A 57,671-nucleotide genomic window follows, 5' to 3' on the forward strand; every position below is an offset into this window, starting at 1 on the left:
GGCATTCCCGGCATTCCGGTTCCTCCTGGATAACCTGGCTGACCTCCCGGCATTCCTGGCATTCCGGTTCCTCCCGGATAGCCTGGCTGGCTTCCCGGCATTCCGGCTCCTGCAGGATAATATACGATCATCTGCTGCATTTTTGTATCAAAAACCTGCTGACCTGGCTGCGGCTGTGCGATCGGCTGATAGGTCATCGGATCCAGATATCTCGGCACTTCCGGCTGATACATAACCTGCTGGCGCATCTTTGTATCAAAAACAAGCTGGCCCGGCTGCGGCTGTGCGATCGGCTGATAGGTCATCGGGTCCAGATATCTCGGCACTTCCGGCTGATACATAACCTGCTGGCGCACCTTCGTATCAAAAACAAGCTGGCCTGGCTGTGGCTGTGCGATCGGCTGATAGGTTGTTGGATCCAGATATCTCGGCGGCTCTGCCTGATGATTTACAGGCTGCTGTTCTTCTGTCCGATGAATATCATGATGATCCCACTCCTGATGGTGGTCACTCAGCTTTGACTGCTCGTCTATTGGAAGCATTCTGGTCATTTCCTCAATGATTCCCTGATAAAAATCCAGTTTATTGATACATTCTGCTTTTTCATCCGGTCCTGCATTATAGAGTTCCTGACGTACCGTTTCTACCTGTTCCTTATATTCCGGAATATACTGCTCCCGGATTTCTTTATAATGTTCCTCTCTCTGTCCCATACTGTCTTTGATACGCGCTCTCAGATTTGTATACTGTGTATCAATTTCTGCACGCATCTTCTTATCCAGAAGTTTACAGAGTTTCCGATACACCTGATATTCCCGGTAGTCCGGAGCCATTTCCTGTCCAACCATCAGCGTGATCGGCATCGGATCCATGTCTGATCTTTTATATACCACATCCATGATCTCATTTTCATAGATCATATGAGCTACTTTTGCGTATGCATAATATTTCGGATAATAAAGTTCATCTTCCAGCTGCTGAATCTTTTCTGCAAGCTGGCATTCTCGTTCCAGCTGTCTCATTACCTGCGGATATCTCAGGATATTTTCACGGATATTATCTTTTTCTCTTTCCAGCTTATTTCCCTGTACCTGATTGTTTTCGGAATTTCCGATGCTACGCAGATACGTACCAAATGGTTTCAGAACCAGCTCTTCTCCGGAATCCCATACTGCCATCTTGATCTTTGTCAGCTGCTCGATCTTCTTAAGAATTGTCGGCGCATTTAAATTGGCCTTGCTTACAGATGCGGCAACTTTTTCATTGGCTTTTTTGAGGACAATATTTCCATTATGTTCTGTGATCAGGTCCAGCTTTACTGCTTCATCAAAAAGTTCTCTGTATTTTTTATTATTTTTTCTGGTCCGTTCACAGGTATAAATTCCATGCCAGGAAGGTTCTACATACGGAGACGGCAGATAATCACGCCACTCTCTGATCAGATGTTTACCCATTCCTGCTTTACCAAGCATCTGTTCCTCATATGCCTCTTCCATCTTTTCAAGGAAATCATTGGAATACAGTGGAAATCCGCTGGCAACCTTGACAATATAAAATCTGCTTCTCTCATCACTCTGCTTGATAATGACTTTTGTACTTAAATTTTTTGCTCTAATATGTGCCACTGCGGTCTGATAGATTACCGGGCAGTCACTTGGAATGGACAGAATGGAAAATTCATCTGTCTTTCCATCAAACTGTGCACTTTTTTTATACATGGCATAGGACTTGTCAAGAAGATGATCGATGCAGTCACCGATATATTGGTTCAGGCTCTGTCCTGATTTCAGTTTCGTAGACATAATATTTTCCATGTTGATCGTAAGAAGTTTGCTGAAATGCTCAGAAATAAATCCGGAAATAAATCCTGGAACATCTACAGTTCCTGCAATGTTCTCATCAACGTTGTCAATATCTCTGCCGATCCACTTGTGGATATTTTCTGCCAGACTTCCAAGGAAAGAATTTTCTGCCGCAAGAACCGCCGCATTGAATTCCATCTGCTTCGTATGTTCAAACTGCAATGGGCGGATCAGAACATCCGTATCTTCCTGCACAACAGCTTCCTGTGCCTTGATGATCTCCACATTGTCATGGAATATCTTTGGAAGCTCAAACAGTGTATCTGTCAGAGGTTTCAGAATATTATCATAGTATAATTTCAACCGTCCCTGAAGAATCTCTATAACTTTTACGATCTCTTCATTTAAAAATGCAGATTCTTCATTTCTGTACCATCTTTCAACAGAATCCAGATAATCTTTTGCAGCCTGTTTTTTCTTTCCAAATCCCGCATTCGTTCCCATGACATACATCTGCTGCATTTCTTCCTTCATTCTCTGGGACTGGCCTGCACACTGGCCTTTCAGTTCATTGCAGTAATTCTTAAATCCTTCCAGCATATGATAGAGAGAATAACTTTCCTCTGATTTCACAAAGTATCTCAGATATACAGGACCTGTTTTCTTATTCTGAAGATTTGATTTAATGTAATTTTTCAGTTTTCCTTCCAGATAGCTTGGAAGATTTCCGGATTGTTTTACTACCGCACGCTGAAAATCCGCAAGCCAGTTATAAGCGGCATTATACGGTGTGTTATTTGGCCAGATATCCTTATAGTCAAACTGCTGCAGTGCCGGTCTCGGAATAACCTCTCTGTACAGCAGACTTCGGATATTATCTTCTGTCATTTCCAGATCACGATATACTGTGACATTAAATTCTTCCTGCGTTGGACGATTTCTGAACATTCCCTGATCCAGACGTTCAAATACACGTGCAGCAACCAACGTTGAAATCTCTGTATAAGGAATTTCAATCTTTGCGGCACCAACGGACAGGTATTTATAGCATGCCGGATACGGAGCCCTTGTCTCCAGTGCGGTCATATATCCCTGAATGTTATTGTACATCTGTGTCATTGCGGTATTACCACCATCACCGCCACCGGCTTCTCCCGCAACGTAAGCAAAAATATTCTCCGCAACAGAACGCAGGATCTTTTTGTAACTGAACTGGTGACCGTGGATATCTGAAGCATCCAGAAGATGGCAGAAATCAAATGGTGCTGCAAATTCATTTAATTCATAGCCAGGAAATTTCTGATGGTAACGTTCCATATGCTCACTGGAGTTCATCCAGTAATCCAGTTCTTTCAGGCAGGCAAAACCGTTTGCACGCAGAGATGTATCTGCACCACCATTTAACTCATTGACATCTGTCATGATCAGATAGCCCAGGATATTTACATTTGGTATGGATTCTTTAGCCACTTTTCTTAAAATATAGGCCATATCCAGAAATGTACCTGCACCGGTACCACCGGAAATACCGCTGAATAAGATGATTCGGATATCATTGATCTGTGTATTGCTGATAAGACTGCTGATCTTGCCCTTAATATCTGCAACTACTTTTAAGATGTTATTTGCCAGAAGCATACGTCCGATCTGGCGGATTCCACCTGCACCATCCGCACCTGCAATAGCATTTACATCTTTATCAAACCACTGCCAGTATTCTACACCATTGTCTTTCTGTTTCAGGACATTCTCGATAACCTTGTCTACCGCATCCACAGAAATATCACAGAACTCTGTTCCACGTCTGTCAAAATGTGCGGTACCATATGCAAGATTTTTGGTTTTCTTATCGGTATCAATTTCCAGAAATCCAATATTTTTCGGTGTGTCCGCAACAGGTGTGTTACTTTCATCAGTAGGAAGGATCATTCTATTGGTGATCTGATCCTTAATGCGGATCAGTGCATCCGCACCACTTCCTCCAAGTCCTACAAACAGCACTGCCTGTTTTTCCTCAGGCGCAACTCGTGCGCCTGCGTAATAAATACCGCCATTCTGGCCAAGGCTCAGTGCCTGCTCCAGTAAGCTGATCGTTCTTTTTTCTTTTGCCATAACATGTCCTCCGTTTAAGGATTATTTTATACTGTTTATAAAAAATAACTGCGATCAGAAAAAGTCATCTCCGCTTCCGTCACTTCCGGAACCGCCAAAGTTAAATCCGCCGTTTCCTCCCGGCTGGGTATTTCCCTGGCTGTCGCCACCAAAGCTGCCACTTCCGAAGTCGTTTCCTCCCTGGTTGTTTCCGCCTCCGAAACCGTTTCCTTCCTGGCCGTTTCCTCCGCCGAAGTCATTTCCGCTTCCGAAACCATTTCCACTTCCGAAACCGTTTCCTCCCTGGCTGTTTCCTCCGCCGAAGTCATTTCCGTTTCCGAAGCCGTTTCCACTTCCGAAGCCATTTCCTCCCTGGCTGTTTCCTCCGCCAAAGTCATTTCCTCCTCCGAAGCCGTTTCCACTTCCGAAGCCATTTCCTCCCTGGCTGTTTCCTCCGCCGAAGTCATTTCCTCCTCCGAAACCGTTTCCGCTTCCGAAGCCATTTTCTCCCTGGCTGTTTCCTCCGCCAAAGCCATTTCCGCCTCCGAAACCGTTTCCGTCTCCGAAACCATTTCCACTTCCGAAACCGTTTCCTCCACCGAAACCATTTCCTCTCTGGCCACCATATGGACTGCCAGTATGGCTGATATCAAAATCACTTCCTCCAGATCCATAAATAGATCCGGACATTTTCTGTTCTTTTCCGACGATCAATGTCAGCACACTTCCACCCTGCTCAGATGGGCTGACATACTGAATGGAAATTCTGTCGCCTTTTCTGACAGATTTTTTTACACCCTTTTCAGTGTCGATCTTCTGATTATCAATCTGGATCATGCCTGTTGTCTTTGGAAGCACACAGACTTCAATTCCATCTTTTAATGCTTTCAGCTTGATATTCTGTACCAGAGCCTGAAGGCCTGTACGCATAAACACTTCATTATATGTATTTCTTGCTACCTGATCCTCATTGATCACAGTCCCTAACAGCACTTCGGATTTTTTGCCCGGCAAAGTCATAGATACGCTGCCTGGTGTCAGGCTCTGAAGAGCAGGCGGCAATGTGAGCTGCATAGTGAGCAGATCACGGAATTTCGGTTTCATTGCACGGAGAATGAAGAAAATTGCAGCGATCACTGCAAGGATCAATACCAGTACTCCGATAACGATCGTCCATACGGATTTTACGTTTACCCGCATTGTAAATCGTGCGCTCTGTCCATATTCATCCGCAATACGGAGATTTACATCCTGACTACCATTTTTTAACGGAACGATCTGGAATGTTTTGGTATCTGGATTAAAGGAAACCTTCGCATTTATTTCACTGTCTTCTTCAATATCACAGTTAATCTTGGATGTTGCGTCGTATGTAGTGATCTCGTCCAGAGGAATTTCCTTGGTCTTTCCGAATGGTTTTCCCAACAGTGATACTTTTTTCACATCTCCGCTTTTTACAGATAACGGAGTACTTTTTATGATCATCTTGTATGGGGTTGTTTCTTTTGAGAAACTTTCATTTCTTCCATTAAGAACTACTTTTACTGTATAATCACCCGGCTTCTCTGCCTTCATGGTGTATTTGAACCTGTAGCTGTCTGTATCCATAGGGATCTGCTGTTCTTTTCCACTGGCATCTGTGATAATACAGGTAGCAGTTGCACCATACAGAAGATCATCATCTGAAATTATCTGATCTCCGCATTTCAGAAGTGCTGTCATATTGATATCATCACCTGTTTTCGGTGAAGATTTATCCACATCCAGAGTAAGGTTCATATCAAATGTGGTCAGCAGATTGATCTTGATCGAATCCTTTGCGTCGCCTGCCACACTTACAGTCCATTCACCTTTCTGCGGATTCTTAACCTTAATGGTCATATAACGTTTATCAGAAGATACCGTGATATTGTGTTCTTCATCCTGAGGTACTTCTTTTCCGGAAGGATCGATGATCTTCGGATCTGACACACCTTTTTCTGTAAGAATTACAATATTAGCCGCGTAAACGCTTGCATTGTCAACAGTAAAGTTTGTTGTATATCTTCCTGTTTTGGAATCATACTGGGAAGGAAGTTCCGCACTGCCGCCCTTTGTGTGGTCATTATAAATGTCTTCAATAATACCATTCAGCTGATCTGAAGATTTTGTTTCATAGAATTTACCGCCTGTCTTCTCGGCAATATCGTTCATTGTAGCGGAATCCAGAGAACCATCATAATTCAGTCCGATGGTATATACCGGAAGGTTCAGAGATACTGCCTCTTTGAGAGTCTTGCTCAGTTCTTTCTGGGATTCTTCTACTGTACGTGGTCCTTTTGGAAGATCTGTTCTTCCGTCGCTGAGCAGAACGACCATCGGATTTCGTCCGGAATTAAAAGCCTTTCCCTCTTTCAGAAGTTTTACGGCTTCTGTAAGTCCCAGTGCGATATCGGTATCATTATTGATATCATATTTGATCGCTTCCATGCCTTTTTTGAGTGTATCTTTTCCGGTGCTCAGATCGGTAAGTCCCACACTGTCAAGAATAACATGGGAATAATATACATAACCGGCTCTTGTGCCCTCTGCACTGGATGCACACAGTTCTGTAAAGAGCTTTCCGGCAGTCGGTGCCATGTATTCCGGGTCTGCCCGCTCCATAGAACCACTTCCGTCGATGACATAAATGACATCCAGATTCAGATTGTCTTCTGTCGACGGTGTTGCTTCTTCTGCTTTTACCGGTATTCCTGTCACACAGGTAACAACCAACAGCAAAAGCATTACTAAAAAACGCGCTGTCTTTTTCATGTTTTCCCTCCATTTTCCCTTTTATCTGTGCCTATTTTTCTTTAAAATTATCACTATTGCACAAATAAACAGCATATTTTTGAATACTGATATAATATATATACTTAATTATACTTCATCCTCAATTGCCACGCAATGTTACAGTGCTATTATTTTCGACTATTTATGCCTTATTTTGAACAAATTATGCCTTTTACTTTTTTAATGCACTATAAAAAAGCAGACGAAATTTTTTTTATAAAAAACTGCCACTTTTAACTAAAGTGACAGCTTTTTTTGCAACAATAATATTCTATTCCATCTCTCTTACGATCTTTCTGACCGGAAGAACAAAGGTCGGAGATACGGACAGTTCATCCAGCCCCATCTCCACGAATCTTTCAGTAAGTGTGGTGTCTGCACCAAGCTCACCGCAGATTCCTGCCCAGATACCTTCTTTATGTGCATTGTCCACAACCATCTGGATCATACGGAGGACAGCCTCATGATGAGAATCATAAATGTTGTCCAGTTTTGCGTTCTGACGGTCGATTGCCAGAGTGTACTGAGTCAGGTCGTTAGTTCCGATACTGAAGAAATCAACTTCTTTTGCAAGAAGGTCACTGATCATAACAGCAGCCGGTGTCTCGATCATGATACCCTGCTCCACATCATCACGGAACGGGATACCCTGCTCCGTAAGCTCTGCTTTCACTTCTGCTACGATCGCTTTGATCTGTTTTACTTCTGTTACGGAGATGATCATCGGATACATGATGGAAATATTTCCGAACATGCTTGCACGGAAAAGTGCACGCAGCTGTGTCTTGAATACTTCCGGACGGTCCAGGCAGATACGGATCGCACGATATCCCATAGCCGGGTTCTCCTCATGTGCCATATTGAAATAATCGATCTGCTTGTCTGCTCCGATATCAAGGGTACGGATGATGACTTTCTTACCGGCCATGTTCTGTGCTACTGTCTTATAAACCTGGAACTGCTCTTCCTCTGTCGGATAATCTTCTTTCTCCAGATATACAAATTCGCTTCGGAAAAGTCCGATACCTTCCGCATCATTGGCAAGTACGTTGGCAACATCGCCGGTACTTCCGATGTTTGCATAAAGATGAAGCTTACGGCCGCTCTTGGTAACAGTCTCTTTTCCTTTCAGTTCTTTGAGCATTGCACGCTGTGCAAGTTCATCTGCACGCAGGTCTTCGTATTTCTTAAGGGTTTCCGCATCCGGATCAACGATCAGATTTCCGCTCTTTCCGTCTACAACTGCCATTTTTCCGTCCATGGACTCGTCGTATTCGATATTGATCAGTGCCGGAATGTTCATAGTTCTTGCAAGAATGGCGGTATGTGAGTTGGAAGAACCTTTTCTTGTAACAAATGCAAGTACTTTGCTCTTATCCATCTGTACGGTCTCACTTGGTGCAAGATCCTCAGCAACTACGATCACCGGTTCAGATGCCTCAAGTTCTCCATCTCCATGGCCGGAAAGTACACGTACCAGACGGTCAGAAATATCCTTCACATCAGCCGCTCTTGCTTTCATATAATCATCGTCCATCTGTGCGAACATTGATGAGAAGTTGTCGCCAGTTGTTGCAACCGCATATTCTGCGTTTACAGACTCTGTGCGGATAATGTTGTGGATGGAATCAAGATAGTCATCATCATCAAGCATCATCTGATGAACTTCAAAGATTGCCGCTCCGGACTCTCCAACCTCCTGAAGAGCCTTGTCATAAAGCTTCTGAAGCTGTGCCACAGCCTGCTCCTTGGCTGCCTCCACACGCTTTACCTCTTCTTCCGGATCCTCCACGTGAACACGTTTTACACTGGTGTCAACCTTCTGGAGGATTGAGATCTTGCCGATTGCAATACCGGAAAATACAGATTTACCTTCCAAAACCTTCATGAAATTATCTCCTTCTGTTTTAATATTTGCCCACTTATGGTGTATTATATCACACTATCCAAAGATTCTGCCATGATTTTTTTATGATCTGGAAAAAACCTGTAAAAATTCCATTTATGCTTTCTTTTTTTGCCATATATACAGCAAAAGTGACAAAATAAACGCTGCCATTCCGCGAAAAACACATTGTACCTGTTCTGCCTGGATGGGTGTCTTCGGAAGTACCAGATACCACTGGAAATTTTTTTTAACTTCTTTCCATTTTTTCGTCCAGAAGCCAAAATCTAACCACTGATCCGGAATCCAGGCTTTTTATGCCTGTACAGCTCAGATCCCGAATAAAAACGGTTCTCTGGGTCTTGTTATCCTCCACCCTCTGGATACACTGGAACATCAGATATTTTCTCAAAGAGCAGCTTTTGGGCTGGGGCTTTCCATTGCAAATGAAATCATTTCTCTCCAGAAGGGAAAGATCACTGTCTCAGAGACTCCCGGAGGCGGCGCCACATTTACAGTAATCCTTCCAGAACAGTCACTTTCTTGAATCCATAAAATATTGAGGCATAAAAATACCGGCCTCCAATCGTCAGATCTTCAGATCTGACTTTTGGAAGCCGGTACATTGCTGTAAAAATGTATGCGTTTTTTTATTTGTATTTACTCACTTCGAAGTGCATCGATAGGATTCAGGTTGGCTGCTTTCACAGATGGAAGAAGTCCGAAGATCAGGCCGATCAGCATGGAAAATACTACAGAACCAATAATGGCTGGTATGCTGATGGCCGTTGGTGCCCCGGACACCTGCGCCACTACTTTTGACAGGATGATACCAAGTACCACTCCTATGATTCCTCCGATACTGGTCAGCACCGAAGCCTCCGTCAGAAACTGCCCGAGAATAATATTTTTTCTTGCTCCAATGGCCTTTTTCAGACCAATCTCACTGGTACGCTCTGTGACAGATACCAGCATGATATTCATAACACCGATACCACCGACAAGAAGGGAGATACTTGCGATCCAGATCAGCTGCTGATTTGTGCTTTCACTGAGTTTCTGCAGATTTTTGACCTTCTCCATGATATCTTCTGCTTTATATTTGAAATTGGATTTATTCTTCTCATTCTGGATTCCTGTATTCAGGACATCTTCTGCCGCTTTTCCCACTGAACTCATATTATCTGTACTGTCCGCACGGACTGTCACATTCTGAGGCTGATCAAACTTAAATGCCACAGGCCAGGTTGTATCCGGAATCATCACACTTCCCATAATAGTCTGAGAATATTCCTCATACTCGGACAATGTATTGATCTTAGGCATATTATCCTCGCTCTGAGTGATCACGCCTACGATGATATAAGGTTCTGCTCCGATCTCGATGGTCTTTCCTACCGGATTTTCACTTCCAAAAATATTCTGCGCAGCATTGGAGTCCACCAGTGCAACCTTTCGATAGCTGTCATAATCCTTCTGCACAAAACCACGTCCGGACTGGACCAAATATCCCATCGTTTTCAGATAACTGTTATCAATACCATATACTGTTCCGCCCTGAAAACTTGTATTCTTATAATAAACACTTGCGGACTGACTGCTGTAGTAAAATGTAGAACTGATCACATGGTCCAGATCTCCAATGGCTGTTTTCTGCGAATCGGAAATGACGGGCGGTGTGGCAGAACTTCCATAGGAGCCATAGTCCATGTCATAAGTGCTGTCTCCGTCATAGAGCAGCACCTGCACAGTATTGTTTCCGGAACCGATCAGGTCTTCCTTTATCTGTTCACTGGTGCCCTTAATCGTAGATACAATTGCAATAATAGATGCAATACCAATAATAATACCAAGCATGGTCAGAAAGGATCTCATCTTATGTGACCATATTCCCTGAAATGCCAGGCGTATATTTTCAAGCATGAAATTTCTCCTTCCTGTTATTCATTATACATATCATCCAATGTTACTTCTTTTGTCTTGGCACCTTCCTGTACCGTATTTCCGTAAGGAAACGCAAGAAGATCATCCGACTTCAGACCTGAAGTTACAATGGCATAGTATCCGCTGTTTACGATACTGCCCACAGTAACCTGCTGTTTTTTCAGAGTTCCTTTTACATCTTTATAAACATAACTGGTTCCATTTTCTGTGCGGATAAAGGCCTTCATCACAACCAGGCTGCCTTTGGACAGTTTATTTGATTTCAGAGATATTGTCACATAATCCTGATCTGTAAACTGAAGCGACTGATCAGTGATCTCTGCATTAAAGGTATAGTAAGATACATTGGGATTGGAATCTCCTCCATAATAAAAATTATTGGAAGAATCCACCGGATAGTCTGAAACATTTAATACCTTTGCCTCAAAACTGCCGGAATCATAACTGGTACACTGGAGAAGAGTCCCCTCTTTCATCTGATCCCGCATCAGCTCACTGACTGTTCCGGTAACATAGAAACCATCTTTGCTCTTTACCTTCAAAAAAGCATCTCCATTATAGGAACCGGTTGCTTCATCTCCAATATAGGCAACGGTTCCATCCAGCTTGCTTGTCACAAGTTTATTTTTTACTTTATTTTCCAGTTTGGTGATATTCAGATTACTCTCTTCAATATCCAGTTTCAGGCTTGAAACCTTATTTTTCTGGATCTTGATGGCATCTTCTCTGGTCATGGTCGTACTGTCCGTACTGTCATCTCCGTCACCACTGTCATCCGGAATTTCATCGTCATCACCAGTATCATCGTACTTCATTGCATCATCCAAAGTAAATTCTGTCTCTGCATACATATAAACAGGATTTTCCAGAAGACTTCCATCGATCAGATAATATCCTGTACAGGAAAGTTTTCTGTCTTCAAAATCCGCAATGGTATCATTCTCATGAAATTCCAGCTGAAACCAGCTGCCACCTTTCTGAACTACTTTTGTTCCGTCTTCACTGTATCCTGCCATCCGGTTAAAAAATGAACCCATGACAGTAACCTTGCCTTTTGCACTGCTCACCAGAAAAACATACGGATCATCTTCTGTTCCGGTTCCTGTAAATGGCTGAGATGTATAATCTAGTTTCTGATAAAACTGCGGTTCTCCATCTGTGATTCCCGGAATTTCTTCTTCTGTTGCATTCGGATCAGGAAGTTCATTCGGCCCCAGTGTCGGTGTCGGCGTAGGTGATACGGAAGGTGTACTGTCATCTCCTGCATTCAGATCCGGCGTTTCACCATCTGTAATATCATCTACCGTAGGATCCTGATAAGACGGATCCATGATAAGACCATCATCAGAAGAATCCTCATCTTCATCCAGCTGCTCACCGTCTGAAGTTTCCCCTGCTGCTGCCTCTTCCCCATCAATGACATCTGCTTCCTGAGACTCTTCTGATGCGGAAGCTGTATCTGTAAACGCACTGAGAAGCAACGGCTGAGATGCCGACGCAAGATAACTTCCATCTACTGCAGTTCCCAGAGAACCGGTTGTGGACTGCATCTCATCATCACCGCTTCCATCAGAAGGAATATCCGTGCTTGTCATATTACTGTCACCGGTATTTCCATCTGTAGAATTCAGCTCTGTATCATCTGTGCTGTCCGTACTGTCCTCAATAGGTCCTCCGTTCTGAAGACTTGTCAGACGGTTCTGGGCTTTTGTAAGATCCTGTTCCTGTTTCTGCAGTTTCAGCTTTGCAATATTCAGTTCCATCTCTACAAGCGTCATATCAAAGGAGATCAGATTGTCTCCTTTTTTTACATCATCACCCTGAGAAACGTAAATCTTCTCAATGATCATATCTTTATCCATATTTACATTCTGCGCAACATTTGTGGTGATGGTTCCATCCAGCGTTGTTTCCGAATACCAGTCTGTCATAAGGTTGCTGACACTTGTTACCGGTACTTCTGTCACCTTGGATTCTTTTACATGCATAAGACCTGTATAAATACCAGCTGATGCCAGTGCTGCTATCAATACACCGACAATTATTCTCTTCACCACTTTCATGTTATCACCTCTTTTCCTGCAGCTCACCATCACGGATCATAACAACTCTCTTGGCGTGTGCCGCAATTTCCGGATCATGCGTGATCATCAGTACAGATACTCCCTCATCATTCAGCTTCTGAAAAAGTTCCATGACCTGTGCTCCGGATTTTGTATCCAATGCTCCCGTAGGTTCGTCTGCAAGCAAAAGTTTGGGATTGTTTACAATCGCCCTTGCAATGGCAACTCGCTGCATCTGACCACCGGAAAGCTGATTCGGCTTAAAATTAACCCTGTCAGCAAGTCCTACACGCTCCAGCGCTTTCAAAGCACGTTCCCTGCGTTCTTTCTTTGGGACTTTTGCATAATTCAGAGGCAGCTCAACATTTGTCAGCGCACTCTGTCTTGGAAGCAAGTGAAAACTCTGGAACACAAAGCCTATGGTTTTCAAACGAAGATCTGACATTTCATTCTCCGTGCACTTTGCAATATCCTCTCCATTCAGGAGAAAAGTTCCTTTCGTAGGTTTATCCAGACAGCCGATAATATTCATCAGTGTGGTTTTTCCAGAACCGGATGGTCCCATGATTGCTACATATTCACCCTCTTCCATCGAAAAATTCACATCTTTCAATACTGGAACTGTCATTTTCCCCTGCTGGTAATCTTTATATATTCCCTTTAAATCCAAAATCATTCCGTCGGTGCTCCTTCCATTGGAACGAGGTCATCTTCCGGAGAAAGCCCTTCCGTTGTGCTCATATCTCCATCCAGACCGCTGTCTTCGACCATATCAGGTTCTGATCCATCGCTTTCCATATCGCTGTAATCTTCATCAGAAACATCCTGGGAATCTTCATCAGAAGTATCCCACATAGCCGCAGTTGTCTGATCAGCGGTTCCCTCTACAACAGACATTCCCTCTTTAAGTTCCTCTGTCGGGAATGCGATCCTGTCTTTCTCTGTAAGCCCGTCCGCAATCTCGTATTCCGCTAGATTTTCATCATACTGTCCAAGTACAACATCTCTCTTTTCCAGTTTGTTCCCACTGCCTGCAACCCATACATAAGGGCTATCTGTATCCGCATCCACAATAAAGTAATCATTCAGCCAGATACCTGCTTTATTATCATCCTGTCCCTCATCCGGTTCAATATAAACATGCTGTCCAAGCATCAGACCATCCGAAGAATCCAGATTCACATAAAACGGATATGTACTGGAGGAAGTCTGATCATCACCAGTACTGGACATTCCAAACATTGCAGCATCTGAGCTGCTGTTAGTAGCCGAATTATCCATATCAACGGACCCCATTGTCCCTTTCCAGGTTTTTGATGCGTCTACCCTGGAGCGGATGATCACTGGCGTTCCCTCTATGATCGAATCCCGGTTTACTTCATTTACCGTTCCCTTTACACGGTAAGCCCCTGTACTCAGGATCGTAATAAATGCATTGCTGGAACTATCTCCAGAGCCTGAGTCCGATGAATCCGCAGTTCCTTCCGTCAAAGTATCATCTACCCCATCAGAACTGTCGCCCCCCATCTTGGAAGTATCGATCTTCTGGACTACACCATCAATTTCACTTCGCACCTCAGTATTCTGCGTTGCCTGGGAAAGCTTTTCGATTTCTGCCTGTTTACTCTTCTGATCATACTCATTCTTCTTGAGATTCATTTTCTGAGTTTCGATCTCTATTGTATAAGAAAGCTGGTTATCAGCTGTAGCTTTCTTTTTCTCAGCTTCCAGAGTCGTAATCTGATCCGAAATGCTTAAAGCTTCGTTTTTCAGCCGGTCCAGTGCCAGCTGTGCTTCCTGCAGACTCTGCTGGATACTTCCCAGATCATACTGAAAAAGGAGCTGACCCTTTTTCACTTCTTCACCGGTCTTTACCTGTACTTCTTTTACTTTTCGCCCGCTCTCGATCTTTACCTGCACAGTTTCCTGCGGTTCCACCACGCCTGCATAACGATTCTCCACACCGGAATCCATTTCTGAAAGCTTGCTTATCTTCGTTACATATACGGTATCACTGCCGCTTACAGTCCCCATATGATGACTGTAGTAATACCAGCCACCTGCTCCAATACCGGCTGCCAGTATAATAATTCCCAGGGCAATTAAAATACGTTTTTTCATATATTTCCTCTTTTCTCAGCATTATGCCGAAACTACAAGTTGCTTCAAACATCATAGCAGATTAAAGAGAAAAAGAAAAGTCTTTGAGGAAAACGATGCAAATTTCACAAATTTTTCACCATTTTTTTATAAAAATAGTATAGTTTTATGCGATTTTTGACTTTTGAGGCGATATCTGATAAAATAAGATGTAAATTTTTTTGAAAGGAAAGAACGATATGAAGACAGTGAAATATCTGCTGGCTTTCTTCTTTGTTTTTCTGGCAGTCTCCATAACCGGCTGTTCCCACCTGGCAAAAACATCTGCGGAGAAAGCGATCAAAAAGGATCTGGATCTTCTTAAAAATCTGGATTCCGAAACGACCATGAAATACATATCGTATCAGGAACTGTTTCCAGATTCTGATGATAATACGGAACTTTCTGATGATATAAAAGAAGTCTTTTCCCTCTTCTTCCAGAATTTTGATTACAAAATACTGGATATATCCATTGACCAGGATCAGGAAACTGCTTCTGCACACCTGCGGCTTACCACTCTGGATTCCCAGGCGCTTGCGAAAGATTTCATTACCCAGAGCCTTAAAGATGAAATCTTAAAAGCCGCTTCCAGTGAAAAAAGCACAGATAATGATGGGAATTCTCTGGAGCAGCGTTATCTGCATCTCCACAAACTCCTGAAAAAAGGTTCCTATAAAACCATAGACCGAAATGCTTCCATTCAGCTGATCAATCATGGTTCCTCTTCCGAACCGGACTGGGATATCACACACAGTTCTTCTCTGGAAAATGACCTGGTTGGAGGTCTGATCACCTATTTATCCGATCCGGATCTTGTCCCAGCTGATGAAACCCTGGCAATTTATCTGAAAACCCTGCAAGAAATGGATGTTCAGCAGATGTCCAATTACCTTGGTCTGGACTCCATCCTGAACACTTCAGACCCAGCAAAAAATGCCATTGCATCCGCACTTATGGAACAGTTTCACTCCTGTTTTAACTATAAAATAACAGACAGTTCCATCTCGGGCTATCTTGCTCAGGTCAGTGCACAGCTGACTACTTTTGACAGTGATTCGATTCTCTCTCAATATGAAAAAGAACTAAATACCTATCTTGGTTCCGCTGATGCAGTGATTGACGGCTCTCAGAAAAGATATGACAAATCTCACGAACTTCTTCTTGACAGTATCAAGAACAACGAATCAACCATAACTGCCAACGCTGTTTTTCACCTGATAAATGACGGCGCTTCCTGGAAACTCGAAGATGCCGGAACCGAACTTGGCAATGCTATTTTTGGAACACTTACCGCATCTCCTGTCCCTGAAGATATGACAGAGGATATTTCTGACGATCAGGGCACCGGAAACGAAGAGGTCTCTGATGAAGACAATAATTCCGGTGACAATGAAACGGAAACAGAAGAAGTCGATGATAATGTCGATGATTCCGACAGTGACGAATAAAATTAATCCGGCAGATGTTCGCAACTATACAGGGGACTTCGCTGATCCAGTAAAAAACTCCCATTTGAATTTCCTGGTCATACAGACTGAAACGGAAAACAAATGAGAGTTTTTTTATACTCCGGATATGATTTTTATAAAAAGCAGTGCAAGTACTATAAGAATAATAGGCCGGATGATCCGGCTTCCGTTTTTCATAACCATGCCTGCCCCTGTATAATGTCCTGCAATAGAAAATACAGATGCTGCAATTCCAAGCATGATCACGATCTTTCCGCTGAGCAGAAATACCACAAGAGCCGCTACATTGGAAGAAAGGTTGGTAACCTTCATGGTACCGGACGCTTTTGCCACACTCATTTTTCCAAGTCCTGTATACAGAAGCAGGAGAAAGGTTCCTGTCCCGGGGCCATAAAAACCATCATAGCAGCCCACAGCAAGAGAACACAGGGCACAGATCAGAATCTGTTTCTTTCTGGCGATCTCTCCGCCTTTTTCATCCATATTCTTCTTACGCAATACATAAAAAGCAACTACCGGAAGTACCGGGATCAGCATATAACGCAAGATTTTATCACTGGCAACAAGTGCTACATGTGCTCCCATTGTTGATCCCAGAAGCGCCATCGGGATACACGGGAGTACCAGAATCCAGTCTACAAATTTATTCTTACACAGACGTACCGTAGAGATCAGAGTTCCCGTTGCTGATGACAGTTTGTTAGTAGCAACGGCATTATGTATGGGAACTCCGGCCAAAAGATAAGCAGGCAGGGAGATCAAGCCTCCCCCGCCTGCTACAGCATCTACAAATCCGGCAAGAAATACAAGTGGACAAACGATCAGAAATGTATAGATTGTCGGCTGCATGATTTTTATTCTTCCTCTTCTTCCTTCGCAGGCTTAAGATCAAGTCCCAGCTCGTGAAGCTGTGCCTCACTTACCTGACTTGGTGACTGAGTCATCAGACAGGAAGCATCCTTAACCTTCGGGAATGCGATAACATCACGGATGGTATCTGCTTTTGCCATAAGCATAACAAGTCTGTCAAGGCCGTATGCCAGTCCTGCGTGAGGCGGAACTCCGTATTTGAAGGCATCCAGAAGGAAGCCGAACTGCTCATGTGCAGCTTCTTTTGTGAAGCCAAGTGCCTCAAACATTCTCTCCTGGATATCATCCTGATGGATACGGACACTACCGCCACCGATCTCATTTCCGTTAAGAACGATATCGTATGCTTTTGCACGGACCTTTCCCGGATCTGTGTCAAGAAGCGGCAGATCCTCTTCCATAAGCATAGTGAACGGATGGTGCATCGCTGTGAAACGGTTCTCCTCCTCGCTCCACTCAAGAAGCGGGAACTCTGTTACCCATACAAAACGGTACTCGTTCTTGTCAAGAAGATCCATCTGTTTTGCAAGCTCAAGACGAAGGGCACCAAGTACATCGTATACCAGTTTGGTCTTGTCCGCTGCGAAAAGGAGCAGGTCTCCCGGCTTACCGTCCATGGCTTTTACAAGGGCATCCATTTCCTCATCCTTCATAAATTTGGCAAAGGACGATTTTCTGGTTCCGTCCTCTGCGATGGCAATGTATGCAAGACCCTTTGCACCATAACCTTTTACGAACTCAACAAGTTTGTCGATCTTCTTTCTCGGCATTGCACCCTGGCCTTCTGCGTTGATACCACGAACGCTTCCGCCGTTCTCAAGAGCACCTGTGAATACACCGAAACCGCAGTCTTTTACGATATCGCTGACATCATGAAGCTCCATGCCGAAACGCATATCCGGCTTATCAGAACCGAAACGGTCCATAGCTTTCTGCCAGGTAATTCTCTGGATCGGAAGTTTTACATCGATGTCCAGAACTTCTTTGAACAGGAATGCAAGATATCTCTCATTAACATCGATAACATCGTCTACGTCTACGAAAGAAAGCTCCATATCGATCTGTGTGAACTCCGGCTGACGGTCAGCACGAAGGTCCTCATCACGGAAACATCTTGCGATCTGGATATAACGGTCAAATCCGGAGCACATCAGAAGCTGTTTGTACAGCTGCGGAGACTGTGGAAGTCCGTAGAAGCTTCCCGGATGAACACGGGATGGTACCAGGTAGTCTCTGGCTCCCTCAGGAGTACTCTTTCCAAGCATCGGTGTCTCGATCTCAAGAAATCCCTCGTTTGTGAAGAACTGTCTTGTAAGCTGAGCAACCTTGCTCTTCATCATGATGTTTCTCTGAAGATCCGGTCTTCTTAAGTCAAGATAACGGTATTTCAGACGGATCTCATCTTTTGTCTTGCTATTCTCCTCGATCGGGAATGGCGGTACATCTGCCTCAGCAAGAACACGGAGGGATTTTACGCGAAGCTCGATCTCGCCTGTTGCAAGATTCTCGTTTACAGCTCCTCCACGTTTTTCTACAGTACCGGTTACGGCAATGACAAACTCGCTACGGAGCTTGCCAGCTTTTGTAAAGCCTTCCTCGTCAATGCTGCCATTCTCAAAAATCAGCTGCATGATTCCGGAACGATCACGAAGGTCTACAAATACAAGACCTCCTTTATTTCTGGCTTTTGCCACCCATCCCATTAATGTTACTTCTTTTCCGACCATCTCTGTGGTCACTTCTGCACATCGGCAGGTTCTGTGCAGTCCCTGCATGCTTTCAGCCATCTCTTTATCCTCCTCAGACTACTCTGATCGCAGTCTTTTTATTTTACTCTGATATCTTTGTTCATCAACAGATATTTAGTCTCTGTTGAAAAATTCTACAAACTCTGTATAACCATCTGCTGCCAGCTGGTCTTTCTGGAACTTTTTGTTCTTCTTCATAATAGAGATATTGATCTGTGTACCGGCACTTCTCTCCTCTGTTGCCTGTTTCAGGATGTTCAGAAGTTTGTCCGCCGGCATATTCTTCTCGATCAGATATGCTTTCTTTCCATTCTTGGTTGGGATCTCATAGCCTCTCTCAAGAAGCAGCATGACGATTCTCTCAAATCCGATGGAGAAACCGCAGGCACAGGTATTATTTCCTGTGAACTTGCCGATCATCTCATCGTAACGTCCGCCACCGCCGACGCTTCCACCGAACTCGTCCATGGAGATCTCGAAGATCGGACCTGTGTAATAGGACATTCCACGTACCAGTGTCGGATCAAAAGACATCTTGAAATCTGCTGTTTTTACAGATTCTACCGTATTGATGATGGTCTCAAGATCCTCTGCGATACCTGCATCCAGAACATCGGAAAGTTTCTCTTTAATATAACGGACACCCTCAACATCGTTGGTGATCTCACGGAAAAGTCCCAGATAAGTGTCAATGCTCTCTTTTGCAAATCCCTCTTTCTCAAGCTCCTCAGCAACACCCTCAATGCCGATCTTATCCATCTTGTCAAGGATGATAAATACAGTGTCAAAGCTCTCTGCCGGGAATCCGCTGTACTGAGCCATTGCCTTCAGGATTCTTCTGTCATTGATACGGATGGTAAAGTTGTGGAAATCCAGTTTTCCGAGAAGTGTTGTTGTTGCAAGTACAAGCTCAATTTCAGCCAGGTAAGTCGGCTCACCCAGGATATCGATATCACACTGCATAAACTGACGGAAACGACCTCTCTGCGGACGGTCAGCTCTCCATACATTTCCCATCTGAAGTGCCTTAAACGGAGCCGGAAGCTCATTGGCATTATTGGAATAATACCTGGAAAGCGGTACAGTCAGGTCATAGCGGAGACCGGAATCTGTCAGATCGTTCTCTGTTTTTGCAGTATCCAGTTTCAGTTTTTCACCTCTCTTCATGATCTTGAAGATCAGTTTTTCATTTTCACCGCCCTGCTTGCTGCAGAGATTCTCAATATGTTCTACACAGGGAGTCTCGATCGCGGAAAAACCAAAGGTTCCGTACGTCTCTCTGATCATATTCATCACATAGTTACGGATTGCCATTTCCTTCGGTAAAATGTCCTTCATTCCTGTAACCGGTTTCTTTTTTAATGCCATAGTTTCCTCCTTTATGAATCACCCTCTGAAATGCAAGAAACACCTGCATGTCAAAGTTTTTAATCTCATCGATCATAAGTTTTAAGACCTCATCGTTCTCAAGTGCTTTCCGGTAAGGTCTGTCCATGCTTAACGCTGCATATACATCACACACTCTCAAGATTCTGGCTCCTATGGGAATTTCTTCGCCGCTTTTGTTACTGGGGTAACCACTGCCATCAAAATTCTCATGGTGGTAGAGAATACTTTCCAGAACGTAATCTGAATATCCCTGATCTTTCAGGATCTCATAACCCAAAGTAGAATGCATACGGACATACTTCAGTTCTTCAATGACCATCGGATTCTGTTCCTGTCCGTTGATATATCCTTCCAGCTTCAGCTTGCCGATATCATGGAGCATTCCGGCAATGGCCAGCTGATAACATTCTTCCTTACCAAGGCCAAGCTCCTTTGCCACATCATAAGCAAGATTGCTGACAACAACTCCATGTTTCAGTTCTGCGGAAAGATCCATTTCCAGAATCCGGTCCTGCGTAGTCTCATTTATCTTCTGTACGCTTTTCAAGGATCTGTCTCTCCTTTCCGTCTACAGCCATTTTTCAATGCCTGTGCGTTTTCTCTCGATCATCTCATCAATACGTGCGATATAATTGGTAACATCCTTTACGTTCTCCACACGCTCGATCCGCTGTCCGTGATCAAACACCAGCTTGGAGGAACCACCAGCACCCAGTGCGATGATCGGCTGCTTTTCCTCCATAATCAGTATATTGTAAATCCCTGCTTTGTCAACCTCAGAATAACCTACATTCTCGAAATTTCCCTTCATATTCTTCTGTCTATACAGATAATAAGGGCCCATTCCCATCTCATAGGCAGTTTTCATGGTCAGGTTCATGATCTCCTGATTGTTTTCAAAAGTCATCTCCTGATATTGATCGCGGAAGATATTCAGTCTTGCCGCACGCTTCACAGCAAGAGAATGTACAGTCAGGCTGTCCGGCCCGAGCGCTTTTATCTCGTCCAGTGTATGCTGTACTTTTGTGATATTCTCACCTGGGAGACCTACGATCAGGTCCATATTGATATTATCAAATCCGGCTTCTCTTGCCAGATGGAACGCATTTTTTGTCTGCTCTACGGTGTGGCGTCTGCCGATGATATCCAGAGTCTCCTGATTCATAGTCTGTGGATTTACAGAAATCCTGGTAACCGGAAATTCCCGGATCGCCTGAAGTTTTTCCAGAGTGATACTATCCGGTCTTCCTGCCTCAACTGTAAATTCCTCCAGTTCCTCACAGGGAAAATATTCCGTGATCGCGCCAAGAAGTCTCCGAAGCTGATCCGGTTCCAGAGTGGTAGGTGTTCCACCGCCAATATAAACCGTATCCAGTTTCCGATTTTTCATCATCTGGGAAACAGCCTGGATTTCTTTGACCAGTGCATCCAGATAATCTTCTACATATTTACGCCATTTTTCCAGTGGATAGGAACTGAAAGAACAGTACAGACAGATACTTGGACAGAAAGGAATTCCCACATAAAGGCTGTAACCGTTCTCATAATCGATATTTTTCAGGATATCCCGCTCACGGTTGGCAATGGTAACTGCAAGGGCTGTTTTTTCCGGGCTTACCAGATACTGTTCTCTCATATATCTGGCGATCTCTGTATTCTTCATTCCGGATTCCAGCATACCCATCGCCATTTTTACAGGACGGATACCCGTAAGATTTCCCCATGGAAGTGTCTTTCCTGTAGCTTTGGAAAGCATCTGATAAAGGGCATATTTGATAGCGTCTTTATTTTTTCTGCGGGTATCATGGGCATCATCGCAAGAAATAAGGGCATCCGAAGCTTCTCCACTGGATTGCCCTTCCATCACAGCCCCGTGAGCTGTCTTTTTCTCTATTCCGTTATCGTAACTGATGGTATAACCTTCTTCATCACGGGAAACCCGGAAGCGGATATCATAATCCGCATCATCCTCCTCATAAAGAGAAGTGATCTCATTTCCGGGATAAAACGCTTTGATCAGCTCATACACATCATGTTCAAAATCTCTGTTCTGAAACAAAATGCCAATCTTATACAAATGGATTATACCTCTTTTCGTAACCAATGGTTGTGGATGTGTCATGTCCCGGAAATACCTCTGTATCTTCCGGCAATGCGTCCACAAGCTTATGAAGACTCCTTACGATCTCCGCAGAACTTCCGCCCGGAAAATCGGTTCTTCCAACAGAGCCACAGAACAATGTATCTCCGCTGAAAAGTACGCCCTCATCCTCAATATAGTAGCAGCAGCTTCCCTTGGTGTGTCCCGGTGTATGGAACATCTGGATGGAAAATCCGGCTGCTTCAAAAATCTGACCGTCATCCAGAAGAACATCCGGCTTAATGGAACAGGATCTTCCATAAACAGCAGTCATATTTACTGTGGGCTCAGCCAGCATTGCTTCTTCCTGTCTGCAGGCATAAACCGGGATCTGATATTTTTCCTTCACTTCCTTCACAGCCATGATATGATCAAAATGGCCATGGGTCAGAAGGATTCCCACCGGTTTTCCCTGCATAAGAGCTACTTTCTGAAAAACCTTCTCCGCATAGTCTCCCGGATCTACGATCAGCAGCTCTCCGGTCTTCTTATTCTTCAGAAAATAGCAATTGGTAAACACCTGCCCCAGCACGCACTGCTGCATTTCAAGCTTACTCATAAAATTTCCTCCGTTTATCGGGTCAGCCCGTTGTTCTTTCTACGTCAAGAACACTTTCAACCTGACGGATCTTCTCGATCAGGGAATTCAGTTCCTGTTTACTGCATACATTAAAGGACATGGAGATCGTCGCACGTTCCTGCTTGTTGGTACGGCTGTTGATGGAACGAAGATCGATCTTCCGCTCTGTAAAGATCTTGGAAATATCTACCAGAAGTCCGGTACGGTTGTTTGCGTAAACCTGGATCTCTGCTTCGTATTTCTCAGGATCTGCCTTATCCGGCATCTGCCACTCTGCCTCAATGAGACGTTTCCTGTCGATCTCCGGCATATTGAGGACATTCACACAATCCGTACGATGAATGGTGATTCCTCGTCCTCTTGTAACAAAGCCCACGATCTCATCTCCGGGAATTGGACTGCAACATTTGGAAAAGCGGACTGCCACATCGTGGATACCTTTTACCACAATGCCGCTCTTGCTCTTGGCAATGTGCAGCTTCTCCTGTGACTCGGAAGCAGCTTCCAGAACCTGCTCATCTGTAAGATTCTTCTTGTGCTCCCGCTCATAGGCTTCTACCAGTTTATTGAACACCTGGCCTTCCTTCAGGCCGCCATGTCCGATAGCTGCCAGTACGGAATCCCAGTCACGGAAACCGTATTTATGCATTACGGATTCCATATACTGCGGCTTGGTGTACAGGCCTGGTTTAAATCCTTTGGTCTTGGCATACTGGTTCAGCATGTCCTTACCTTTCAGGATATTATCTTCTTTCAGTTCTTTCTTAAACCACTGGTTGATCTTGTTCTTAGCCTGTGTACTCTTTACAATCTTCAGCCAGTCACGGCTTGGGCCCTGAGAATTCTGAGATGTGATGATCTCAATACGGTCGCCGTTTTTGATCTTATATTCAATAGGAACCAGTTTACCATTGACTCTGGCACCTACCATCTTATTTCCTACTGCACTGTGCACGCTGTATGCAAAATCGATCGGTGTGGAACCATTGGGGAGAGTTTTGACATCACCCTGAGGCGTGAAACAATAAACACTGTCTGCAAAAAGATCCAGGTCGTTTTTCAGAAGGCTCATGAACTCCCGGTTATCGGACATGTCTCGCTGCCACTCCAGGATCTGGCGCAGCCAGTTCAGCTTCTCCTCCTCGCTCTTGCCAGGTTTCTTGCCATCGGAAGTTTCCTTATATTTCCAGTGGGCTGCAATACCATATTCTGCGGTTTTATGCATTTCGAATGTACGGATCTGGATCTCGAAAGGCTGTCCGTTGGGGCCAATCAGTGTTGTATGCAGAGACTGATACATGTTGGCTTTCGGCATTGCGATATAATCTTTAAATCTACCCGGGATCGGCTTGTACATCTCATGGATAACACCAAGTGCTGCATAACAGTCTTTTACGGTGTCCACAATGATACGCACGGCAAACAGATCATAGATCTGGTCAATGGTCTTGTCCTGGTTGACCATTTTCTTATAAATACTGAAGAAATGTTTCACACGGCCATCCACCTGCGCCTTGATGTTGGCATCTTCCATGTGCTGCTTTACCTGCTTCACAATAGAATTGACAAACGCTTCACGGGCACTTTTACGAAGGGCTACTTTTTCTACAAGGTCATAATAAACATCTGGTTTCAGATATTTAAGTGAAAGATCATCCAGCTCTACCTTGATCTTGGAAATACCAAGACGCATGGCAATGGGAGCATAAATATCCATGGTCTCTCTTGCCTTCTCCTGCTGTTTCTCCGGTCTCATATACTGCAAGGTACGCATATTATGAAGACGGTCTGCAAGTTTGATCAGAATAACGCGGATATCTTTGGCCATTGCAAGGAACATCTTCCTTAAGTTCTCAGCCTGGACCTCTACCTTATCCTTGGAATAGGACAGCTGTCCCAGCTTGGTAACACCATCTACCAGAAGTGCTACCTCAGAACCGAATTCCTTTTCCACTTCTTCATAAGTCATCCAGGTATCTTCTACTGCATCATGAAGAAGACCTGCCACAATGGTCTCCTTATCCAGCTCAAGATCCGCAAGGATGATCGCTACACAGAGAGGATGAATGATATAGGGCTCACCGGATTTACGTTTCTGATCCTTGTGTGCCTCACTAGCCACTTTATAGGCCTTTTCGATCATGGAGATATCTGTAGACGGATGATATTTCTTCACGCTTTTTATCAGCTCCTGATAAAGAACCTCAGGGCTTGTAAAATCATGCATGGATTTTACCGCCGCATCTGCCTTCCGGACAGATTCCATTTTTTCTTTTTCTTCTTCCTTCTGTATTTCAATGTTCTGTTTTTCCGTATTTTTTGTCTCTGCCATTAAATCCCACCTGCCTGTGCACAATTTCATACTGCCGTATGACTACAACAGTTCACATCCCCTTCCACCGACAAAAATTACTTTCCGTCGTAGCAGATCACAGATGCTACATCATAGCCTTTCAGACGCTCACGTCCTTTCAGGCCTGCAAGCTCCATGAGGAAAACAACTTTCACAACGATGCCGCCAAGCTCTTCCACAAGCTTAATAGCTGCTTCCACGCTTCCGCCTGTAGCGATCAGGTCATCTACGATTACAACCTTCTGTCCTGGCTTGATAGAATCCTTATGCATCTCGATCGTTGCACTTCCATATTCCAGATCGTAAGTTCTGGAAATGGTCTCACATGGGAGCTTTCCTGCTTTACGTACCAGAACGAATGGTTTATGAAGATTGTATGCGATCGGCATACCAAAGATAAAGCCTCTGGATTCAAGACCTGTGATCACATCGAAATCTACACCTTTCAGACAGTCCTGCATGGAATCAATCGCAAGCTGTAATCCATCCGCATCCTGGATAACACTGGTGACGTCACGGAAAATAATCCCTGGCTCTGGAAAGTCCGGGATACTTCTTACATATTCTTCTATTTTTTTCATAATAACCTCCAATGGTTTAATTTGTCAATCAGATGATAGATAGTATAGCACTTTTTCTGTAGGGAATCAATGTGCAACCCGACAGAACTCGCAGAATTCCGACAGGCTTTGGATTGCATATTGCCCAGTGCACGGTCCACTTTCCTGCCTTTCTGTCAGTTGCAAACTGTCAGGATCTGTATTTTTGCGTGCCGATATTCCTGTTATTCTGTAAGATAATTTCGGATCACGATCTGCAAAGTCTCTCTTCCCTGATATCTGTTGATTTCCGGATAATATGTTACAGCAACAGAACTGCTGTTTTTCACTTCATTTATAAATTCATCCGCTTCTCCGAAATAGACCGCTTCTATCACACAGCCCGTGCTGTCTGACAGCTGAAGTTTCGCCACATTTCTATTTTTACCAAGAACACGGCTGCTTAAAACACGAAGTCCTTTCTGTGCAAAGATCGGCTTGGTATTTCCTTTTCCAAAAGGTTCCAGCAGGGATATCTCTTCCACAAGTTCCTTATTAATATAGGAAACCGGCATCGGCACATCGATAACGATCTTTGGCATCAGATCTTTTTCTGTCAGCGTACAGTTTTCGTTTAACCGTCTGCGGAATTCTTCCACATTTTCTTCTTTGATAGAAAGTCCGGCAGCCATGGGGTGTCCTCCATACTGCTCCATCAGATCCCCACATTTTACCAGTTCCTCAAACATGGAATAGCTTTCTATGGAACGGCCGCTGCCCTTTACCATTGTTTCCCCTTTTGTCAGAACAAAGACCGGTTTATTGTACTTTTCCCGGATACGTCCTGCGATAATTCCGGCAAGGCTTTCGTGACAGTCCGGTAAATAGATCACAAGAACACGGTCCTGTCCGATTTCTGTCTCTTCCACAATACGGATCGCTTCTTCTTTTCCTTCTTCGGTAAGAGCTTTTCTGCTCTGATTCAACGCGGTCAGATCACCGGCAAGTTTTGCCGCTTCCTCTTCCGTCTCCGCACAGAGAAGTTTCAAAGAGCGTGCAGCGGTATCCAGTCTTCCGCTGGCATTGATACATGGCCCCAGCACAAATCCCACATGATAAGCAGTGATCGGCCCATCTTCCAGACCGTTGGCATGGATCAGTTCACTGAGACCTTTGTTGGAAGTGTGAGAAAGTCTTCTCAGCCCTTCTTTTACGAGGATACGGTTTTCCCCCTGAAGATCCATGACATCTCCTACTGTGGCAATGGCCCCCAGTTCCAGAAAGTCCTCCAGCTCTTTTGAGGGAATACCGCAGGCTTCATAGAGAGCTGTCACAAGTTTCAGGGCAACCACTGCCCCGCAGAGTCTTTTTTCCGGATAATTACAGTCCGGCTGTTTGGGATTTACAATGGCATCGGCTGGCGGAAGGATCAGCTCTCTGCCGGCTTCTGTTTCTTTATAGGGAATCTCATGATGATCGGTTATGATCACTGTTATTCCTTTTTCCTTTGCCATCGCAATCTCATTGTACGCCGCAATTCCGTTATCACAGGTAACAATTACGTCAATCCCATCGTTCACTGCTCTTTCGATCAGGTGCTCGTGGATCCCATATCCGTCAGCCACCCTGTCCGGAATATATGTATCTGCCAGTGCACCTACTCGCTTCAGTCCTTTAATGAGGATGAACGTGGACACTACACCATCAATATCATAATCTCCGATAATACGGATACGCTTTTTTTCTTTTATTTTATTTCGCAGGATTTCCACTGCTTTATCCACATCTTTCATTAAATGTGGGGAAGCCAGTTCTTCTACGGTTCCGTAAAGGTATCTGCGGATCTCCTCTCTGTCCTGTACATCCCGGTTCCGGATCAGTCTGGCGATTACCGGATCAATTCCAAACTCTTTCCCAATTGCCGTAAAATCCGCCCGTTTTGCGGCAACAACCCATCGTTCCATGTTGTTTCCTCCTCGATGCTTTGTCGCTTTCTTCCTTCAAAGCGACACAATAATAATATTGTAACCCATAATCCCGTCTGGCTGCAAGTTTTTTGTGACGCACAAGAAAACACCGCATAAAAAAAACGTTCCGCCGGGAAATTATCTTTCCCGATACGGAACGTTTCTGTTATTTGGCAGTTTTACTCGGATTTCTCCTCGTCGCTCTGCTGTTTTGCTACTTCCTGCGCCGCAAGACGCTCAGCAACTCTTTTACGGTTTTTCTTCTTTGGCTGCTGCGGGGCTGCCGGCTGTCCGGATGGCTGTTTTGCCTTTTTCTCAGAGGAAGTCTGAACGGACGCTGCTGCAGCTGCCGGTGCGGCAGTACGGTTCTTTCTGAAAGTCTTCATGGTGTACCACAGAGCACCTGTGATGCATACAGAAGAATATGCTCCACCAATGATACCTACCATCAGAGGTGCTGCAAATTCTTTAATAGAGGAAACGCCCATCACATAAAGAATCGCAACCATAACGAAAGTTGTAAGAGATGTGTAAATGCTTCGTGTCAGAGTTTCTGTAACACTGGCATTTACGATCTCTTTCAGCTTCTCATCCTCGACTTTCTTTCTGCCCTTCATATTCTCACGGATACGGTCGAAGATGACGATGGTGGCATTGATGGAATAACCTACGATCGTCAGCATACATGCAATAAATGTATTTCCCACAGATGTTCTGGAAATAACATAAAATGCAAGTACGACCAGGACATCATGAAGAAGTGCAAGTACCGCACTGCTTGCAAAGCGGATATCCTTGAAACGGAACCAGATGTAAAGAAGCATGAAGATCGCAGCTACGATAACAGCTACGATAGCGTCTCTTCTCATCTCATTGCTGACAGTAGCAGAAATATTCTCAGATGTGATCAGACTTGTATCCACATCAAAGTTTTCTTCCAGTGCCTTGTTCAGTGCTTCTCGCTCCTTAAGATCCAGAGAACGTGTCTTGATCACTACCTGATTGGTTCCCTGAACCTTGGTCGGCTGTACGTTCTTATCTCCTGTCACAGCCTCAACAACCGGTGTTACCTCGGAGTCGATCTCCTTGATATCCATCTCTTTGTTGAAGGTTACATTGGTAGAAGTACCACCGGAGAACTCCAGGCTGTAATTCATGGCCTTGTCACCGATCACATTGCTGTGAATCAGCATTCCCACAGGTCCGCAGAGGATCAGGATAATGGAGATGGTAAAGAAGATCTTTCTCTTTCCAACAAAGTCCACAACCTTACGTTCTTTGGCAACACCGTAGAATTTCGGATCACGGACACCAACTGCGTATACTGCATTGATCACAAGTCTGGACACAACCAGTGCTGTAAACATGGAGATTACAATACCCATCGCCAGCGTGTAGGCAAATCCCTTAACGGAACCGGAACCCAGCCACATCAGCACGCAGGCTGCGATCAGTGTTGTGATGTTTCCATCAAAAATAGCGGAAAACGCTTTGCCAAATCCACTCTTGATCGCTGCATGGACCGAAAGACCTGCCGCGATCTCCTCACGGATTCTGGCGTAGATGATAACGTTGGCATCCACCGCCATACCAATGCCCAGAATGATACCTGCAATACCCGGAAGCGTAAGGGTGATATCAAAGGCATTCAGTGTGATCAGCATTAAAGTTGTATAAAGGGCCAGGGCAACAGATGCAACCAGACCAGGAATGCGGTATGCGATGATCATGATCAGCATAACGATCACAAGACCGATTGCTCCGGCTTTCACACTTGTAGCAATAGCTTCCTCACCAAGCTGTGCAGCAACTACGCTGGAACGAAGCTCGGTAAGCTCAAGGCTTAAGGAACCGATTCTTATGTAAGAAGCAAGGTTCTGTGCCTCTTCTGTGCTTGCCATTCCGGTGATCTGAGCTTTTCCGCCGGAGATCTCCTCATTTACATTCGGAGCACTTAAAACCTGATTGTCATATACAATTGCGATCTGCTTGCCAACATTTGCCTTGGTAGCTTCCGCAAATTTGGTTTTTCCATCTTTTGTAAGAGTCAGGCTAACTGCGTATTTCTGAGAGCTTGTGGATGAATCCTGATAAGCACCTCCCTCAGCATCTGCAACGTCTGTACCTTCCAGTACAACAGAACCGGCCTTCTGGATATCCTCGATGCTTCTTGCAAGGACATATCCGCTCTCGCTGTTTCCTGTTGTAAAGTTCTGGTTTCCGTCTGCATCTGTCTGATCGATGAAATACAGGGAACCTGGTTTTCCAAGTTCTTCCAGGATCGCATTTGCATCTGATACTCCCGGAATCTCAATGGTAATACGGTTGGAACCTTCCTGATACGCCTGTGCCTCAGTACTGTACTGAGAAACACGCTGCTGCATCTTGTAAACAGTATCGGACATGTCTTCCTTGCTTGGATTGCTGTCCTTGGCCTGGTATGTGATGCTGACACCGCCGGCAAGATCAAGTCCGGTGTTGATGTTCTTAGCCGAACCTGTACCTGTAGGGCCAATGCCTACCGCAGCCACATAGCAGAAGAATACTGTGACAATCGCTGTCAGAAGCAGCACTGCAATTCCTCTACTTTTCTTCATTTTCTTTTTCCTCTCTTATTCCGCCAAAGCGGCTTTTATCATGATAGCGCACTCCACACGCTTCCTCTGGAGTTCGCATCCGATCTTATAATTCCCCCGGATATCTCCCCCGAAATGATAGCCGTTTGCCGCACAGCCGCCGCTGCAGTAGAATCTGGCAAAACAGTCTTTACAGTCCGGTTTGGTGTAGACGTTACATCTTCCGAAATCTTTTACGATTTCAGGTTTTGTGATTCCCTCGTCTACATTACCCATGAGGTACTGTTCCTCACCGACAAACTGATGGCATGGATAAAAATCTCCCCACGGTGTGACAGCCAGGTACTCAGTTCCTGAGCCACATCCGGAAAGGCGTTTGTATACACACGGGCCACCGGTAAGGTCGATCATAAAGTGGAAGAAGTTGAATCCTTTTCCCTCTTTTTCTCTTTTGATCATTTCTTTTGCAAGAATGTCATACTGTTCCAGGATCTGAGGAATATCCTCCTCACGGATGGCATACTCTTCTGTATCTGCTGCTACAACCGGCTCCACAGAGATCTGTTTGAAGCCAAGGTCAGCCAGATGAAGAACATCCTGGGAAAAATCAAGATTATGATGGGTAAAGGTTCCTCTTACATAATACTTGTCCTGATTTCTGGACTCCGCAAATTTCTCGAATTTCGGCATGATCAGATCATAACTTCCTGCACCTTTACGGAACGGGCGCATGTAATCATGGACTTCTTTTCTTCCGTCCACACTTAAAACTACATTTCCCATCTCTTTGTTACAGAATTCCATAACCTCATCATTTAAAAGAACGCCATTGGTTGTCAGTGTGAAACGGAATTTCTTATTATGAAGCTTCTCCTGCTCTCTTCCATATTTCACAAGATCCTTTACAACCTGCCAGTTCATAAGCGGCTCGCCACCAAAGAAATCCACTTCCAGATTCTTTCTGGAACCGGAATTGGCGATCAGGAAATCCAGTGCCTTCTTTCCAACTTCAAAGGACATCAGCGCACGTCTTCCATGATACTCTCCTTCTTCCGCAAAACAGTATCTGCATGCCAGATTACAGTCATGGGCAATATGAAGGCAGAGAGCCTTTACAACGGTCTGACGGTTCTTGGTAAATTCGTCAATGATATTCTCATAAATATCCTTTGTAAAAAGCATTCCCTGTTCCTTTAGCTTCTTACATTCAGTTACTGATGTTTCCACATCTTCTTTCTTAAAACGGTCGCCAAGCTTCTCGGCAATAGCATCCGCTTCCATGCCTTCTTCCAGATACGGCAGTACCTCGTAGGTTACTTCATCTACAAGGTGGATACAGCCGCTGTTGATGTCCAGCACGATATTATATCCATTACTCTGATAACGGTGAATCAGACTCATCTTCCCGCAATCCTTTCTAAAAATCTTTTATAACCCGACAAAACGCGCCCTCCGGCGCGTTTTGCTGGATACCTGTTACTTTCAGATAAAACAAGTGAAGCAGCGGGTCTCCCGCTGCTTTCCACTCATTCAACGGCTGCTTCTTATTTATGCTCGCAGCTCTGGTTTCCTACTGTACAGGAAGTCTTGCAAGCAGACTGACAGGATGTCTGACATTCGCCACATCCACCCTTCTTAACCGTGTTCTGAAGGTTCTTTGTATTTAATGTCTTGATATGTTCCATGATATATCCTCCTTTATGTATTCTATTCTCCGCCTAGTATAGCATAAAATTGTCGATTTTCAAAGCATTTTTTTGCAAGCTTTTACGACAGCATTCCCCCGATGGCTCCGCCGCCCAGGCACATAAAAAAAGTAGTCACTGCATGGATAAAAGTCATATCCCATTTTCCCTGTGCCAGAAAAGATACCAGAAGCAGTAGAACATAATAAGACAGCCCTGTAACAATTCCCCACAGATAACGGTTCTTACGCATAATTCTGCCGGCGGCAAAACCTCCGGCCAGGCAGGACACCACATAAATAAAAACAATTCCTGCAGCTGCCGCTCCTTCGCCCAGCTCAAACTGAAAAAGCAGAAAAGCCAGAAGCAAAAGAAAAAGTCCTGTCAGCCCATAAGACAGTAATAATGACCACAACACTGTTTTTACACGCATAAAAAGCCCTCCCAGTCTCATTATACGGGAGGACTTTTACTCTTATTCTTATTAATTTTATTTCTTTCTCTTTTTGAGGAATACCGCCACACCGGCTACAACTGCCGCTGCCACAAACAGAATTACAAAAGGAAGAATCTGTGTCGTATCTCCGGTATTTACCTGTTTCTTGGATTTCGCCTGTGAAGACTGGTCTTCGGACTCACTGCTCTCAGTACCGTTCTGTGAAGAAGAGTCTGTCAACTCTGCTGTTCCGGAAGACAGATCTTTGGATGTATCCATTTCATCTGTGCTTTCACCGCTGTCATTGGAAGTATCAGTCGAACTGCCTGCTCCCGTATCTGTGGAAGAAGTATCCGCTGCCGGTGTCACTGTCACACTGCTGTCGCTTCCCGCATCCGGTCCTACCAGAGATTTACTTCCCGCAATACCGAACGGACTGAAAGAATGCGTACTGAAAGTCATGGTATCTCCATCCACACTCGGGATGATCGTTTCCATAGCGCCATTGTCAAGAAGGTGCTCAATAGAATATGTATAGCCTGCTTTTACCGGCACGGTTACACTGATGTATTCTCCATCTGGAATCTCATATTCTGTATTTTTCTGAGTATCCCAGAGTTCAAATTCATAGGATTTAAAGATCGCAGCATCCTCTTCATTGGTAAACTGGTAGTCATCACCTCCGGAAACACGGAACTGCACATACCACGGAAGGTCAATACCGGATACTGTGATTCCATCACAGGTATGATTCTGTACAGCAGTTGCAGCTTTCTCCGCATCTGTCAGATCAGTAGCCGCATTCTGAGGACGTTTATCTTCTGCATCGTCTTTTCTGTCAAAAATATTATCCTTGTTATCTTCCGGTTTTTCTGTGATCTCTGGGATTTCTGTTGTATCCGGGGTCTCTGTTACCTCTGGAGCGTCATCTTTATTATCTGCTTTACTATCTGCAGGATCAGAATCTGCGGTGCTATCATCTGCTGCAGGAGTTGTGCTCACTTCCGGTGTTTCTGTTACTTCCGGTTTCTCATTGTCCGGCGTATCGTCTTCTCCAGCCGGTGTTGCGGTTGCCTCCGGTGTCTCCATTATCTGGGGTTCCTGGTCCGATTTGTTCTGGCCATCTGTATTCTGACCATCCTTATCACCAGAAGAATCTGTATCTTCTTTATTCTGATTTTCAACAGCACTGCTGTCTTCCGAAGTATCTTTCTGGTCTCCGCTCTCGTTGGAATTATCTTCTTCTACTGTTTCTTTGTCAGACGTATCTGAGCTGTCCTCATCACTGTCGGAAGTATTCTTTTCTTTTTCATCGGATTCCTCATATTCATAAGAATCCCTGTCCTCATCGCTCACATACTCCTCTGAAGTACTGTCAAGACTGCTGACAACAACAGTTACATAACCGGTGATCGTTCCTGAAGCGCTGTCCCATCCTGGAAGTCCGGAAAGATCTGCACTGGTTGACGGTTTAAATACAACCTCACAGGACTGCACACGTTTCTCCGGGATATAAGATCCATCCACCCAGGAAAGTGTTCCATATGAATTAGATGGAAGTGCAATATTTCTCAGTGCAGTTGGACTGTCAATCGTAATATTGTCCGGAATCACAGCCCCGGATTCAACACCGGAAGTGCTGTCCGCATATGCCGGGAATGCCTGTCCCCCCATCAATGTCATAGATAACGCCGCTGCTGCCAATATCGAAAAGCTTCTGCTAAAAGTAATCTTTGTATTCTTTTTCATAATAATCTGCACCTCTATATTCAAAATTTTCGTTTTATATTTGTTATTTATCTGAAAATTCTTTTACATAAAATATCGAACGCATTTATCATGCGCCCGAATTAATATTTCTCCAAAAATTAATATCTTGTTAATCTTTCGTAACAGATATTTCGTTTTTTCGTCAAAAGCATTATAACACAATTCTTTTTTTTACGACACCCCCAAATTAATTTTTTTTAAGCATCACAGAAAACTGTTTGATTATTCGTGTCATTTCTCCCATTACTTCGTCAATTCCCTCATTTGTCTCACTCCAGTTACTTTTATCAACCGAATCCACACAACATGAACATACAAAAAAATCTGTGTCCGGATAAAGCATTTTATAATACATTAATGCACGTCTTGCATGGCAGGCTTTACAGCAGAGAATCGCCTTCTGGATATTCAGGTGCTCTCTGTCTGTTACCTGCCTGGAGTAGATTGCATTTTCATAAGTAAACGTAGCCTGATCCTCTCTCAGAATAGCTTCCCTGGGCACTCCATTTTTCATAAGGACATCTCTTAAAAATTCCCATTCTGTCTTATAAGCCCCGGTATAATATTCTTTTTTTTCCAGCACTCCTGCAAATTTTCCAGCTGTAATACTGTATCTCCCGCTTGGAAGTATCTTCGGCGCCATTCCACACCTGTACAGCTGTGCCGCCTTTTCGGCCATCTGCGGATATCCGTTTCCGGGAACAAATATCACATCCGCTTTTTCCGGTTTATCTTCTATAAATATAAAATCTTCAATCTGTTTTAAAAATTCCTCATACATTCTCTGTTTTCCTTCCCTGTTGTATCTCAAACAGAAATATTCTTTTTGCAAAAACAAACATTTCTGATCTTCTTCATTTTTGTGTATCATATCATGCTTTCTCATGGATACTGTTTCAGATTCTATCCGGATCTCCTGTTTTATCTTGTAACGATCACGGTACTGTACCCATGGTCTCTGAGACGTTGCTCCATATTCACCGCATTACCAAGCTGCAGATATGCACCCACCTGAACTTTATAAAGATCATTCTCCTTCAGGATAAATGCCGGAAATCCCTGATCTGTCAGCTGATACAGCATCCGGTCCGCATTTTCTCTATTTCGAAAAGCCCCGGTCTGTACACGATAATATAACGGAGCATCTACTTTTTCATCATTCAGGGTACCCAGTATCGCATCTGCAATGCTTTTGGCAATCTCTTTAAACTTCTCATCAAAAAGCTGATTATCCTTCTCCGAATTAATAAATCCGGTTTCTATCAAAAGTGCCGGCATTTTAGTCCTTCGGAGAACAACAAGCCCTGGTCTTTCCTTTACTCCCAGTTCCTGAAATCCCAACTCGCCAAGTGCACCTACAATATTCTGTGCCATCTGGTACTTTATGCCTTTCTTATCATAAACCAATACCTCAACTCCGTTGTATTGTCCAGATTGCGGACTGCTATTTCTGTGAAAAGAAATAAAATAATCAGCACCTGTTTCATTAGCTATCCTCGCTTTTTCAAAAGGAGTCTGATAAACATCCGTAGTTCTTGTATACACCACGTCTACCCCATTATCCTCCAGAATCCTGCCCACAGCAAGTGCCAGTTTCAGATTATCATCCTTTTCTTTACGATCTTTATAAACAGCTCCCGGATCTTCCCCACCATGGCCTGCATCCAGAACAATCTTATATGCCATATTTTTCTCCCTACAAAAATATCCAGTCATAATAAGATATGAATCTGTCTTTTTCCTGTGCATAAGTTTATCATTTTATTTTACCGGACAGATATTTATGACCATACAGAGGATTTTCCCGGATTTGTCCTGAATATTTTTTTCAATCAACGCATTTTCACGTTAATTCTTCTTGACTTTTAAGCGTTAAAGCATTATACTAACACAATCAGTGTTGCTTTTTTAATATTCAAAAAGATGCAACTATATCGTGAGGAGGAAAACAATATGAAAAAGCGTGTTTTAACAGCTGTACTCGCAGCAGCTCTTGTAACAGGAACCTGTGCTGCCACAGTAAGCGCCAAAGAAGAAAAAACTTACACCATCGGTATCTGTCAGCTGGTTCAGCATGATGCACTGGATGCCGCAACCAAAGGTTTTGAGGATGCCATCACCGAAAAGATGGGTGATTCTGTAAAATTTGATGAGCAGAATGCACAGGGTGATTCCAATACCTGTTCTACGATTATCAACAGCTTTGTTTCTGAAGGAACTGACCTGATCCTCGCAAACGCAACCGCATCTCTTCAGGCTGCTGCTGCAGGAACTTCCGATATCCCGATCCTTGGAACAGCCGTTACAGAATACGGTGTCGCTCTCGGAATTGATGATTTCGACGGCACAGTAGGCGGAAATATTTCCGGTACTTCTGACCTTGCTCCACTTGATGAGCAGGCAGATATGCTCCATGAACTTTTCCCGGATGCGAAAAATGTCGGACTTCTCTACTGCTCCGCAGAGCCGAATTCCCAGTATCAGGTAGATACAGTCAAGGATGCTCTTGAAAAACTTGGATATACATGTGAGTATTATGCATTCTCCGATTCCAACGATCTTTCTTCTGTTGTTACTACAGCTGCCAATGACAGTGATGTAATCTATGTACCAACAGATAATACAGTTGCTTCCAATACAGAGATCATCAACAACATCTGTCTTCCGGCAAAAGTTCCGGTAATCGCAGGTGAGGAAGGTATCTGCCAGGGATGTGGTGTTGCAACTCTTTCCATCAGCTACTATGACCTTGGATACAAAACCGGCGAAATGGCAGTCAGCATCCTTCAGGATGGCGAAGATATCTCCAAAATGCCGATTGAATATGCACCAAAATTCACAAAAGAATACAACAAAGACATCTGTGACGAGCTTGGTATTAAAATTCCGGATGGATATGAAGCAATCGAAACAGATAAAACAGCTGAATAATCGGTAAAAAACCTATTATACACTGATACAGCGAGAAGGGAGTTCCCCTTCTCGCTGTTCGTGCATAAAAAAGAGGAGGATAATTTAACATGCAGATTATGAGTTTAATAACCGCACTTCCAGGAGCTGCCGCACAGGGGCTTATCTGGGGAATCATGGCGATCGGTGTGTACATTACATTCCGCATTCTTGATATCGCGGATCTTACCGTTGACGGAACTTTATGTACAGGCGGCGCTGTTTGTATCATGATGATGCTCAGCGGACACAATGTATGGGTGTCCATGCTGGTTGCAACAGGAGCCGGTCTTCTGGCCGGTCTTGCCACCGGTATTTTTCATACCTTTATGGGCATCCCGGCTATCCTTGCCGGAATCCTGACACAGCTTTCCCTTTATTCCGTAAACTTAAAAATCATGGGAAAAGCAAACCAGGCGATCAATGTTGATAAATTTAATCTTCTGGTATCTCTTCGACGTGTTAAAGGTGTTTCCTTGACACAGAACACTCTTTTTATTGTAGCCATTATGATCGTTATTCTGATTGCGATTCTTTACTGGTTCTTTGGAACAGAGCTTGGCTGTTCCTTACGTGCTACCGGATGTAATCCAAGCATGTCCCGTGCACAGGGTATCAACACCGACCGTAACAAAGTCCTTGCTCTGATGCTTTCCAACGGACTGGTTGCTCTTTCCGGAGCTCTTCTTACACAGTACCAGGGATTTGCGGATATTAATATGGGACGTGGTTCCATCGTTATCGGTCTTGCTGCCGTTATCATCGGTGAAGCAATCTTCAGCCGTATTTTCCGCAACTTTGCACTGAAGCTCTTAAGTGTTGTATTTGGTTCCATTCTTTATTATCTGGTACTCCAGGTTGTTATCTGGATGGGAATTGATACGGACCTTCTGAAAATGCTTTCTGCCCTTGTTGTTGCACTGTTTCTTGCATTTCCATACTGGAAGGGCAAATATTTTACAAAAGCCAAACAGGGAGGTAAATAATCATGCTGAAATTGATTGATATACATAAAACATTTAATCCGGGTACTATCAATGAAAAAGTTGCCTTAAATGGCGTGGATCTCCATCTGAACGAGGGCGATTTTGTTACTGTTATCGGCGGAAACGGTGCCGGTAAATCCACTATGCTGAATGCAGTTGCAGGTGCCTGGCCTGTAGATTCCGGAAAGATCATCATCGGTGGAACTGATGTCACAAAACTTTCCGAATATAAAAGAGCTGCTTATCTTGGCCGTGTATTCCAGGATCCTATGACCGGAACTGCAGCTACTATGGGAATCGAAGAAAACCTTGCTCTTGCAAAACGCCGTGGAAAGGCCCGGCTTCTCCGCCCAGGTATTACTCGTCAGGAACGGGAAGAATATCATGAACTTCTGAAGATTCTTGGTCTGGGCCTTGAAGACCGTCTTACTTCCAAAGTCGGCCTTCTCTCCGGCGGTCAGCGCCAGGCTCTGACTCTTCTGATGGCAACCTTAAAAAAGCCTCAGCTTCTTCTTCTGGATGAACATACCGCAGCTCTCGACCCAAAAACTGCTGCCAAAGTCCTCGAGATCACCGACATGATCGTAAACCGTGATCACCTGACAACCATGATGATCACCCACAACATGCGTGATGCTATCACTCATGGCAATCGTCTGATCATGATGTGGGAGGGAAAGATCATTCTGGATATCCAGGGTGAGGAAAAGAAAAAACTTACTGTAAAAGATCTTCTTGACAAATTCGAAGAAGCCAGCGGCGAAGAATTTTCCAATGATTCTGCTCTTCTCAGTTAAAATTTCTGCAGAATCTATATAGAAAGAACCAAGATGGATTTTATTCCTGCAGACAGGATTTCCATCCTGGTTCTTTTTTGTTTATCTACGTTTCTATTTCACTTCTACAGAAAACTCCCCGGTACGTCGACTATATCGGTAAATGGACGATGTCAAATAATCTTCTTCCGGAGTTGCTTTTTTGACTGTATCCAGGAGAACCTCTTTCAGCTCTTCGGGATAAACTTTATCTGTGCTATGTACCATTACTTCATGAATGCTGGTAAACACAAGATACAGATCAGACTCCAGAAGCTCTGCAAGACGTCGGGCTACACCTGGAAGAAAGATTGCTGCTGCTCCATTAGTACGTTTTTCTGTGCTGAGACAATTCCCTGATATCCCTTTATTCGGATGATAGGATCCCAATATGTCCATAAAATTATCTCCCCTGTATTCCTTATCAAAAAGCATTTTTTCCCAGTGATATATTCTGGGTGGACTGATAAAATATGTATTTACCAGTGCTGCCTCAAAAACTATATCCGGATCTTTTTCCCATTGTTCCAGAAAATGTTTTTTTACTTTTGTACTAAGAATATATCCGTCTTTTTCTCCTGCCATATAATAAAGCACAAGCGCTATATCCCCGACTTTATGATGGATCGTATCTTTCAGGACATCTCTGTTTTTATCTGCATTAAGAAGGCGGATAAAAAGTTTTCCTTTCACTTTTTCGTAATTCTCCAGTTGCTCTATGTCACAGATAACACAGTTTTCTCTGGCTTTTTTTATTTCACATACACAGTCATGAATGATATTTTCCAGTTTGTGCTCTTTACAGTACCGCTCATAAAGTTCTTCCGTATGTAATCCACAGATCTGGCGCGACTTTTCAATATCTCCGCACTCCACAAAAAGCCTGTCTCCTGTGCAGCCATACTTTTCGCCTTTTTTTGCAAAGTAAATCTTCTCCTCTTCCATATCCATAGCAGCAAGAAGAAGCCTCCTCAGATCTGTGATAAACATTTCATAGCCTTTTTCCATATTTAATTCCTTTCTGTGAAACAATGCGGACGAATGTCCTGATTTGATGGTGCCAGCCCTCAACAGGTCGGCAACCTCTGAATTGAATTATTGAATGAATAGAATAAATATATATCTTTGAGTTGTCTGCTGTATAGAACAGTATAAGAGAAGTTTCTGAATTTGTAAAGAAGTTTTCATCGACAGAAAAAGCAGCTTTCGCTGCCTTTTACTGTCAAATCTTTTATATTATTTCACATTTATGTCTCATCAGAGGATCCTGTTGATGTCCTGTTACTGAATTTCTCCATGTTCCTTCAGATATTTCAGAAATCCCTCACATCCTTCCAGCACATCTTCATAAGTTTCATCAAAATTTCCCGTGTACCACGGATCTGCAATATCACGTCCAGATCCTGAAAAAGTGAGAAATTTATAAATCTTATCTTCCGGATCATTTCTCAGCACCCGGTTCAGATTCCGTATATTTGCAGTGTCCATACCGATAATATAGTCAAATTTATTATAATCCGCCCATGTGATCTGTTTCGCTCTGTGCGGAATCAGTGGGATTCCCACTTCACGAAGTTTCTTTACAGTTCCTCTGTGCGGCGGATTTCCAATCTCCTCGGTACTTGTCGCAAAACTGTCGATCAGGAACTGCTCTGAAAGACCGAGTGTTTTTACTTTGTAGGTGAAAACACTTTCGGCCATGGTTGAGCGGCATATGTTGCCGTGGCAGACAAATAACACTCTTATCATTGCTTAAAACTCCTTGAAATGCTGTATTTACGCTGTTTACAGGCATTTTCCGATAATCTTCAATCCTGTCATTTTCCTGTATATCACAGCATAAATTCGTATATTTTCTTATCCAAATTTAGTAACTTCTTAGTAATAATCAGCCTGGAAAACAGGCTTTCTAAGAACCTTATAATCAGATTATTTTTAATTCTTTTTTCTATTATTTTATCATACTATGCCAGTTTTGCAATCCTATTCATCTCTTCTTTTGCATCAATTAATCCCAGATGCGTATATACATTTAACGTAACCCCTATATCAGAATGTCCCATTAAATATTGGAGTGCTTTCGGATTCATTCCAGCTTTCGCCATATTGGAACAATATGTATGCCTGCATACATGTGGATGTGTCAAGTATAGGACAAAAAAAATTTTATTTTTTTCTGCAGAAGACTATCTGACGCTTCCATCAGGTAGTCCCAGCACCTTTATTATCTTCTGATAAGTCATTTTTGTCCTGCTCAAGTTATCTCTGTTCTGAAAAAATATCGTCAAAATTCCATTCGATTTCGATTTCATCCTGACTATGAACACGGATCACCTTGATAATCTCACGCAGCTTCTCTGTATCGAACTTCTGAATTCCCAAGAAATCTTTTAGTTTTATTTTATCAGAAAGTTCATTTTGTTCAAGAAGCTTTTTGCTATTCTCCGCATCTTCTATTTTTCGTTTAATTTCATCCAGCTGTCCACTTATCTTTTCCGCTCTCTGCTTATACAAATCACGATCCATACGACCATCTTTGTAATCATCATAGAGTTTCATCTTTTCCGAGGTCAACTGTCGGCTCTGCTTTTGCAATTCTGCGGTATTGATCTCTTTGTAGTCGCATTGCCTGTTGTAAGATACTTTCTTTTCTTTTTCCAACATTGACGCTGCATACTGATGAACAAGCCCAAGGATATTCTCCTCCAGCGGTTCCCGTCGGATCACCAGACTTCGACACACAGGATCTCCATTGGTTCGAGCATCTGAGCATTTTAGCAGATGCTCCGTTTCTTTTAGTAAAGAATGCCCACAGTTGGCACATAGCAGCAATGCCGGCTGTTTTTTACGTCTTTCCAGAGTAAAATTGGTGCGTGATTCCGCAACACTTCTCTTCTTTTTCGGATGCATTTCATTTGCTTTTTCAAACAATTGCCTGTCTATAATTGCCGTATGATGATTTTCCAGGCGAACCCATTCTGTTTCATCATTCAGAACAGCTTTATGGCCAGTATGCATACTACAACGCGTTTTGCCCCAGATTCTGGTTCCAATATAAATCTCATCCCGGACAATTGCCGCTACTGTCGTAGGGCTCCAGTGTTTCTTTTTGATCGTCTCAAACCTCTGGAACTGTACCTGGTCCCCTCTTGATAATTTCTGCTCATCACAAGTGACAATCTCCTGTCTGTTCAATTCCCTTGTAATATCTGCAAAACTTGTTCCTTCCGCTGCCATCCGAAAAATCATTTTTACGACTTTTGCAGCCTCTGGATCAACTTCCAGCCTTCCATCTTTTCCTTTTTTATAGCCATATCTGGCATTTACCGGAAGGCGTGTACCATTTCTCGTTCTTGTCTGCAATGCTGATGAAATTTTCTTGGACAAATCCAGGCTATACATATTGTATACCAGATTCTGCAATGCCACATTCATTCCACCAGTCATTCCGCTGCTTGCAGCACTGTCATAGCTGTCATTAATCGAAATAAATCGAATCTGTAGAAGTGGGAAAATATATTCAATATAAAATCCAACTTCCAGATAGTCTCTTCCAAATCTGGAGAAGTCTTTTACAACTACACAGCCGATTTCTCCGCTTTTCATGTCATCCTGCAGCTGTTGAAATCCCTGCCGTTTAAAATGAGTACCGCTGACACCGTCATCCACATATTCCAGGATATCTGACTCAGCTACACCCAGCTGATCAATCACAAATGATTTTAACAGAATTCTCTGAGAAGTTACACTGTCGCTCTCTTTTTTGGCTCTGCCATCTACATTGTCATCTTCTGCGGATAAACGGATGTAAACAGCTGTTTTTCTATGATCTGTCATCTTGTCTGCGCCTCCTTCTCTTTCTTTAATTTCTGTAAATCTGCAAACTGATCGTCATATACCAGCTTGATCTCATAATCATACTTACCATGGATAATAATTGAATCCACAAAGGCATCTGCCATTTCTTTTGTCAGCTTACGCTTTGACATATAAGTATGTATCACATTTCCCCAGCCTTCTTCAATGTGGTAATCCTGGGAATACCGAACCTGTGCCGCCAATACTGTGTCCAGACGGCTCTTGATATTCTCAATTTCATTGGAATAGATCCGAGAAAACTGTATGTACTCTTCTTCTGTAATCAAACGTTCCGAGTAATCTTCATATAAATCCGATTTACGCTTACTGATACGGCTCAGTTCCCGTCGAAGTTTCCCCACTTCTTTATCCAAAAGCAGGTACTGTGTCTGATTTTTGGAAGCTGTATTCATTTCCTGAATCATTTTTTCCGTATCCAATACGGTTTTCATATGCGTTTGGATCAGGCGAAGAACATCGTCATCCACATATTCTTTTCTGACTCTGTGCCCTTTGCATTGCTTTCCTCCGGATTTATGGTTAGTATTGGCTCCGCAGATATAAAAGAATGTGCCATTTCTTTCTCTGGACAACGTCATGCGGTTGCCACAGCCTCCGCACCATATTTTTCCTGTATAGAAATTATGGTTTCTAATAGCCCCATTGTTCTGCTGATGTTTCTTCTTATAAGCTTCCGTATATTCCTGGATTTTAGATTGTACCTGTTGAAACAACTCTCTATCTATAATCCCTTCATGCGTGTTCTCCACATGCACCCATTCACTCTCTGGTCGATTTCTCTGTTTATTTCCCTGGAAAACACTTTGCTGATATTTTCCAAATACAGAATCACCTGTGCAATGAACATCCTGAAGAACTCGTTTCACTTCATAATTGTTCCAGGGTTTTGACTCCGGAAGCGGCTTCTCACCGGTTTTATAGAATTTTCTCTGTAAAGTCGGCGATAAAACTCCATCTTTATTGAGCTGTCTTGCAATATCACTATAGTTCCTGCCATCCATATACATAGAAAATATACTTTTCAAATGTTCTGCAGCTTCTTCATCAACGATCAGCTGATGATGGTCTTCTTCTGACTTTCTGTAACCATACGGTTCCCAGGCACTTGTAAATTTTCCTTTTTTCCAAAGAGCTTTTTTTGCGCTGCTGCTCTTTTTGGCAAGGTCTTTCGAATAGAACTCATTGATAATATTCTTCAGTGGAACTGTAAGATCCACACCTTCTCTGAAGGAATCGAAATCATCTGTCACAGCCAGGAATCTTACATGAAAAAACGGAAATACTCGTTCAATATAGTTGCTGGTTTCGACATAATTTCTTCCAAGTCTGGACAAATCTTTTACAATAACACAATTGATTTTTCCATGCTTGATATCTTCCATCATCTGTACGAATCCAGGACGGTCAAAATTTGTACCTGAATAGTCTGAGTCCTTATAAACTTCCGCAACCGAAATATCTTCCGTATCTGCTACAAAGTTTTTCATCAATTCCACCTGGGTTTCTATCGTCCCTCTTTCTAATGTTTCTTCTGTTTCCATTGAAATTCTGGCATACAATCCTGCCCGGAATGGTCTTCTCACCTCTGTCTGGACGGTTGCACTGCCGACTACTGTCGGAATGTTTTTCCTACTCTTTCGTGCCATTTTATACAACCTCCTTTACCTTGACCTGCAGATTATTATCATCATCTACTACCGTATCAACTCCCATAGCCGGTAATTGATTCAGCAATGTCTGATAACAATCATCAAAATCAAAAGTGATCTCTATATTCTTTTTATCATATACTCTGATTTTCCTGATCAGTTCTACCACCACTGTGCGGGACAGTTCTTCAATATCCTGATATTTCACAAAATAATCCAGCCAGGTATTGGCATTGTCTGCTTTTTCCAGCTCACTATCCATTTCTTTCTGGATTGCACGGATACTCTCTTCCGCATTTCTAAGCCTCTTTCCATAGGCTGCATGAAGCTCTACATAGTCTTCTTTTGATACAATGCCCTCTTTCATATCCGAATAGAGCATCATCCGTAACTCCTTACAACGTTCTGTCTCCTGTTTTTTCTTCTCCAGCCTGTCCTGCAGCTTCTTCATATTGATCTCCTGAAATGGCACAGTACCAACAAATTCCAGGACTCTTTTCAGGTGCAGGATATTCTGGATATGCTGTTTCAGCATCACCAGTACGGCATCTTCCAGATCCTTTTCCGGTATTCTATGACTAGAACAGCGTTTTGTTTCTTTATTTGCGGAACATAGATAATAAGCATATTTTTTCCCTGCCACAGTAGAAACCTTTCTTGTCATAGGTGCACCACAATCCGCACATACAGCAATTCCGGACAACAGATATACCTGCTTTTGGTAAGGTGAAGTACGTGTATCCATGCCCAGAAGCCTCTGCACAATTTCAAAATCACGGTCACTCACCAGTGGCTCATGATTTTTCTCAATCCGGATCCAGTCATCTTCCGGTTTCACATAAGTCTGCTTCACTTTATGGTTCGGTGTTGTCCTTTTTCCCTGCACAAGATTTCCGATATAAACCTCGTTTTCCAGTATCCTACGGACTGTAACGGAACTCCAAAGTGCCTGTTCTTTCTGCCGGAAGCCAGTTTCATAATGACTGCCGCTGCTGATTTTATATTCAAATGGGGAAAGAATACCCAGTTCATTTAAACGATTAGCGATCGCATCCTGACTCATTCCCCGCAGCTTCATCTTAAAAATATCCTGTACTACACTGCCTGCAGATGGGTCAATCTCTAATTTATGCTTATCTGTCTTTGTCTTCCTGTATCCAAATGCTACAAACGGAGTCACGCACTCACCTTTTTTCCTCTTAATCTCAAGATTACTCCTGATCTTAATAGAAATATCACGACAATAAGCATCGTTGATTAAATTTTTAAATGGGATAATGATTTCGTCTGCCTGATTCTTTCCCTTAAGACTGTCATAATTATCATTGATAGCAATAAAACGCACACCAAGAGCCGGGAATAATCTCTCGATATACTTCCCGGAATCAATATATTCCCTTCCAAATCGTGATAAATCTTTTACCACTACGCAGTCTACAATCCCACGCCGGATATCTTCCAGCATTGCCTGGAATGCAGGGCGCTCAAAATTAGAGCCTGAGTAGCCATCATCAACTCGGACTGAAACAACTTCTATATCTTTTTTGTCTTTCAGGAAATCCAGAATCAAAGCTTTCTGGTTAGAAATGCTGTTACTTTCCAGTTTTGCTGAACTGGAAATATCGCCATCTTCTTTAGATAATCTGACATAGATGGCGGCATGATAGATTTTATTGATATTCTGATACATATCTTACCTCCTTTTATTACGTCAGAAAATCCATGTAATAAAAGGGGGCTGCATAATTTGTCCTTACCGACATTCTAACACAGTCCCCTCAATCTTGCCAGTACTTTTTCAGACACTCAGAAGCATATTCTCAAATGCCTGCTCCATAGATATACCGTTATTAGCAAATCTGACTTTTACTTTCATATTACCGATCCGGACCAAATATGGATTTCCTACTTTATTCAGAAAAATATCTCTCCGTTCCTGAAGCGATTTATTTCTGTCTGCTTTTATCATCCGTAGGTCAGTCATTTCATTGATATCTACATCACTGAAATCCTGCTCCAGATAGTTTCTATATTCCTCTGCCGTCATGCCCTTCTCCCTCCATTCCCATCTGAATCCGTACTGCTTTCAGTACCCGATCCAGGCTCCACTTGTTCACTCTTCCGCATTTCTCAATAATACATTTCGTAGAAATGCTCATAACCTGTTCAGCCAGTGCCAGGCTTCCTTTTCGGATTCCTGTCATATCATATTTGCTGATAAATACATGTGTTGGCAAATACCGTTTCTTATATATTCTTGATGTCAGCGGAACTACCGTTATGACTGAACTGTATGTATTGGCTTTATTATTGCTCACTACGATCACCGGTCTTACACCACCCTGAACAGATGTTGTAGGAAACATACCGAGATCTGCCCATAAAATATCTCCTCTGCGGATTGTCATTTGTCCTCTCTCCAATCTATTATTTTTATTTGTAAAGCATCCATAGCGCTATATTGGCTCCACAGGAATACGGCAGAGTTTCTTTCCCATAAGGAAAGCTCTGCCGCATAACCTCTATAGCCAATTTGATTATTAAACAGTGCTCGCTCGATTCTATTTATCCTCGATACCCCGAATCGTTACTCCCGCATATGCAGGAAGGGAATAATAACCTGCCCGGATGCATACTCCGGACCACAACCCGGAAACTCTCGTTTCCAGGCTCCAGCAGTTCATAGGTTTACCAGTTACAGACTTCTCAGGATCTGCAAGTGTATCGCATCTCATACATATCATCGCATCACCAGCCTGCCAGCTGGCTTCGGTCAGTGCTTTTTCGCAGCATTACGGACTGAACTAAAAATCTTGGTTTTGTCTTATAATCCTATAGCGTCATCTTCCTCGTGCTCTCTGCATGAAATGTCACGTCAGTTATTATTGGATATTCAGTTATCATGGTTCATTTTAGGAAGTCATTTAACTTCCTCTAATTACTAAAGTCAAATGACTTTGGCAGATGCAAAAGATTTTGAAAAATTTTTTAAAAAAATTTATTCATATACATTTCACGCATTTTATTAAGAATGGATTTCAGCTTGTATGACAGCATCTGTCTGGAAATCCCCATAATTTCCGCCATCTGTGTCTGTGTCTTGTTTTCAAAGAAAATGCCATAAATAATCATGCGTTCCTCTGAGTTCAGCTGATTGATTACTTTGTGAATATCCTGCTGTTCCATTTTTGTCAGTACACAGTGCTCCACATCACAGTTCAGATCTGGAAAATCCTCAATCATGAAACCTTCTCCATCAATAGACTGACCGCTGTAAGGTACTTCTCTCAGCATCTTATCCACGACTTCCCCCAGCTCGTTCTTAATCTCAACTTTTTTTGCCTTGCTGCTTCTGTAAAAATTGTTCATCGCATACGCAACTTCTTTTGTAATCTCGATCATTTCTCCATCAATATTTGCGTAATACTTTCCTTCGTAAAAATATGGGTGTTCAATATACATATCCGTTTCTCCTGAATTTGAAATCTTGTTGCTCGTTTCAAATCCAGAAGGCGGACCTCTGTTTAGGATCATGCCTGCTCCGCCTTTATCCTGCCGGGATATGCCCGCAGTTATTGGCTGAGAAATTCAGGCACGAAAAAAAGCCCCAGTAGTTTTTTCTTAACTACTGAGGCTTTCGTCTCTTTCTTGTATTCAGTTATCTATGCCTTCTTTCATCAGCATAATCATTGTATCAGGATAAAGTTCACAAAGTATCCGCAATATATTCCCATAAGTTCATATCATTATTGGAATCGTACATATTTCAGTATAAAAAGTTCACCGTGTTATTCTTCTACTTCTTTTCCATCTATATATAGTTGAAATTTATCAGGATTATTGACTACATCATAGTCATTTCCGTATTCTACAGGTCTATATTCGGCTGTCATTACCGATTCCCCATCTTCAATATCCTCTTTCCATAAATAGATGTTCATATCAAGGCTCGTCGCATATCCCCTGTCTGTGGAGAATTTTGTCGAATAAAATGAATCATCCTTGTACATCTGCAAAAGCTCTCTTGCAAACGCTTCTCTATCCTCAATATTTTCCCGGTTAGCGATTACGGTTAGATTTTCATCCCGATTTACGGAAAATGTTCCTACCACATCCGGTTCACCTTCCTTATGACTTGATTCAGGTTTCCCATAAATACTTCCTGCAGCAATTATCAAGATGACTGCCCCTGAGATCACTGCAATTATCTTTTTCTTCATATTTTTATTTTCCTTTTAGTTTTTTTACTGCGTAATTGATTACTTCTTCCGGTGTAGGTCTTTCTCCTTTAAGTGTCATTTTCTTCCATTCTTCCTGCACAGCCGGATTAGGATTATCAAATCCTGCATCTATGGCTATCTGCATTTCTCTGCGTACTTCTTCTGGTGTTGTGTTGTACTTTTCTGCAATTTTCTCATAAATAGTTTTTTCTCTCATTTACCCGCCCTCCGGTTTCAAAGAATTATTTATAGTTCTTTAGAACTACTATATCATGATTCTCACTATGAAAAAAGATACTTTCGCAAATGAAGCCATAAAAAAGAACAAAAAAAGAAGAGCTTAATGCCCTTCGATTTCAATGCCTATTTCATTAGTCTACCAAAGCTCTGACAGCATTTAAAATTCTTTTCTGCTCGTCCTTTGGCAATTTCCCTATCATATCAGATAATTCATTAGTAACACCTGTGACAGAATGTGTCACAACATCTATCAGTAGCGCATCAGCCGATACATCAAGTGCATTGGCAATTGCTACAAAGGTATCCAACTTTGTTACTTTCAGTCCTCTTTCTATCACACTGACATGTGTTGTACTTAAATTTACCAGCGCCGCCAGTTCTTCCTGTGTAAGATTTTTTGCTTCTCTTGCTGCTTTGATTCGCTGACCAACCGCTTTTAAATCCATCATAGCACCTCCTTCAGAACGATAATTCGGTCTAAAATTAGTATACTGATGGATAATTGAAAGATACAGAATCCGCAAATCAAGTTATAGTTCTATAGAACTAGATTTCACTTTTTTATACATGCAACACACAAAAAAGCCACCAGAAGAATTAGTATCCCCTGGTAGCTCCATTAAAATTTATCATTTGTTAATGTGCAACACTCATGCTCTCGTCAATCCATTTCTGTACCATTTGAGCACTTACATTAAGATAGTGGGCTATTTTATCAACTTTCATTCCATCCGCAGCCATGGATAATGCTGAGGCTTTTGCTTTTTTCAGCTCACCACTTTCAATACCTTCACTATAAATCTGTTCCATCTCACGGCACATGAATTCCACCCCTTTCTGTGTTTCCTTCAATTCGTATACTCTGTCAGCAAGTATCTTACTGTGCATATCTTCTGCATTCTTACAGTGAAGATCATGCATCAGTCTGCCTAATTCTGTATCCTCTTGTTTCTTAGAATTTACATAAATAATATGAGCTTCATCCTTAAAATTCTCACTGACTTCTTCGATTTTCCTGTCTATATGATAAATCGGAAGTCCGTATCCAAGTGCATCGTCTCTGGTGATAAAAATCACGTAGCTTTCCGGAAGGTCATCAAAATCCTGTCCTGGATTTAATGTGTTCATATCCATCAGACCACTATGATACCTTGCTCTTTTGGGAGATGCCCCTTCGTTGTCCTGTTGGATTTCTACATCCATCTGCTTGCCTTCAGAATCTCTGGCAACACAGTCCAGAATAGCTGAACGCCCCTGCAAATTCTTATAGTCTTTCTGCAGAACTTGATCAATCACTTTCAGATCCTTTTTATTCATAATTACCTGTAGAACATATTCTGTACATTCCCGTTTCTTGAATACATTCCGCATAAACACATCGCTCATGATGGTAAGGTCTTTTAAGATACCCTTGTATCTTTCGTAACGTGTTTCCAATTCTTCTGTTTTCACGATTTCTTCTTTCGCCACGTCCATTCTCGCCTCCATTCTTTGCTATGTCAGGATAGGTTCCTAAATGTCTCCTATCCCAATTTCATCTTAACATCAAAATCAGCTTTTCACAAGCCACTATTTTATCCTACACCACTTGAAAACAATAATTTCCAATCAGTTTCATCCAACTATTATATTTATTCTTTTCACACACCTTTCGGCAAATTTCATTTTCCATCAATACACAGAACATCTTATCATAATCAAATGCCCAAACAGCACCATTCACATGGTTTTCCACTGCTTTCTGATCTATGCTTTTCAAGCGTGTGACCATTTTCTCAATTTCTCCATTTCCCAAGTTACCGATATTTTTGCAGATAAACCGAAAGAAATTCAACGTTGCATATTCGTCATGCCAATGGAACTCTTCTGGATTGTTTTTAATTTTACTGACTCGCTGCTGTTCTTTGATTATCTGAGCAGCTACACCTTTCATTGAATCTTCGTATCTCATATTATTCACCTACTCTTCCTCGACGCCCAGTGACGGTTTAAATCTTTTATCCTTTGCCTGCGGTACCACGATCTCATAAAAATAAAATCCTAAATACCCAAGTGCCTGCTTCTTCATTTTATAAAAAGAAGTCCTGCCTATTCCTAACTCCTGTTGTACTTCCACATCTGTCTTATTATAATGACTGCAAAAACAGGAATGAAGGATTTCACTGAGCATCACACCATTCGGTGCATAGAACTTCACCAGTGTCATTCCACGATAGATCATATCAGACAAGCCATAAATGATCATCAGGTTATTCATTTCCCGGTGCATCTTTGGCACATTCAGCTGATTGTTATAAATGCTCAGATAACTCAATGCATATGCCATATCTTCATTGATTTTCTCCTGGCACTCCATATCCAGTTCTTCCAATACAACTGGTTTTCTAAAATCAGTTTCTGGTAGCTTGTCATCAGTTCTTTAATATCAGTATAATGTCTTAATCCTGTGCATGACTTGCCATATGGAAGGTAATTTCTTTCACTGATTTAATTGCATAATCTCTGTCTGTCATCAGTTTCAAAATCTCCTTATCATCATCACACTAACTGGCGGTCTTTCAGACCAGTTCGCTTTCCCCATGATTTTGATGGGAAGCAATTACTTACTACAACTTGCAGAAGCGGATATCCAAAAGGCATTGTGGGAGCTGCCTTTGCTGACCGAAATCCATCTTCTTATGTAAAACCTGCAGGAATATAAAGGGAAAGTGACTATCCCTGCCGATTAATAATCCAAATAATATCGTCTATACCAATCTCTCCTTATTTTTCAAAGCATCTGTAAAATCGTTTTCTATCATTTGGTTATAAAGTCTCTTCTGCGCCAGTTCATCTGTATAATACGCATAGTCATGATTATAATCTTCCATAACTGTTTCTGCCGCCATAGATGCATAATCATATATGGTAGCTATTGAAAGATTCTTATCTATATTTTTGTAAATACCATATTTAATCTTTATTCCTTTAATCGGAGCATTCTCTACAAACTCATTAATAACATTGTCCATTCTCCGATGATCCAGCTCACAATCATCACTTAATAAGCAGAGAAAAGATGCTTTTTCTTTTCTCACCGGTGCTGCTCAAGTTCATAATGCCTAACTCATCTAATCTTATATCTGAATCCTCACTTGCAAACGCAAACACTATTTTTTCGAATGTATCTGCATTTCCAATTCTTGCACATTTCATACGATAACGCAAAATATCATTACCATTTTTTATCCTGTAATGTATTGTGAACTGTGAGACCAGTTGCAGTTGTTTGCATATATTATTAAAATCCGTAGCAACCAGCATTTTATTTCTGTCTTCTTCAAATACATTGGTCTCTATATACTTTTGTATTACGGTTTCATATGTTTTCTTCTCGTTCATTAATTCATCTAACTCTGTGTTTTCATTTAGATGTCTATAAATCTGAATGTACTGATCTTGACGATTTACGCAATATATACTACTAAACTCATTCCCCAAAATGTTAATAATATCCGTAATCAGCATTTTTCCCCTTACTCTTCATTTACATATCATTTTATTGTAATCCCTTGATCTTTTTCAAAGATACTTTCGCTGTTGTTCCAAAGTTTCCATGTCTCTCTTTCTTTAAAATACAACGAAAAGTGAACTCTTATGTACTTGAAGAATCTGAAATACGATTCCTCCCTGTAAATATCAATCTGTTCCACAAAGCAAGTGACATGCTCCCACCACTTAAATCTTACGATTTTGAAGTGGGGGCTTCCTGCTCGATTACCCTTTAGGGCAAAGCTAAAACAGGCTATCCCCGCGTGTCCCGCGGTTTTGTTTTTTATGTTTATCCGGTTACGGATTTTTTTCTTGTGCCGTCAGGCACATTCTCTATAGATTCTTTTTCCTTCTTCACGGATGTTGACTGCTGCATTCACATCCCGGTCTATCCTATTTCCACATTCACAAATATACATTCTGTCCGACAATGCCAGTTCCTTTTTCTTATGTCCGCATACACTGCAGATCTTACTGGATGCAAAATAACGGTCTACTTTTATAAGATGTTTTCCATATTCTTCCAGCTTGTATCCCAACATGAACAGAAACTGCCCGTACCCGTTATCCTGCACACCTTTCCCAAGGTGCAGCCCTCCGGACATTCCCTTCAGATTCAGATTTTCCACACATACTGCATCATATCTTTCCGCAAGCTCCCTGCTGAGCTTATGCTGGAAATCTTTTCTCTGGTTCTTTATCTTTTCATGACATAAAGCTACCCTTTTTTTCTGTTTTTGATAGTTCCGGCTTTCTTTTTCACAGTGGGAGAGCTTTCTCTGTTCTCTTGCAAGTTTTTTCTCTGCTTTTCTGTAAAACATAGGGTACCCGGCTCTTTCTCCTGTAGAAAATACACACATTCCCTGCATGGCAAAATCGATCCCAAGAAATCTCTCTGCCGGTCTTTTTTCCACTGTTTGGTTCTCACAGCAGAACAAAAGGCTGGCAAAATATTTCCCGGATGGCTCACGGCTCACAGTTACAGACTTCAGTTTCCAGTCTGATGGAATCTGACGGTGAAGTTTTATCCTTATGACGGACATCTTTGGAAGTTTCAGATGGGTATCCTGCAAAAGGATATTTCCGTTTAGTGCATTGGTCGTATATGAATTTCTTGCATGCTTCTTTGATTTATAACGTGGAAATCCGCAGGCTGGTTCCCGAAAAAACTTCCGGAACGCACTTTCCAGATGCAGCTGCGCATTCGCCAGGGCAAGGGAATCCACCTCCTTCAGCCATGGATATTCCTTTTTATATCCGGCCGGTGTGTTCCGGAGCATCTTTTTTTCTTTCTGGTAATAGCTGATCTTATCTGCAAGCATCTGGTTATAGATAAAGCGGCTGCAGCCGATTGTTTGCTCTATCTGAACTCTCTGCTCTTTATTTGGATAGATCCTTATTTTTACGGCGCGGTTCATTCTTCTCACCCTGGCTTTCTATATACTGCCGTATCGTTTCAATCGTTGCTCCACCTGCACTGAGCAGGCCGAAGATCTGACCCCAGAATGCATCTTTCATGGTCTAACTCCATTATATTTATCGTCCTTTTTCTTATATCGACGGATATGTATTTATGAACTAATTGTTCTTTTTCAGTATACTACATCAGGGAAGGGAGAACGAGTGTTTCTTTTATACTATAGAGATTTTTTTTGAGCAGATATGCTCAGATGTGCAATTCATCTCACCACCTGAAGAGGTGGGAGAATTCTTGCTACATTTGTTAAAATTTATTCTTCTCAGTGGTCTTAATATATAGTTTATCAAAATATAGAAGAAATGGATATATATTTTCTTTTAATATTTTTCTAAAAAAGCTTTATTTTATCACTCTCCAGTCACCGGACGCATCATGGAAAGCAGCTCCTTCCGGTAATGATCGGCCTTTTCCTGATTGCCCTGTTCTTTCCGTACCATCTTTGTGATTCCCGGATACTGTCCCGGGAAGCTTTCCAGCATGATACCATCTCCATAGATCAGGTAAACATCTCCGTCTGTCATATCTTCCTCTGTCAGCTTCTTTCCATTCTCATCCGTAAGCTTATCCGGTATCGTTCCGGAGAAAATCGTGTCCGTGTCCAGATCCGCAAAATACCAGCTGTTATCATCTGTATGAAAATACACTGCTGTCATCGGCTTTTCCCCGCATCCCGCCAGACAGAACATAACAAGTACCGCCAGCATCACGATCCATTTTTTCATTATTCCACCTCCTAGTCTCTGTCAGTATTTGATTATTTCGACTTCACACCGTGCTAGCACCATGAAAAACATTAATATTACTGACTTCTACAATGTTTTTTATCTGGCACTACCATTAGTGGGAGATTTTTGATATAAATTTAATTGATCGTTGGAAGTACTTCCATAACCTGATCAATCACTTTCACAATTCTCTGTATATCCATATTTTCTTTTACATCAGAACTATCATTCACGTTCAAACCATCTTGCCAGTCCTGGACAATAGATACTGCCGGGATATTCACTAATGCAAACGGATAATGGTCACTGTTGGTTGCCATTGTCAGGAAAAATCTGTCACTGGGTGTAAATAGTTCTGACATACTGTTTTTATTTAATTCTGCCAGTTTTTTCAATCCCTCATCATCATATTCCGCATTGTCTGGTCTTTTGTTTCCTTCGATCATCGCCATATAACCCAGATCACTTTTTTCTGCAATAGTATCAATATTTATTACTCCGATGATCTGTTTCCGCTCGTCCTCCGTCAGCTTACCAACATACCATCTTGAACCCAGCATATATTTCTCTTCGCCCGAGAACAGGATGAATTTTATATTATACGGTATCTCTGTATCTTTTAAAATCCTTGCCAGTTCAAGCACTGCTGCCACTCCGGAACCGTTATCATTGGCGCCCACCGAATCTTCTGCACTGTCATAATGGGCACTTATGATCAGATTTTTTGTAGTATCAATGGATGAGTTTTTTGTCACAATGATATTTTCACCAATGCCGTCAACAATTGCATCCTCGGCTGTTGATGCCAGAAACACATACGCCTGCGAGGAATGCCTTATTGCATTCTCATTGTTTTCATCGTTATATTCGAATTTCTGGTATTCTATATTGTCATATCCCAGATTGCCAAAATATTCACTAATATATTCTTTTACATTCTGTATTGCATCAGAATTTATTGGACGCGGTTCAGAAGTGATTTCATCGATGATCTGTTCAATATTCTGTTCCAAAGGCTCTATTATTGTACCGTTCTGGGTAACACTCTCCGCCATTGTCTGAATTGGTGCTATTAATGATATAACCATAATTAAGGCAATTGTAATTTTTTTCATTTGTGAGCTCCCTCATTTTACCAAGTATTAATCAGTATCTTTTATCCAATAACTTTCCATGCAGAACCATAGGCTACAACGAAAGCTTTTTTTCATACCATAAACATTATCATGTGATATACTTCTGCCAATTAAATCTCAGATTTTGAAAAAGGGACAGACATTGATAAATTTACTTAGTTCCATTCTGGGCTATGCACGGAACATTACAACCACATGATCAAAAGGCGGTAAATCTGATATTCTAAATGTACATTGTGATCCTTTTTTAACAAAATTAGCTTTTTTATCATTTATGTTATCAACTGATACTATTATACCATGAACTGCATCACCAACCAAGTGTTCTTTTTTGCTTTTACAGCGTTCGTACAGTGCTTTTACAATTCATTGCACATCTGTAAAGGAAAGAGACTTCTTGCTATATATTATGTTAAATTCCTGAAAGTATTTTCTTTGCGTTCTCCAGGTTATTTTTTCCATTTATTTTTAGATATACTTTACTGATTTCAGAAGGCTCTCCTATTTCTCTACAGAGATCCTGTGCCTGGGAAATGGGTATGTAGATTTTCCTGGAACCTCCGTTTCTCTGGCTTTCTTAATGCCCTCGGTTGTGGCTTCTATCACGACAAATTCTTTTTCATTAGAGTTTATAAGGACATCAATGTGCTGGCAGCAGTTACTTTCGCTGTTCTGCCTGTCAGGATAAAAGAACTGGTCTACGGAAATGTCCAGCAAGGTGACGATTTGGTAAAAGGTATTCAGGTTTGATTATGAGGACGATACGCAGTTTTATGTTTTAGTAGTATTTTATCTACATACTCGATGACAACATTGATAGATTGAAAGAATGGCGGTAAAATAAATGCGGATAAAATTTGAGACTCCATAATAGATACATATTTCTCTGCTATATTTGAAAAATTGGAGGTGGAACAATGCAGAAGATTTTAATTGTTGAGGACGATATTGACATTCAGGATATATTAAAGAACCATCTGATTGATGCGGGATATGAAGTCGCTGTTGCTTCTGACGGTGTGGCGGGCATTGCAATGTTTGGGGATACCATCGACCTTGTGCTGTTAGACATCATGCTCCCTAAAATCGACGGTTATGGTGTATGTGAGGTCATTCGTAAGCGGTCACAAGTCCCTATTATTATGCTTACTGCGCTTTCGGATGAAGAAAACCAGTTGCGGGGTTTTGAACAGCAGATTGACGATTACATTCCAAAGCCCTTTTCGCCCAAAATCCTGCTGTGCAAGATTGCGGCTATTCTTCGCCGTAGGACTGTGGAAACTCTAAATCAATCCCTGCTTACTTATAAAGAGCTAAGTATGGACGTTGACGGATTCCATGTATATCAAGGCGGAAATGAGGTTGTTTTAACCAGCAAAGAGTTTGCGCTTCTTAGGCTTATGCTTGAAAATCAGGGAAAGGTCTTTACTCGGCAAATGCTACTTGACCGATTGTGGGCGGACGATTTGGAGGTCGAGGAACGGATCATTGACAGTCACATAAAGAACATTCGCAAAAAATTAAATGCTGACTATATAAAAACAATCAGAGGAGTGGGATACAGAATTGACAAAGTACATTAAGCAACGGTTATCCGTTAAGATTTTTATAATTACATTTTTTCTACTGGGTACAGCTTGTAGCGGAACATATTTTTTCATTTCAAAGCTGTTACCTGTGACATACTCCAATTTGATAAATGTGTCCACAGAGAAAGCCGCTATGCACCTTGTTGAGCAAATGACAGCTTTTGACAATATATCTGATTGCGAAAATGATATATCTAATTTTTCAAAGG

The 57,671-nt window shown here is 42.5% G+C and carries 51 protein-coding genes (1 of these 51 running past the window's edge); 7 read left to right on the forward strand and 44 right to left on the reverse strand.

Features of this window, described 5'->3' with window-relative positions; translation table 11 throughout:
• The 3 genes from GPK81_RS03340 to ptsP all read right to left on the reverse strand — a co-directional run.
• The coding region (locus GPK81_RS03340; protein ID WP_215706540.1) for a tubulin-like doman-containing protein at positions 1 to 3,914 on the reverse strand (3,914 nt) is incomplete at its 3' end.
• Between the two features lie 54 nt (positions 3,915 to 3,968).
• A complete protein-coding gene (locus GPK81_RS03345) occupies positions 3,969 to 6,686 on the reverse strand; it encodes a vWA domain-containing protein (protein ID WP_215706541.1) in 2,718 nt (905 codons plus the stop codon).
• A 292-nt stretch (positions 6,687 to 6,978) separates the two neighbouring features.
• Positions 6,979 to 8,595, reverse strand: coding sequence for a phosphoenolpyruvate--protein phosphotransferase (gene ptsP, locus GPK81_RS03350; protein ID WP_021977290.1), 1,617 nt, complete (start codon positions 8,593 to 8,595; stop codon positions 6,979 to 6,981).
• A gap of 397 nt (positions 8,596 to 8,992) precedes the next feature.
• Here ptsP and GPK81_RS18445 point away from each other — a divergent pair, with 397 nt between their 5' ends.
• Positions 8,993 to 9,139, forward strand: a complete 147-nt coding sequence (locus GPK81_RS18445; RefSeq protein ID WP_278278392.1) for an ATP-binding protein — start codon at positions 8,993 to 8,995, stop codon at positions 9,137 to 9,139.
• Positions 9,140 to 9,252: 113 nt separating this feature from the next.
• Here GPK81_RS18445 and GPK81_RS03360 read toward each other — a convergent pair whose 3' ends face one another.
• From GPK81_RS03360 to GPK81_RS03375, 4 genes are read right to left on the reverse strand one after another with little or no spacing between them, the layout of a single operon-like run.
• Positions 9,253 to 10,515, reverse strand: a complete 1,263-nt coding sequence (locus GPK81_RS03360; protein ID WP_021977289.1) for an ABC transporter permease — start codon at positions 10,513 to 10,515, stop codon at positions 9,253 to 9,255.
• 17 nt (positions 10,516 to 10,532) lie between these two features.
• Positions 10,533 to 12,599, reverse strand: coding sequence for a hypothetical protein (locus GPK81_RS03365; RefSeq protein WP_215706542.1), 2,067 nt, complete (start codon positions 12,597 to 12,599; stop codon positions 10,533 to 10,535).
• A 4-nt stretch (positions 12,600 to 12,603) separates the two neighbouring features.
• Complete coding sequence (locus GPK81_RS03370) at positions 12,604 to 13,275, reverse strand: ABC transporter ATP-binding protein (RefSeq protein WP_118063498.1); 672 nt, start codon at positions 13,273 to 13,275, stop codon at positions 12,604 to 12,606.
• A complete protein-coding gene (locus tag GPK81_RS03375) occupies positions 13,272 to 14,720 on the reverse strand; it encodes an efflux RND transporter periplasmic adaptor subunit (protein WP_021977286.1) in 1,449 nt (482 codons plus the stop codon). The genes GPK81_RS03370 and GPK81_RS03375 overlap by 4 nt, the downstream gene beginning before the upstream one ends.
• A 218-nt stretch (positions 14,721 to 14,938) precedes the next feature.
• Here GPK81_RS03375 and GPK81_RS03380 point away from each other — a divergent pair, with 218 nt between their 5' ends.
• Positions 14,939 to 16,189, forward strand: a complete 1,251-nt coding sequence (locus GPK81_RS03380; protein WP_021977285.1) for a hypothetical protein — start codon at positions 14,939 to 14,941, stop codon at positions 16,187 to 16,189.
• A gap of 114 nt (positions 16,190 to 16,303) precedes the next feature.
• Here GPK81_RS03380 and GPK81_RS03385 read toward each other — a convergent pair whose 3' ends face one another.
• The 16 genes from GPK81_RS03385 to GPK81_RS03460 all read right to left on the reverse strand — a co-directional run bounded on the left by GPK81_RS03385 (position 16,304) and on the right by GPK81_RS03460 (position 35,949).
• Positions 16,304 to 17,059 carry a TSUP family transporter gene (locus tag GPK81_RS03385; RefSeq protein WP_021977284.1) on the reverse strand — a complete coding sequence of 252 codons (756 nt, stop codon included), beginning with the start codon at positions 17,057 to 17,059 and terminating at the stop codon, positions 16,304 to 16,306.
• A gap of 5 nt (positions 17,060 to 17,064) precedes the next feature.
• Positions 17,065 to 18,867: an aspartate--tRNA ligase gene (aspS, locus tag GPK81_RS03390; RefSeq protein WP_215706543.1), complete on the reverse strand. Its 1,803-nt coding sequence runs from the start codon at positions 18,865 to 18,867 to the stop codon at positions 17,065 to 17,067.
• A 75-nt stretch (positions 18,868 to 18,942) separates the two neighbouring features.
• Complete coding sequence (gene hisS, locus GPK81_RS03395; protein WP_173762319.1) at positions 18,943 to 20,196, reverse strand: histidine--tRNA ligase; 1,254 nt, start codon at positions 20,194 to 20,196, stop codon at positions 18,943 to 18,945.
• Positions 20,129 to 20,764 (reverse strand): HD-GYP domain-containing protein, encoded by a 636-nt coding sequence (locus tag GPK81_RS03400; protein ID WP_256441805.1) that lies wholly within the window; start codon positions 20,762 to 20,764, stop codon positions 20,129 to 20,131. The genes hisS and GPK81_RS03400 overlap by 68 nt, the downstream gene beginning before the upstream one ends.
• A gap of 21 nt (positions 20,765 to 20,785) precedes the next feature.
• A complete protein-coding gene (gene hemZ / locus GPK81_RS03405; protein WP_215706544.1) occupies positions 20,786 to 22,339 on the reverse strand; it encodes a coproporphyrinogen dehydrogenase HemZ in 1,554 nt (517 codons plus the stop codon).
• Positions 22,287 to 22,916, reverse strand: a complete 630-nt coding sequence (locus GPK81_RS03410; RefSeq protein ID WP_021977280.1) for an MBL fold metallo-hydrolase — start codon at positions 22,914 to 22,916, stop codon at positions 22,287 to 22,289. Before GPK81_RS03410 ends, hemZ begins: the two co-directional genes overlap by 53 nt.
• A 22-nt stretch (positions 22,917 to 22,938) precedes the next feature.
• Positions 22,939 to 25,269 (reverse strand): RelA/SpoT family protein, encoded by a 2,331-nt coding sequence (locus GPK81_RS03415; RefSeq protein ID WP_215706545.1) that lies wholly within the window; start codon positions 25,267 to 25,269, stop codon positions 22,939 to 22,941.
• A 77-nt stretch (positions 25,270 to 25,346) separates the two neighbouring features.
• Positions 25,347 to 25,871, reverse strand: a complete 525-nt coding sequence (locus tag GPK81_RS03420; protein WP_021977278.1) for an adenine phosphoribosyltransferase — start codon at positions 25,869 to 25,871, stop codon at positions 25,347 to 25,349.
• 203 nt (positions 25,872 to 26,074) lie between these two features.
• The gene (gene recJ / locus GPK81_RS03425) at positions 26,075 to 27,793 is read right to left on the reverse strand and encodes a single-stranded-DNA-specific exonuclease RecJ (RefSeq protein ID WP_215706546.1); all 1,719 of its coding nucleotides are present in this window, start codon (positions 27,791 to 27,793) and stop codon (positions 26,075 to 26,077) included.
• Between the two features lie 182 nt (positions 27,794 to 27,975).
• Positions 27,976 to 30,393, reverse strand: a complete 2,418-nt coding sequence (secD, locus tag GPK81_RS03430) for a protein translocase subunit SecD (protein ID WP_215706547.1) — start codon at positions 30,391 to 30,393, stop codon at positions 27,976 to 27,978.
• 15 nt (positions 30,394 to 30,408) lie between these two features.
• A complete protein-coding gene (gene scfB, locus GPK81_RS03435; RefSeq protein ID WP_021977275.1) occupies positions 30,409 to 31,773 on the reverse strand; it encodes a thioether cross-link-forming SCIFF peptide maturase in 1,365 nt (454 codons plus the stop codon).
• Between the two features lie 143 nt (positions 31,774 to 31,916).
• Entirely contained in the window at positions 31,917 to 32,057 is a 141-nt protein-coding gene (gene scfA, locus GPK81_RS03440; RefSeq protein WP_015524633.1) for a six-cysteine ranthipeptide SCIFF, read from the reverse strand.
• A gap of 82 nt (positions 32,058 to 32,139) precedes the next feature.
• Positions 32,140 to 32,490 (reverse strand): TIGR04086 family membrane protein, encoded by a 351-nt coding sequence (locus GPK81_RS03445; RefSeq protein ID WP_021977274.1) that lies wholly within the window; start codon positions 32,488 to 32,490, stop codon positions 32,140 to 32,142.
• 57 nt (positions 32,491 to 32,547) lie between these two features.
• Entirely contained in the window at positions 32,548 to 34,242 is a 1,695-nt protein-coding gene (locus tag GPK81_RS03450) for a hypothetical protein (RefSeq protein WP_215706548.1), read from the reverse strand.
• Between the two features lie 208 nt (positions 34,243 to 34,450).
• Positions 34,451 to 35,044, reverse strand: a complete 594-nt coding sequence (locus GPK81_RS03455) for a YdcF family protein (RefSeq protein ID WP_021977272.1) — start codon at positions 35,042 to 35,044, stop codon at positions 34,451 to 34,453.
• A 140-nt stretch (positions 35,045 to 35,184) separates the two neighbouring features.
• The gene (locus tag GPK81_RS03460) at positions 35,185 to 35,949 is read right to left on the reverse strand and encodes an N-acetylmuramoyl-L-alanine amidase (RefSeq protein ID WP_215706549.1); all 765 of its coding nucleotides are present in this window, start codon (positions 35,947 to 35,949) and stop codon (positions 35,185 to 35,187) included.
• Between the two features lie 267 nt (positions 35,950 to 36,216).
• Between GPK81_RS03460 and GPK81_RS03465 the strand changes: the two genes are divergently transcribed.
• From GPK81_RS03465 to GPK81_RS03475, 3 genes are all read left to right on the forward strand, one after another.
• Positions 36,217 to 37,194, forward strand: coding sequence for an ABC transporter substrate-binding protein (locus GPK81_RS03465; RefSeq protein ID WP_021977270.1), 978 nt, complete (start codon positions 36,217 to 36,219; stop codon positions 37,192 to 37,194).
• An 89-nt stretch (positions 37,195 to 37,283) separates the two neighbouring features.
• Entirely contained in the window at positions 37,284 to 38,198 is a 915-nt protein-coding gene (locus GPK81_RS03470; protein WP_215706550.1) for an ABC transporter permease, read from the forward strand.
• A gap of 2 nt (positions 38,199 to 38,200) precedes the next feature.
• The gene (locus tag GPK81_RS03475; protein ID WP_215706551.1) at positions 38,201 to 38,995 is read left to right on the forward strand and encodes an ABC transporter ATP-binding protein; all 795 of its coding nucleotides are present in this window, start codon (positions 38,201 to 38,203) and stop codon (positions 38,993 to 38,995) included.
• 93 nt (positions 38,996 to 39,088) lie between these two features.
• On the opposite strand, the gene GPK81_RS03480 is transcribed toward GPK81_RS03475, so the two are convergent.
• The 21 genes from GPK81_RS03480 to GPK81_RS03580 form a co-directional block, all read right to left on the reverse strand.
• Entirely contained in the window at positions 39,089 to 40,021 is a 933-nt protein-coding gene (locus GPK81_RS03480) for a DUF5688 family protein (protein WP_021977268.1), read from the reverse strand.
• A 273-nt stretch (positions 40,022 to 40,294) separates the two neighbouring features.
• Positions 40,295 to 40,762, reverse strand: a complete 468-nt coding sequence (locus GPK81_RS03485; protein WP_118071398.1) for a low molecular weight protein-tyrosine-phosphatase — start codon at positions 40,760 to 40,762, stop codon at positions 40,295 to 40,297.
• A 215-nt stretch (positions 40,763 to 40,977) separates the two neighbouring features.
• Positions 40,978 to 41,160: a tyrosine-type recombinase/integrase gene (locus GPK81_RS03490; protein ID WP_226845253.1), complete on the reverse strand. Its 183-nt coding sequence runs from the start codon at positions 41,158 to 41,160 to the stop codon at positions 40,978 to 40,980.
• 112 nt (positions 41,161 to 41,272) lie between these two features.
• Entirely contained in the window at positions 41,273 to 42,850 is a 1,578-nt protein-coding gene (locus GPK81_RS03495; protein WP_215653174.1) for a recombinase family protein, read from the reverse strand.
• Complete coding sequence (locus GPK81_RS03500) at positions 42,847 to 44,538, reverse strand: recombinase family protein (protein WP_015568864.1); 1,692 nt, start codon at positions 44,536 to 44,538, stop codon at positions 42,847 to 42,849. Before GPK81_RS03500 ends, GPK81_RS03495 begins: the two co-directional genes overlap by 4 nt.
• A 1-nt stretch (position 44,539) precedes the next feature.
• Positions 44,540 to 46,231, reverse strand: coding sequence for a recombinase family protein (locus GPK81_RS03505; RefSeq protein WP_015568865.1), 1,692 nt, complete (start codon positions 46,229 to 46,231; stop codon positions 44,540 to 44,542).
• A gap of 108 nt (positions 46,232 to 46,339) precedes the next feature.
• On the reverse strand, positions 46,340 to 46,588 hold the full coding sequence (locus GPK81_RS03510; protein WP_015568866.1) for a DUF6870 family protein: 249 nt from the start codon (positions 46,586 to 46,588) through the stop codon (positions 46,340 to 46,342).
• The gene (locus tag GPK81_RS03515) at positions 46,569 to 46,949 is read right to left on the reverse strand and encodes a type II toxin-antitoxin system PemK/MazF family toxin (RefSeq protein ID WP_005344285.1); all 381 of its coding nucleotides are present in this window, start codon (positions 46,947 to 46,949) and stop codon (positions 46,569 to 46,571) included. The genes GPK81_RS03510 and GPK81_RS03515 overlap by 20 nt, the downstream gene beginning before the upstream one ends.
• Before the next feature lie 153 nt (positions 46,950 to 47,102).
• A complete protein-coding gene (locus tag GPK81_RS03520) occupies positions 47,103 to 47,276 on the reverse strand; it encodes a hypothetical protein (protein WP_226840949.1) in 174 nt (57 codons plus the stop codon).
• Between the two features lie 253 nt (positions 47,277 to 47,529).
• Positions 47,530 to 48,003: a sigma factor-like helix-turn-helix DNA-binding protein gene (locus GPK81_RS03525; protein ID WP_173884580.1), complete on the reverse strand. Its 474-nt coding sequence runs from the start codon at positions 48,001 to 48,003 to the stop codon at positions 47,530 to 47,532.
• 326 nt (positions 48,004 to 48,329) lie between these two features.
• Positions 48,330 to 48,761, reverse strand: coding sequence for a hypothetical protein (locus GPK81_RS03530; protein ID WP_215653173.1), 432 nt, complete (start codon positions 48,759 to 48,761; stop codon positions 48,330 to 48,332).
• A 4-nt stretch (positions 48,762 to 48,765) separates the two neighbouring features.
• Positions 48,766 to 48,978: a sporulation initiation factor Spo0A C-terminal domain-containing protein gene (locus GPK81_RS03535; RefSeq protein WP_015568870.1), complete on the reverse strand. Its 213-nt coding sequence runs from the start codon at positions 48,976 to 48,978 to the stop codon at positions 48,766 to 48,768.
• A 154-nt stretch (positions 48,979 to 49,132) separates the two neighbouring features.
• Positions 49,133 to 49,450, reverse strand: a complete 318-nt coding sequence (locus tag GPK81_RS03540; RefSeq protein WP_226862455.1) for a helix-turn-helix domain-containing protein — start codon at positions 49,448 to 49,450, stop codon at positions 49,133 to 49,135.
• 187 nt (positions 49,451 to 49,637) lie between these two features.
• A complete protein-coding gene (locus GPK81_RS03545; RefSeq protein WP_147602432.1) occupies positions 49,638 to 50,477 on the reverse strand; it encodes a PD-(D/E)XK nuclease family transposase in 840 nt (279 codons plus the stop codon).
• Between the two features lie 103 nt (positions 50,478 to 50,580).
• On the reverse strand, positions 50,581 to 50,952 hold the full coding sequence (locus GPK81_RS03550; RefSeq protein WP_044921552.1) for a hypothetical protein: 372 nt from the start codon (positions 50,950 to 50,952) through the stop codon (positions 50,581 to 50,583).
• Positions 50,953 to 50,961: 9 nt separating this feature from the next.
• Positions 50,962 to 51,357, reverse strand: coding sequence for a hypothetical protein (locus GPK81_RS03555; protein ID WP_015524973.1), 396 nt, complete (start codon positions 51,355 to 51,357; stop codon positions 50,962 to 50,964).
• 391 nt (positions 51,358 to 51,748) lie between these two features.
• The gene (locus GPK81_RS03560; protein ID WP_015524971.1) at positions 51,749 to 52,012 is read right to left on the reverse strand and encodes a hypothetical protein; all 264 of its coding nucleotides are present in this window, start codon (positions 52,010 to 52,012) and stop codon (positions 51,749 to 51,751) included.
• A 25-nt stretch (positions 52,013 to 52,037) separates the two neighbouring features.
• Positions 52,038 to 52,508 (reverse strand): hypothetical protein, encoded by a 471-nt coding sequence (locus GPK81_RS03565; protein ID WP_015524970.1) that lies wholly within the window; start codon positions 52,506 to 52,508, stop codon positions 52,038 to 52,040.
• A 344-nt stretch (positions 52,509 to 52,852) separates the two neighbouring features.
• Positions 52,853 to 53,950, reverse strand: coding sequence for an RNA-guided endonuclease TnpB family protein (locus GPK81_RS03570; protein WP_215706557.1), 1,098 nt, complete (start codon positions 53,948 to 53,950; stop codon positions 52,853 to 52,855).
• A gap of 409 nt (positions 53,951 to 54,359) precedes the next feature.
• A complete protein-coding gene (locus tag GPK81_RS03575) occupies positions 54,360 to 54,734 on the reverse strand; it encodes a hypothetical protein (protein ID WP_015524968.1) in 375 nt (124 codons plus the stop codon).
• A gap of 140 nt (positions 54,735 to 54,874) precedes the next feature.
• Positions 54,875 to 55,852, reverse strand: coding sequence for a M28 family metallopeptidase (locus GPK81_RS03580; RefSeq protein ID WP_252196592.1), 978 nt, complete (start codon positions 55,850 to 55,852; stop codon positions 54,875 to 54,877).
• A 938-nt stretch (positions 55,853 to 56,790) separates the two neighbouring features.
• Here GPK81_RS03580 and GPK81_RS03585 point away from each other — a divergent pair.
• Both GPK81_RS03585 and GPK81_RS03590 read left to right on the forward strand, forming a co-directional pair.
• On the forward strand, positions 56,791 to 57,456 hold the full coding sequence (locus GPK81_RS03585; protein WP_215706552.1) for a response regulator transcription factor: 666 nt from the start codon (positions 56,791 to 56,793) through the stop codon (positions 57,454 to 57,456).
• A protein-coding gene (locus GPK81_RS03590; protein WP_215706553.1) for a sensor histidine kinase crosses the window boundary here: on the forward strand, positions 57,440 to 57,671 show its 5' portion. Its footprint extends 1,229 nt past the window's final position; 232 of the gene's 1,461 nt are visible here — the first part of the coding sequence; the start codon lies at positions 57,440 to 57,442; its stop codon lies beyond the right edge, outside the window. The genes GPK81_RS03585 and GPK81_RS03590 overlap by 17 nt, the downstream gene beginning before the upstream one ends.

It is taken from the genome of Blautia sp. MCC283 (genome assembly GCF_018785565.1).
In the GTDB taxonomy this organism is placed as follows: domain Bacteria; phylum Bacillota; class Clostridia; order Lachnospirales; family Lachnospiraceae; genus Blautia_A.

Excerpts from the sequence above, each read along its gene's own strand:
- GPK81_RS03345 (WP_215706541.1), bottom strand. The coding sequence starts at position 6,686 with ATGAAAAAGACAGCGCGTTTTTTAGTAATGCTTTTGCTGTTGGTTGTT.
- ptsP (WP_021977290.1), bottom strand. The coding sequence starts at position 8,595 with ATGAAGGTTTTGGAAGGTAAATCTGTATTTTCCGGTATTGCAATCGGC.
- GPK81_RS03360 (WP_021977289.1), bottom strand. The coding sequence starts at position 10,515 with ATGCTTGAAAATATACGCCTGGCATTTCAGGGAATATGGTCACATAAG.
- GPK81_RS03365 (WP_215706542.1), bottom strand. The coding sequence starts at position 12,599 with ATGAAAGTGGTGAAGAGAATAATTGTCGGTGTATTGATAGCAGCACTG.
- GPK81_RS03370 (WP_118063498.1), bottom strand. The coding sequence starts at position 13,275 with ATGATTTTGGATTTAAAGGGAATATATAAAGATTACCAGCAGGGGAAA.
- GPK81_RS03375 (WP_021977286.1), bottom strand. The coding sequence starts at position 14,720 with ATGAAAAAACGTATTTTAATTGCCCTGGGAATTATTATACTGGCAGCC.
- GPK81_RS03380 (WP_021977285.1), top strand. The coding sequence starts at position 14,939 with ATGAAGACAGTGAAATATCTGCTGGCTTTCTTCTTTGTTTTTCTGGCA.
- GPK81_RS03385 (WP_021977284.1), bottom strand. The coding sequence starts at position 17,059 with ATGCAGCCGACAATCTATACATTTCTGATCGTTTGTCCACTTGTATTT.
- aspS (WP_215706543.1), bottom strand. The coding sequence starts at position 18,867 with ATGGCTGAAAGCATGCAGGGACTGCACAGAACCTGCCGATGTGCAGAA.
- hisS (WP_173762319.1), bottom strand. The coding sequence starts at position 20,196 with ATGGCATTAAAAAAGAAACCGGTTACAGGAATGAAGGACATTTTACCG.
- hemZ (WP_215706544.1), bottom strand. The coding sequence starts at position 22,339 with ATGACACATCCACAACCATTGGTTACGAAAAGAGGTATAATCCATTTG.
- GPK81_RS03410 (WP_021977280.1), bottom strand. The coding sequence starts at position 22,916 with ATGAGTAAGCTTGAAATGCAGCAGTGCGTGCTGGGGCAGGTGTTTACC.
- GPK81_RS03415 (WP_215706545.1), bottom strand. The coding sequence starts at position 25,269 with ATGGCAGAGACAAAAAATACGGAAAAACAGAACATTGAAATACAGAAG.
- GPK81_RS03420 (WP_021977278.1), bottom strand. The coding sequence starts at position 25,871 with ATGAAAAAAATAGAAGAATATGTAAGAAGTATCCCGGACTTTCCAGAG.
- recJ (WP_215706546.1), bottom strand. The coding sequence starts at position 27,793 with ATGGAACGATGGGTTGTTGCCGCAAAACGGGCGGATTTTACGGCAATT.
- secD (WP_215706547.1), bottom strand. The coding sequence starts at position 30,393 with ATGAAGAAAAGTAGAGGAATTGCAGTGCTGCTTCTGACAGCGATTGTC.
- scfB (WP_021977275.1), bottom strand. The coding sequence starts at position 31,773 with ATGAGTCTGATTCACCGTTATCAGAGTAATGGATATAATATCGTGCTG.
- scfA (WP_015524633.1), bottom strand. The coding sequence starts at position 32,057 with ATGGAACATATCAAGACATTAAATACAAAGAACCTTCAGAACACGGTT.
- GPK81_RS03445 (WP_021977274.1), bottom strand. The coding sequence starts at position 32,490 with ATGCGTGTAAAAACAGTGTTGTGGTCATTATTACTGTCTTATGGGCTG.
- GPK81_RS03450 (WP_215706548.1), bottom strand. The coding sequence starts at position 34,242 with ATGAAAAAGAATACAAAGATTACTTTTAGCAGAAGCTTTTCGATATTG.
- GPK81_RS03455 (WP_021977272.1), bottom strand. The coding sequence starts at position 35,044 with ATGTATGAGGAATTTTTAAAACAGATTGAAGATTTTATATTTATAGAA.
- GPK81_RS03460 (WP_215706549.1), bottom strand. The coding sequence starts at position 35,949 with ATGGCATATAAGATTGTTCTGGATGCAGGCCATGGTGGGGAAGATCCG.
- GPK81_RS03465 (WP_021977270.1), top strand. The coding sequence starts at position 36,217 with ATGAAAAAGCGTGTTTTAACAGCTGTACTCGCAGCAGCTCTTGTAACA.
- GPK81_RS03470 (WP_215706550.1), top strand. The coding sequence starts at position 37,284 with ATGCAGATTATGAGTTTAATAACCGCACTTCCAGGAGCTGCCGCACAG.
- GPK81_RS03475 (WP_215706551.1), top strand. The coding sequence starts at position 38,201 with ATGCTGAAATTGATTGATATACATAAAACATTTAATCCGGGTACTATC.
- GPK81_RS03480 (WP_021977268.1), bottom strand. The coding sequence starts at position 40,021 with ATGGAAAAAGGCTATGAAATGTTTATCACAGATCTGAGGAGGCTTCTT.
- GPK81_RS03485 (WP_118071398.1), bottom strand. The coding sequence starts at position 40,762 with ATGATAAGAGTGTTATTTGTCTGCCACGGCAACATATGCCGCTCAACC.
- GPK81_RS03495 (WP_215653174.1), bottom strand. The coding sequence starts at position 42,850 with ATGACAGATCATAGAAAAACAGCTGTTTACATCCGTTTATCCGCAGAA.
- GPK81_RS03500 (WP_015568864.1), bottom strand. The coding sequence starts at position 44,538 with ATGGCACGAAAGAGTAGGAAAAACATTCCGACAGTAGTCGGCAGTGCA.
- GPK81_RS03505 (WP_015568865.1), bottom strand. The coding sequence starts at position 46,231 with ATGTATCAGAATATCAATAAAATCTATCATGCCGCCATCTATGTCAGA.
- GPK81_RS03510 (WP_015568866.1), bottom strand. The coding sequence starts at position 46,588 with ATGACGGCAGAGGAATATAGAAACTATCTGGAGCAGGATTTCAGTGAT.
- GPK81_RS03515 (WP_005344285.1), bottom strand. The coding sequence starts at position 46,949 with ATGACAATCCGCAGAGGAGATATTTTATGGGCAGATCTCGGTATGTTT.
- GPK81_RS03520 (WP_226840949.1), bottom strand. The coding sequence starts at position 47,276 with ATGAGATGCGATACACTTGCAGATCCTGAGAAGTCTGTAACTGGTAAA.
- GPK81_RS03525 (WP_173884580.1), bottom strand. The coding sequence starts at position 48,003 with ATGTATATTGAACACCCATATTTTTACGAAGGAAAGTATTACGCAAAT.
- GPK81_RS03530 (WP_215653173.1), bottom strand. The coding sequence starts at position 48,761 with ATGAAGAAAAAGATAATTGCAGTGATCTCAGGGGCAGTCATCTTGATA.
- GPK81_RS03535 (WP_015568870.1), bottom strand. The coding sequence starts at position 48,978 with ATGAGAGAAAAAACTATTTATGAGAAAATTGCAGAAAAGTACAACACA.
- GPK81_RS03540 (WP_226862455.1), bottom strand. The coding sequence starts at position 49,450 with ATGATGGATTTAAAAGCGGTTGGTCAGCGAATCAAAGCAGCAAGAGAA.
- GPK81_RS03545 (WP_147602432.1), bottom strand. The coding sequence starts at position 50,477 with ATGGACGTGGCGAAAGAAGAAATCGTGAAAACAGAAGAATTGGAAACA.
- GPK81_RS03550 (WP_044921552.1), bottom strand. The coding sequence starts at position 50,952 with ATGAGATACGAAGATTCAATGAAAGGTGTAGCTGCTCAGATAATCAAA.
- GPK81_RS03555 (WP_015524973.1), bottom strand. The coding sequence starts at position 51,357 with ATGGAGTGCCAGGAGAAAATCAATGAAGATATGGCATATGCATTGAGT.
- GPK81_RS03560 (WP_015524971.1), bottom strand. The coding sequence starts at position 52,012 with ATGGACAATGTTATTAATGAGTTTGTAGAGAATGCTCCGATTAAAGGA.
- GPK81_RS03565 (WP_015524970.1), bottom strand. The coding sequence starts at position 52,508 with ATGCTGATTACGGATATTATTAACATTTTGGGGAATGAGTTTAGTAGT.
- GPK81_RS03570 (WP_215706557.1), bottom strand. The coding sequence starts at position 53,950 with ATGAACCGCGCCGTAAAAATAAGGATCTATCCAAATAAAGAGCAGAGA.
- GPK81_RS03575 (WP_015524968.1), bottom strand. The coding sequence starts at position 54,734 with ATGAAAAAATGGATCGTGATGCTGGCGGTACTTGTTATGTTCTGTCTG.
- GPK81_RS03580 (WP_252196592.1), bottom strand. The coding sequence starts at position 55,852 with ATGAAAAAAATTACAATTGCCTTAATTATGGTTATATCATTAATAGCA.
- GPK81_RS03585 (WP_215706552.1), top strand. The coding sequence starts at position 56,791 with ATGCAGAAGATTTTAATTGTTGAGGACGATATTGACATTCAGGATATA.